Raw genomic sequence first — 57,671 nt, 5'->3', positions numbered from 1 at the left:
GATCGTCCTTGGCCGGAGGGATCAGCTTGCCGGCCACCGGGCTGGTCGTCATCGATTCCACGCCGACCACGATGCCGACATCGTAAAAGCCCGCCGCGATATCCTTCCACAAGGCGCGCACCGCGCTTGCACCGCCCGCGCAGGCGTTCTCGATGCTCATCATTTCGATGCGGGTGATGCCCACTTCCTTGAGCACGGTCTGCGCCGTAATCATGTCGGCATAGAGCCGCGAGCCATAAGCCACCTCGATCTCGCGCGCCGGAATTCCGGCATCGGTGATCGCCGCCAGCGCCGCTTCCCGGCCGAGCGAGCCAATGCTGCGATCAGGCATCTTGCCGAACTGGCTCTGGCCGACGCCGAGCACGAACACATCACGCATCGGCTTCTCCCGTTTTGACAAAGCGATAGGCAATCACCGGCACGCCATCCTCTTCCCAAGTAGGGCCAGCGTGCAGTTCCATGCGGTCACCGATCTTCAGGTTCTCGCCCTCCAGCGGGGCAAATACGCGCGGGCCATCATCATCGAGATCGACATAACCGACCTGGTAGGGGGGGGTGTAATGCAGCGTGCGCATATGGACCGTGGTGTGGGCGAACAGCGTGCCCTTGCGAGGCAGGTCCACCGTCTCGACGGTTTCCTCCAGCGTCTCCGGGCAATCGGCGCGCGGCGGAAAGCTGACATGGCCCGACTGCACCCCGCGCGACCCCACGAGAGTCCAGGCGCCCCCGACCTGACGGAGCGCGCCCTCGCGGACGAGACGCGGTTCGGGATTGGCTTCAGGCGGGCTCATTGCGGCATCAGGATGTTGCCGGCATCGAAGCGATAGTCGCGGCCGTTGTGCATGGGATTGCGGATGATCTCTTCGGCAAACGAGGCAAATTCGTCCGGCTGGCCCAGGCGCTTGGGGAACAGGAACTTGTCGATGATCCCCTGCTTGGTCTCGGGCGGCATCTGTTCGTAGATCGGCGTTTCGAACGCCCCGGGCGCGACGGTGACGACCCGGATGCCGGACGCAGCAAGTTCGCGCATCAGCGGCATGGTCATGCCCACGATCGCGGCCTTGGATGCCGCATAGGCCAGCTGCCCGATCTGCCCTTCATAGGCCGCGCCAGACGCGATGTTGATGATCACGCCGCGCTCGCCATCTGCATTGCCTTCCGTACTCTGCATTGAAGGCACGCAGGCGCGCATCATGTGGACCGTGCCATAGAGGTTGACCTTGATCACCCGGTCGAACTTGCTCATCTCGATCGGCCCCTTGAAGCCGACGAGCTTGGCGGGCCCGGCAATGCCGGCGGCACAGATCAGCGCGCCAACCGGACCAAAACGCGCGACGGCCGCTTCAACCGCGGCATTGACCGCCGCCTCGTCGCTGATGTCGACCTGCAGGAACATCGCACGCTCGCCCAGCTCTGCGGCGACGCGGTTGCCGCGTTCTGCATCCATGTCGATGATCGCCACACCTTTGGCGCCCGATGCCACGAGCCTGCGGGCGCAGGCCTCGCCAATGCCCGATGCGCCGCCGGTGATTACGGCGACCGTGTCTTCGATCTTCACTTCCCGTCTCCTTATGGTCTTACCGCCCGACAAACTGCGGCGCGCGCTTTTCCGCGAATGCCCGCAAGCCTTCGGCAAAGTCTTCCGATAGCGAATAGGTCATGTTGGCATCGATCTCGGCCTGAAGGGCCTCCTCGACGCTCTGGGTCCCCATGTCGTCGACCAGCTTCTTCGTGACGGCGAGGCCGAGCGGGCTCATCCGCGCAATGCGAGCCGCCAGCGCTTCAACCTCGGCGACCAGCGCATCGTCATCGCAGACAAGATCGATAAGGCCTGCCTGGTGCGCGCGCTCGGCGTCCCACAGGTCGCCGGTATAGAGCATCAGCTTGGCCGCACCGCTGCCGACAAGGCGAGGCAGTACAGCTGCAGAGCCTGCACCGGGGATCACGCCTGCCTTCAGATGCCCGTCCCCGATCTTCGCACTGCGCGCAGCGACGCGGATGTCGCATGCCATCGCCAGTTCAAGTCCGCCCGCCAGAGCAAAGCCCTTAATGGCCGCAATCACCGGTTTGCGCGACGTGCGGATCCGCAATAGCGTCCGCTGCACCCGGCGCGGCACGGCCGCAGGATCGCTGGCAATATCGAGCGCGGCCAGCCCCTTGAGATCAGCACCTGCGCAGAAGGCGGCATCATTGGCACTGCCAATAAGGATCACTCTGACCGCATCATCGGCCAGCAGCGCATCCATTGCGGCATCGAGAGCCTCGAGCGCGGAAAGGCTCAGCGCATTGCGCGCGCGGGGGCGATCGAGCAGCAGCCAGGCGAACCCCTGTTCGCTGCGCTTCACCTTCACCGCTGCATTGGTGGGGCCTGTCATACCAAACGCTCCTTTTCGTGCCAGAAGCGCTCGCGCAGTTCGCGCTTGAGTACCTTGCCCACTGGCGAGCGCGGCAGCGTATCGATCATGATCACGGACTTGGGCGCCTTCAGCGATCCGATGCGCTCCTTGCACAAGGCGATGAGGTCGTCGGAAGCGACGGTCTGGCCCGGCTTCGTCTCGACCACAGCGGTGACCGCCTCGCCCCAACGGTCGTCGGGAACGCCGATCACGGCGCAATCCGCCACGGCGGGATGGGCATTGACCACCCGCTCGACTTCCGCCGGATAGATGTTGAAACCGCCCGAGATGATCAGGTCCTTGGCCCGGTCGACGATGTGGACGAAGCCTTCATCATCGATCCGCGCCAGGTCGCCGGTCAGGTGCCAGCCATTGCAGCGGGTCGCCGCCGTCGCCTCGGCATCGCCGACATAGCCCAGCATCACGCCATCACCGCGCACGGCAATCTCGCCTATTTCGCCCGGGGCGACCGGTTGCCCATCTTCGCCCAGCAGCGCGATCTCGCACATCGGATTGATGCGACCGGCACTGGAAAGTCGCTCCGGCCCGGCAGGCTGGCCATCGCTTCCCAGATGATCGGCCGGGCCGAGGAAGCAATTGGGCAGGCCGCTTTCGGTCTGGCCATAGACCTGCGCCATCACCGGCCCCAACGCGCGCACCGCATCGGCCAGCCGTGCCGGCGACATCGGTGCGGCACCATAGAAAAGATATTCCAGCGCGCTCAGATCGTGGTTGGGGATCAGGCCGCTGTCGAGCAGGCCGTAGATCACTGTCGGTGGGAGAAAGGTTTGCGTCACACCCCAGCGCTCAATGGCGGCCAGGATCGCGCCAGGCTCAGCTGCGCCGAGCACCACGCAGGACCCACCCTGGGCAAAGATTGCATTGGCAATCTTTCCAGCGGCATGAGTCAACGGAACAGCAGCGAGAAAAACCGGCCTTCGCCGCGCGGGCGCCAGTGACAGGAAGCTGGCTACGGAGAAGTCCGCCTCGCGGACCGGCAGGAGAACCCCCTTGGGAAGTCCCGTTGTGCCTCCGGTCGGCTGAATGGAGTAGGGTGTTTCCGGATCACCAACAACCACCCCCTCCGAACGCGCATCGCCGCACCACGTCTCAAGATCGGACGTGTCCGGTCCGACGTCCTGCCCCAGCACCACTATTTCGACTGAGCGACCCATTTCGGTGATGAGTTGCGGCGCCAGCACCGCAAGATCAGGATGCAGAAAAATGACATCGGCTTTGAATCGCGCAAAAATCGCTGCATTGTCTGCCGTGGCATATCGGTGATTGCCGGCGATCGGGACAACTCCGGCCCGGAAGCAGCCAAGCTGAACGATAAAGGCCGTGACGTCATTGGGCGAAAGAATGCCCGCCCTGGCAATGTGAGCACGGTGTTTCAGCGCACCGGCCACGCGCATCGTTCGGTCTCGCACTTCGCTGTAGGACAACCGATCACCGGATCGGCCATCGATCAAGCAATCAGCCGCCGGGTCGCGGGCGCAAGCAATGTCTATGTGCCTTACGGGGTTCATGTTTCCTCTCGCCGTACAACATTTCTACTCACCGGTAAGCTGTGTCAAGTGCGGCATCGCAGCCCGTCGCGCTCAAGGAGGAGGCGTCACATAAAAGGGGCACAGATATACGGTATCGACGATCATGGCGGCAGTCGGGTGGTCCGACGCAGGGGCCGCAGCTTACCGTCTGATACGCTGGGGCTGGCCCAAAGATAGTCGCCGGTCAGGCTGATGTGCTGCTATCCGAGCGGGCAGAAATGCTGGAGTAGGTCGGGCGGTATTGGGGATGCGTGGCGCGAAGCGGAAGCCGAGCAGGTGGCATAGCGCGAAGACATGATCGCAGACGCCGCCCCCATTAGTGTGGTGGCGCTCGATCGCGAGGTCTGCTCCGTGGTGGAGCAGGCCGTCGAGAACATGCGCCGCTTCGCTGGCTCCGGCTGAGATGATCCTGGAATGGAACGGCGCGTAACGGTCGGAGACGTGCGTGCAGAACGAGACGGCGAGATCGCTGCCCTTGTGCGGGTTGATCGCGCCGGTTGCCTGCGCCCGCCGGTCGAGCGGGAAGTTCTGTCCGTCCGAGCTGGACGCGGTCCCGCTGCCGAACATCGCAGCGAGCAGCATCCGGTGCTGCGCCTCGGTCAGCCTCGCCAACGCCGCGCCGTTGGTCGTCGTCAGCGCGGGCGGCAGGAGCCAAGCCTGAAGCTCCACCCGATCCACGCCAGCGTGTCGATCAGCGTCGAGCGGGCGACGCCGAAGTTGCGGCAGACTGCCGCCTTGCTGGCACCTCCATCAAGCGCGGCGGTGATCGCCTCGATCTTCTCCGCGTCGATCATCGGCGGCCGGCCGCCTTGCCGCCCCCGGCGTTTCGCCTTCCTTCAGCTAGGCGAGGCAGGCTTTGAGGCCTGGACGATCGTCGCGCGCTCGGGACGCCTTATCGACATGAATGTGCCGCTCATCGACCCCGGCCGCGATGAGAGCGCCGCGCTGGAGGTCGACCGATTGACGGTCGTCGGCCGATGACACCCGCATGTATCCAACCAGCCTGTGCGACAAACCCTCCCAACTAAGTTTCCGCATGGTAAAACAAGGCAACAGGGTGTGTCGTATAATTTTGCCACGCTTCGGATTCCGGTTTTGATCGGCACCGCCGGCCCGCCGGACATCACCTGTTTGCTGTCACGCCAAACCACACGCACATTGGAGAGCTGCCGGTAGGAAAAGAGAGGCATGTGCGCAGGCTTTTGGTCGATCGCGCGGCGGCTTTACGAGGAAGGTCCACGCCCGCTGAGACAATCAAGGACTGCCTATCGGGTTCATCCTGACGGGAGGTGAGGCTTCGGATTATGGGGCCGTCGATGAACTGATGGCCCTGCCATTGCCCAAGCCCAAGGCGCTGCTTGCCGACAAGGGCTATGACGGCGATCGGCTCCGCGAGAACCTGCTCATGCGCGGGATTTTGCCCATTATCCCGCCCCGGTCGAACAGGAAGACGCCAATCCATCCCGCCTATCGACGCTAGCGGGGTCGCAACTGCATCAAGCGGATATTCGGAAAACTGAAGCAGCAGCGCCGCATCGCCACCCGACACGACAAGACCGTCCTGTCATCTGAAAGCTTCCTCAACCTCGCCGCCGCACGGCGATGGTCGAAGTCTTATGTCGACGCAGCCTAGCGTCCGTTTATCCATGGGTCGATGATGGGAACACCCGCTGCCTTGAACGCGCTGGCGTCCCGCGTGGCGACGGCGAAACCATGAGCGGTGGCTACCGCCGCGATATAGCCATCCGGCGTCGGAAACCCCTTGCCTGCTTTACGCGCGGCCACGGCAAGATCGGCATAGCGGCGGGCGGCGCTTGTATCGAAGGGCAGGATTCTGCCGTCGAACAGGGCGAGCACCCCGTCGAGTGTGACAGCGAGCTTATGCTTGCGCCGCCCGTCCGGCAGAGCTTCGATGCCGAACAGCAGCTCCGCGACCGAGACGCCGGAGAGGTACAGGGTTTCGGCGACCTGTTGGTCCAGCCAGTCGCGAACGGCGGCGGCCGGTTCCGGTTTCATCGCCTCGGAAACCACATCGGTGTCGAGGATGATCATTCAAAGCCCATGGGCTTGGCGGGCGTCTGGTCGCGGGTTTGTTCCAGCGCCTCGAAATCGGCGTTGGTCAGCCCGGCATCGCGGCTCAAGGCCGACAGGGCCGAGCCGATGCGGATACGGTTGGCGGGACGAACCGCTGCTTCCAGAATGTCGCGCATCTCGGCCTCGGCGCTGCGCCCATGATGAGCCGCGCGTACCTTGAGGGCGCGGTGGGTCTCTTCGGAAAGGTTGCGAATGGTAACAGCAGGCATCTGATCGCACCTCTCAAAATTCGATGGCTTTGCTATCAATTTAGTAAAAGTGATATCGCTCCGCAAGGTGAGCCCCAAAGGCCGCGACAGATGGCCGCCAATTCGGGTTTGCAGAAGATCACCCGGAAGAGTTGTTCCAACCGCTCGGTCCCCCCGTCGGTCAAAACCACAGAGTTCGCCGTGCCATTGGATTACTGATAAATCCCTTCCGATGAAACCGGTGCATCGCATCTCAATCGAAGCTTTCCCATGACGGGTCATCCCACAGGGAGGCGTGACGGGATTGCTGCTCTCTTTGATAGCAACAATCCCGATCAGCAGTTGTCCTGTCAGAACATGGTGTTGGTGTTGAGGGCCTCGGCGGGCACGGGCTGGATCACATCCCAGTGTTCGACGATCCTGCCGTTTTCGAAGCGGAAGATATCCACCCCTGCCTCGCCGCGTCCGGTCGTGTCCTGAATGCGGAACAGATGCAGATGCACGACCACAAAATCGCCGTCGATGATGAGGTTGTGGAATTCGAAGCGCGTGCCTTCCTTCGCGCGATCGGGCGCCCAGTTTCGCAGGCCCTCGACCCCGTCCGGAATCATCGGATTGTGCTGGATGTAGGTGTCGCCCATGAGAGCGGTCGCCTTGTCGATGTCAGCGTTCTGCCCATCGAACAGGTAGGTGTAGAAGTCCATGACGATACGCGCCTTGTCCTTCTGTTCGGGGGTGTGGTGCGGCTGGTCGACGAGTTGTTCGGGGGTCTTGATCATCTTGTATGTCCTTTTGCTACTGAATTTGGGGCATGCGTCACTGCGCCAGTGAACCGCCGTCCACCGGATAGAAGGCGCCGGTGACGAAGCTGGCCTTGGGGCTGGCCAGCCAGACGACGAGCTCGGCGACTTCCTCGACCTCGCCCATGCGGCCGATCGGATGCGAGGCTTCAAGCTGCGCAAGCTGGTCGGGCGGGAAGAATTTTTCGAGGCCGGTGCGGATCAGGCCGGGGCCGACGGCATTGGCCCTTATCCCCTGCGTGGCATATTCGAGCGCGACATTCTGAGTGAGCCCGACAACACCGTGCTTGGCCGCGGCATAGGGGCTCAGTCCCCGAGCGCCGACGACGCCACCCAAACTCGCCATGTTGACGATGGCGCCGCTGCCGTTTTCCAGAAGAGCGGGGATCTGCGCCTGAAGCGCGTGGAACATGCCCGACAGATTGACGGCGATCACCTTGTCCCAGGTCTCGCGCGGAATCTCCGCCAGCGGTGCGACCGGGTGGCTGATGCCGGCATTGTTGACGGCGATATCCAGCCGCCCGAACTCCGATCCAGCGCGCGCGACCAGTTCGCCATGATAGGCCGGGTCGGCGACGTCGCCCTCGACAAAGACGGCCTCGGCGCCCGCGGCCTTAAGCTCAGCGGCCGTCCGTTCGCCGCCCTCCACCGACATATCGGCGAGGACCAGCCTTGCGCCCTCGCGGCCGAACGCCAGGGCGATGCCGCGGCCGAGGCCGGACCCCGCGCCACTGACGATGGCGACCTTGTCCTGAAGCATAGCGTTCATATCGAACCCTCCATTTTGCTGCTCCGGTGTTTCTAGGTTGAATAACCAATCTAGAATGATCATACTAGTGGGTATGGCCGATCAGGGAGTCAAGAGCGGAATGCAAATCACATCGCCAAATGGGCAAGACAACGAAGGGGCCGGAGCCAAGGGCGCGAAGCGGCGGCATCAGGTGATCGCAGCGGCGGCGGCCTGCTTTCGCAAGGAAGGGTTCCACGGCACCAGCATCGCACGCATCTCGAAGGCGGCGGGGATGAGCCCCGGCCATATTTATCACTATTTCCCGACCAAGGAGGCGATCGTCTCGGCGATCGTCGAAGACGAGGAAAGCGAACTCGCCGCGCTGATCCGGGCCCTGGAAGAGGCCGATCCCGACGGGGACTTCCTTGAACTGGTTCGCGCACGGATAGATTCGATGATCGAACGCAGTCTGGATCCCGATCATCGCAGCCTGATGCTGGAAATCGCGGCCGAGGGCGCGCGCAATCCGGTCATCGCCAGCATCCTTCAGGACAGCGACCGGCGCGTCGCCGACCGTTTCGCACAACTGGCGCGGCGTATGTCGGGCGCGAGCGCCCTTGGCCGTGCTGACGAGGCCGATCTGCGCGCCCGGCTCGAACTTCTGCCCGTCCTGATCAGCGGGCTGGCAGCGCGTTTCGGGCACAAGGCCAATGCCGAAACGCCGCGCATGGCGGCGCTGATCAAGGATGCCATAACCTATATCTGGAGTGCAAAGGCGTGACCGATCAACCCACACCCGTTCCCCATATCCGCATCGTCGGTGGCGGTATCGCCGGCCTCATCTTGGCGACCCGGCTGGGGCACTCGCTTGGCAAACGCGGCCGGGCGCGGATCAGCCTCGTCGACAAGAGCGCCACCCATGTCTGGAAGCCCATGCTGCACACGTTCGCTGCCGGCACCTGGAATATCTACCAACAACAGGTCCAGTTCCTCGCACATGCGCACCAACACCATTTCGAGTATATTCCGGGAGAGCTCGAAGGTCTCGATCCCGCCGCGCGGCGCATCCACCTCGCACCGGTCGAGGTGGAGGGAGAACGCGTCGCCGAGCGGCGCTCGCTCGACTACGACGTCCTGATCCTGGCTTTCGGGAGCCGCGCCAACGATTTTGGCACGCCCGGCGTGCTCGAGCATTGCCATTTCATCGATAACCAGGCCGAGGCGAATCTCTTCAATCAACGTGTCCGGGCACTGGTCGCGAGAAGCTTCGTTCACGGCGGCGATATCGACATCGCAATCGTCGGCGGCGGTGCGACGGGCGTCGAACTCACGGCCGAACTGACGCGCATGGTCGAGCTGGCCTCCAGCTATGGCGATGGAGCCATGCGGCAGCGGCTTCGGCTTACCCTGCTCGAAGGTTCTCAACGCATTCTCGGCGCCTTTCCAGAGGCGATTTCCGAGACTGCAACGGCGCAGCTTCGCGCGCTTGGGGCCGATGTGCGCACCGGCGTGAAGGTCGTGGGAGCGGATGAAGCAGGTTTCGTCATCGATGGTGGCGAGAGAATCGACGCTGCACTTAAGGTCTGGGCGGCGGGAATCCGTGCCGCGGCCGTGTTCGAAGGTTCTGGTCTTGCAACCAACAGGGCCGGCCAGATCCTGATTACACCCGATCTCATGGCTGAAGGAAGCCGACGCATCTTCGCGCTCGGTGATTGCGCAAGTTTAACACCTGATGGCGCCGAACGGCCGCTACCCTCCACCGCGCAGGTCGCCAACCAGCAGGCACTGCACCTGATCCGGCATCTGCCGGGCTGGCTTGAGCAAGGGGTTGAGATTCCGCCATTTGTCTTCAGAGACCTTGGATCTCTGGTCTCGCTCAGTGACTACGATGCCTATGGCACCCTGGGTCGCTTTGGCTTTTTCAGGGGCGGCTTGATCAAGGGGCGGTTCGCGCAAGCCAGCCACGCGGTCCTTTACAGACGGCATCAACTGACATTGCACGGCTTGATGCGTGCACTGCTCCTGTGGCTGGCCGACCGGATCAACGCGACGGCGCAGCCGCCGATACGCTTGAGCTGATGTTTAGCCCCGTCGGCATGAACGGCCCGAGGAGCGCCGCGAGGCCACGCGCGAGGTGAACAAGGGCGAGGCGCAGAACGCGCCCAAGCACCCGATCTTTTTTCCATCGCACCGGCCGCATCCGCGATCACGGTCTGCAAGCCCAGGGACATCGCGCCAGCGCGCTCAACCTGGTCGACCGCGCGATCGTGCTGTGGAACACCACCTACCTCGAAGCCGCCATGCGTTACTTCCATGCAGGGACGCCCGGTGCCGCCCGACCTGCTCCAGCATCTCTCCCCACTTGGATGGCGGCACATCAACCTGATCGGCGACTATATCTTTGGTCCGGCCCTGGCGCATCGGACGACAAGCTTTGTCCGCTGCGTCAGACCACCTGGTTGCCGGCATGATCGCCGCTACCGTATATCTGCGCCCCTTTTATGTGACGACCCCAAGGAGGCGCGACCGCGTCTCAGGCATGATCTGGTGAAGCGGGTTTGATAACCGGCCTGCTCACGCGTCCCGGAGATGTTCTGATGGGGGAAATGCCAGACGGGACTTGCTGCGTTGCGAACCAACGCGCATAACGACCGCTAACCAATGGGAAGAATTTTCAACGGAGTAATCGGGTGGGGAAGCCGCAAAAGAAAATGCGATGGTCCGGTACCGGAAGCGAGCGCGAACTTCAGGTCAAGATCCGCCGCGATGCGGTGGTGGCAACTGCTGCGCGATTGTTCAACGAATTCGGGTACTATGCAACAACTCTGGATGATGTGGCGAAGGAGCTTCACGTCACCAAGGCTGCTCTGTACTATTATGTCAAAGATAAAGACGAAATCCTGTTTGAATGCCAGAAGCAGGCGCTGCTGGCTATGCGTGACGCCCTTGACGAAATCGGCCAGCACGAGATTTCTGTTGGAGAAAGACTGAAGCACTTCCTCAATGCCTATGCAGAAACGCTTGGTCAGGACTATGGCAAATGCTTAATTCGTACCGGCATTCGTCAATTGAAGCCGGAGAGCCGGGAGCGGGTCATGCCATTTGTGCGTCAACTTGATTCCGGCCTGCTGTCGCTGATTGAGGAAGGAATCGCAAAAGGTGAATTGCGGCAAAACTCTGCACGCCTGGTTCGCAACTTTATTTTTGGTGCCTTTCAGGGATTGACGGTTTGGTTCAACCCGGATGGTGAATTCTCCATCGAAGACGTCTTCACCTGCTATTGGGAACTGTTGGCCCATGGTCTGTTTATAGCCGAGCAGCCAACTGCTCTGCCTGTTTCAGCCGTCGCAAACGCCCCGTTCGGCAGTTAGCCTGTCACGACTTCGTAAACCTGGATTACGGCAAGCGCCGCGCGGGTCGGGTAGGGGATTTCAGCCACGAACAGTGCGCGGTTCATCCAAGCATAGGGACTGTCGATCGCGACCTCGAACTTGGGTCGCGTCTTCATGTTCCAGATCCCCGAGCCGATCGGCAGCGCGTCAACCACCTTCATCGGCACGTCAGGCGTCACATGGCCGACACCTTCGTTGATGACTGAGATATGGTGGCCATCATCCGTCATCAGATCATAGCGCGCCCAGATTTCGAGACCTTCGTCCTCAGGCCGATAATAGTTCCAGTCCGATCCGGTATGCAGCACCTTGCCCGAACCGCCAGGGCCGAAAAAGCGCCCGCCGGTGACCGGTACGACCATCCGCATGCCCACCGGGGTCCGCCCGACAATCAGCGACGGCGCAAGCTCTGCCTCAATGGTCATCACGGGGCGCAAGGAAAGGGTCATGCTCGATCTCCAGATATTCAGAAATTGACAGTCGCAGCAGCCGATGCGCACGCCGACGATGGGATGATCAGATCGGGAAGTGGCCGGGCTGGGTTTCGATCGTGATCCAGCGAAGCTCGGTGAAACTGTCGATCCCGGCCTTGCCACCAAAGCGCCCGTAACCCGATGCGCCGACACCGCCGAATGGCATCTGCGCCTCATCATGCACAGTCGGCCCGTTCACATGGCAGATGCCGGACTTGATCTGGCGGGCGACGCGAAGGCCACGCGCTGTGTCGCGGGTAAACACCGCAGACGACAGGCCGTATTCACTGTCATTAGCCAGTTGGATTGCGTGCGCTTCGTCGCGCGCGGTTACGAGGGCGACAACGGGGCCGAAGCTTTCGTCTCGGAACAGCTTCATGTCCGGTGTCACGCCGGCCACGACATGGGCAGGCATAAGCACATTATGCGTTGTCTCTCCGCCGGTCAGCAATTGCGCACCCTTGGCCAGCGCATCCTCCACGAGCGCGGAGCAGTGGGCCACGGTTTTCACATCCACCACGGCGCCCAGCGGCGTTGTCCCGTCGCGCGGATCACCAACCGCCATTGCCGCGACCTTGGCCTTGAATTTCTCGGCAAAGGCCGCTGCCACGGCTTCGACCACGATGATCCGTTCGGTCGACATACAAATCTGGCCTTGGTTCATGAACGCGCCAAAGGCTGCCGCTTTGACGGCCTCTTCAAGATCGGCGTCTTCCAGCACAATCAGGGGCGCCTTGCCGCCGAGCTCAAGCAGACACGGCTTGAGATGCTGCGCAGCGCGAGTGGCGATAATGCGGCCGACAGCGGTGGATCCGGTGAAGTTGATCCGCTTCACCTCAGGTGCATCGATCAGCGCGCCGACCACTTCTGGCGCATCGGCGGGCGCATTGGTGACGACATTCACCACGCCATCGGGGAAGCCTGCCTCTGCGAAAGCCTCGATAATCAGGGCATGGGTGCGGGGGCATTGCTCGGATGCCTTGAGGATCACGGCATTGCCGCAAGCCAGCGGTACGGCAATGGCGCGCACGCCAAGGATGATTGGCGCGTTCCAAGGTGCGATGCCCAGGATCACGCCGACCGGCTCCCGCACGGCCATTGCAATGCAGCCGGGCTTGTCCGAGGGGATCACTTCGCCTGCAATCTGCGTGGTCAGCGCAGCTGCTTCGCGCACTACATTTGCGGCAAGGCCGAGATTGAACATGGCCCAACCCCGGGTCGCCCCGATCTCGCCCATCATCGCCTCGACAAAGCTTTCCGCCTTTGCCTCGAGCGCTGCGGCGGCCTTCATCAGTATGGCGCGGCGCGCATTGGGCCCCATCGCCGCCCATGCTGGAAAGGCTGTGGCAGCCTTGGCCGCAATGGCCGGCATGTCGGAAGGTTGCATCGCCGGGGCGGACGATGCGACGTCACCCGTCAACGGATTAATGCGTTCGAATTGCATAGTCCTGTCCTGTTCGGAACCTGTCCCCGCGCCGCCGCTTTGACGGTGTACGCGCCCTGACAATCAGCGCGTCAACCGCGCGTGGCCGCAAGCGTCTCCTGCCCGCCCTTGAGCCAGCCGCGCGCATCGGCAACCGCCGCATATTGGCGGTCAGCAGCAAGGATTTCGTCGTTACTCGGCGGCACCCAGGTATCGAGGAACGATACCTTGCTGTCAGGCGCCATCATCTGTGTGACGTACATCGTGCGCATGACATTCGCGGTCATCTCACGCTCTTCAGGCGTCAGCGGGGTCACACCGTAACGCACCAGCAGATGCTCCTTCACCGCAAACTTCACATAGTTCTGGCCGAGCCAATGGAGATAGGGTGGGAAAAAGCGGGTCGCGAAATCGTCGATCATCGATTCCGCGATGGTCGTATGCGCTTGAGTGGCTGCTCCCCAATCACGCGCGTCGAACGCTTCAATGAAGGCCTCCATGCCTTCATAGCTGTCAGGAAAGCCTGTTACGAGGGCATCCACCGTGACGAACTGTTCGGCCAGCGCCCGCATTTCATGATGCATCGCGATCTTCAGGAACGGCGGCAGGGTGGGCAGGCCCAGATCGGCCATGATCCGGCTTTGCAGCGTACCGATGACGCACAGCGTGTAGATAAAATCCTCGGTCCGCTTGAAACCGCCGGGCAGATGCTTTGCCACGCCCATATGGATGTCGTTTAGGCGGGCAATCGATTCCTTTGCCCTCGGGTGCGATGGACCATTGGCGAACCACGTCCAGAAAAAGCCCAGCCCGTCGGCGTTACGGCGGTTCGGACGGCGGACGATCTTGTTGGTATAGGCCAGCGTCTCCGCACCCTCAGGCGTCTGGATGTTGTGCAGCGTGCCTGCGGTCACCACGAATTGCAGCGCAAACATGTTGAGGCTGTACTGCGAGAAGATCGAGATCATCCGTTCGTAATCGGTTTCGGGATCGAGGCTCGCCAGATAGGGCATGAGCCACTTGTCATCGGCCTTCACCGTGTCGGGAACGTCGTACGCTTTTTCCATTTAACCCTCTCCATGCGTGGGTCATTCATCCGGGTGATCATCACATCCTGTAACGGTCTGCTATGCTTGGCACCGGACATCACCTTGTCACGCCACACCGCTTAAAAATAAATTCCACCGAACATCCAAATAGTCAACCCGTGGGTAGAATTCGAGTCAGCTGACCTCCGATCACCTAACCGGCCGGTCGTACGCAACGATCACGGCGCAATGACACCGGCGCATGACCCGAACCCGACGCGCACGCGGCCTTCCGCCTCGGCCCATGCCGTCATCACGACCTCGTCGCCATCTTCAAGGAAGGTGCGGGTTTCTCCCGTTGGCAGCGCTATCGGCTGAGTGCCGCTCGCCGTAATCTCCATCAGGCTGCCGAAGCTGCTCGGATCCGCGCCTGACAGCGTGCCGGTACCTAGCAGATCGCCGGGGGCGAGATTGCAGCCGTTGCTGGCGTGATGCGCGACCAGCTGCGCTGGCGTCCAGTACATCGCGAGCGTGCTGCCAATACTCAGCCGGTGCGGCGACAAGCCGGCCTCGCGCATGGCGCGCGTGGTCAGCAATACCTCCATGGTGATATCGAAGGCGCCAGACGCCTGATCGGCTTCGTCATAGAGATAGGGCAGCGGGGCCGGATCACCTGCCGGACGCGGCGGCTGTGCGCGCCGAAACGGCGCCAGGGCATCGAGCGTCACCACCCAGGGCGAAACACCGGTATGGAAATTCTTGGCGAGAAACGGCCCGAGCGGCTGATACTCCCAAGCCTGTACATCGCGCGCCGACCAGTCATTCAGCAGCGAAAGGCCGGCGATATGCGCTCCGGCTTCGCCAATCGGCACGGGCTGGCCAAGTTCGTTTCCCTGTCCGACCCAGATCGCCATCTCCAGCTCGTAATCGAGCCTGCGCGACGGCCCGAAACCCGGCGCCTCATGTCCCGCAGGCCGCGTCTGGCCCATAGGGCGTCGCACTTCTCCGCCGCTCACCCGGACGGAAGACGCCCGGCCATGATAACCGATCGGCACATATTTGTAGTTGGGCAGCAGCGGGTTGTCCGGCCGGAAGATGCGCCCGATATTTTCGGCGTGATGGATGCCGGTGTAAAAATCGGTGTAGTCACCAATCGCGAAGGGCAGATGCAAGGTGCAGCCGGCAGCATCGTGGAGATGGTTTGCCACTTTCGGCCGCTGGGCCGGATCGGTCAGCAGGGCGAACAGCCCATGGCGCAAGCGGCGCAGCACGTCCGGCCCCGCCGCAGCCAGCGCATTGAGCGTGCCGCCCGCTGTGGTCTTCACCGCGGCGGCGACATCGGCTTCGAGCAAGGGGGCAATCGCCACCAGATCGAGCACCGCATCGCCAATTGCCGTGCCACCGCGCGGCGCGCTGCCGCCGGCTAGCGAGAAGATGCCGAGCGGCAGGTTCTGCACCGGAAAATCCGCGTGGCCAGCGGCACTTTCCACCCAGCACACAGCAGCCGGATCATGGGTATGGTCGATCATGCGGTGGGTGCCTTGTGCAGCCATTCGGCATGGCGCGGTGCTGTCTTGGTCCGGCTCCATTCCTCCAGCATGGCAGGCGCCACTTCGCGCAGTTCGGCATATTGCTCAGGCGTGCCGATATCGCAGGCCAGTTCCAGCCGATGCCCGTTGGGATCGAAGAAGTAGATCGACTTGAAGATGCCGTGCCAGGTGGGGCCGAGCACATCGATGCCAAGGCTTTCGATATGCACCTTGGCCTCCAGCAGCGTCGCCTCATCGGCAACCTTGAACGCCAGATGCTGCACCCATGCGGGTGTGTTCTCGTCACGGCCCATATCGGGCTGGTTGGGCAATTCGAAGAACGCCAGCACATTGCCCCCGCCGCAATCGAGGAACACGTGCATATAGGGATCATAGGCCCCGGTGGAGGGCACATGGTCTTCGGAGAAGGCCGTGACATAGGTCATCCCCAGCACTGCCTGATACCATTCGACCGTCTGCTTCGCATCGCGGCACCGATAGGCGACATGGTGAATGCGCTGTAGCGCCGGCGGCGAGGTCATGCGGGTGTCTCCAGCAGGCGGGTGGTACGCTTGGCTTCGGCGATGGCTTCCAGAACGATGGCGTCATCGCCGACCTGGTTGGCCAGCAGCAGGATGAGCCGGGCGTTGAGCCGGTTGCTTTCTTCCTGACTGCGTCCTTCGTGCAGCGCGATCAGCTGCTGGTAGACCATGTCAGCGTGGTGAAGCCGTGGATCTAGGGCAAGGGTCATGGGGCAGCTCCTGTGGCGCGAGCGAAGGCTGCGGCCAGTCCTTCTGGCGATGGCTGCTTCCAGCGCGCGGCGACATAGTGGTCGGGGCGTACCAGCACCGCCGCCCCAGGATCGAGCGCCAGCCGTTCGCAGGCCAGCGCCGTGTTCGCAAAGGTGGCAAGATCGAGCGTCTCGACCTCGTCGGGTACCCTGGTTACTGGCCCGTTGCTCACGAGTACGAAGCGCCCGCCCAGCCGCTCAAGCAACCAGCCATCGTCTACTGGGGCGTCGAGCACGGGCGAGCCCGGTGGCACACCGCCGGCCCAGCGTTCGGCATCAGGCGTGTTGAGCGGGCTTTCCGGATAGCTGACGGCGGTCGACAGACGCCCCGAATTGACAAAGGGCCTGGCAAAGGCGTGCTGGCCCGCCAGATCAAGCACGGCGTCGCGGAAGGCACGGCTGACCTCGCTCTTGGGTGTCAGGAAATCGGTCGATCGGGTCGAGTTGAGAATATTCTCGTCGGCGGTAACGATCGCCTCGTAGTTATAGGCTTCAAGGAACGCGGCCGATGCCTTGCCGGACAACACCCGGTCCAGCTTCCAGCCAAGATTGTCGATATCAGCAAAGCCGCCATTGCAGCCGCGTGCGCCGAAGGGCGAGACGAGATGGGCGCTGTCACCGGCAAAGATCACCCGCCCGTGAACAAAACGCGCCATGCGGCGGCACTGGAAGGTATAGACGCTGTACCATTCCTCTTCATATTCGACATCCTCGCCCAGCATCGCGCGGATCAGCGGATCGACATTTTCGGGGCGGATGCAGGCTTCGCGATCGATGTTCCAGCCGAGCTGGAAATCGATGCGCCAGACATCATCCGGCTGCCGATGCATCAGCACCGACTGACCGGGATTGAACGGCGGATCGAACCAGAACCACCGCTCGGGCGCGCGTTCCTCCTTCATGCGGATATCGGCGATCAGAAAGTTGTCCTCGAAGATGCGCCCATCGAAATCGAGGCCGAGCATATCGCGCACGGCAGACTTGCTGCCATCGCACGCCAGCAGCCATTCTGAGGCGATGCGGTAGTCCCCATCCGGACAGGATACCCCGATCAAAACACCATCATCCTGCTGCTCGACCGAAGTGACTTCATGCGCCCAGCGGATCGTCACATTCGGAAGCTCAGCCAAGCGCTCCAGCAAGATATCTTCCATGTGATATTGCTGGAGATTGATGAAGCCGGGCATCTTCTGATGCTTCACCGGCAGCATGTCGAACTGGTAGATCGGCTCACGGTCGGCCTGCCAGTAGACCTTGCCCACGTTCCACACGACGCCCTTCTCGACCGCTTGCTGTGCGACACCGAGCCGGTCGAGAATATCGAGCGATCGTTTGGAAAAGCAGATCGCTTTCGAACCGGCGGGCACGAAATCGAAGCGCGCAAGCACCACAACTTCGTGACCGCGCAGGCCGAGGTCGAGCGCTTCAGCAAGACCCACAGGCCCGGATCCGACGATCACCACACGCTGGTCTTCGGGTCGCCGCGGGTCGGCCCCCGCCACTGCATGCGGCATTGGCGAGGGCATCTTTTCACGCCACACACGGATAAGGTCGCGCCATTTGTGCGCGTTGATCCTTGCACTCATGACAGCTCCTTTCCCGGATGTTGCCAACTGTCGCGCATGTCACCCGGCGTTTGCGGTCGGTCAGCCCTGCAGCTGCGCCCAGACCGCGCGATCCATCTCCATCGTCCAGATTTCCGGCCAGTCGCGGCCGTCCATCTCGTCCCACAGCCGCTTCACGTCGAAGGGCAGACAATGTTCGAAAATCGGCCAGCGCCCGAACTTCGGCTCGAGCGCCGCATGGCACGCCTCGAACGCCTCCTTCAGTGATCCGCCGCGGCGGTGAACCGCGCCGGTATGCTCGATCATCGACTTCAGAAAATCGCGGGTCTGCTCGATCGCCTTATCGGTCGCCTCGACCCCGCGGGCCACGGCACCGCGGCCGCCAACGAGGTTTTCGGCCCGGTAGGTTTTGACCTTGTCGAGCGTGCCGCCCGACCAGTCGAAATGAAAGGCATCCCCAGTGTAGAGCGCTGCTTCGGCCTCGACCAGATCGCCCGCGAACAGCGTCTTGCTCTTCTCGTGCCACACCACGATGTCACCTGCCGTGTGCCCGCGCCCGCAGAATTGCAGATCAAGATGGCCGCGATCCCCGCCAAGCTCGATTCGCATCGAATCCGCAAAAGTGATTGTCGGCCTTGTCAGACCCGGGATTTCCTCAGGGTCCTTGAACAGGCGCGGCATACGGCCGAATTCGCTGTCCCAGTCCTGCATGCCGCGTTCTTCGATCAGCTTGCGCGTGGCGTCGCTGGCAATGATATTTTCCGCCTCGAAGGCTGAAGCGCCAAGCACACGAACCGCATGATAGTGGGTCAGGATGAGGTGCTTGACGGGCTTTTGTGTGTGCTGCCGCAGCTGGGCGAGCCAGTCGCGGGCGGCCGCCGGGGTTGCCCTTGCCTCGATGCAGACGACGAAGTCCTCGCCCTCGATGGCGCCGACATTGGGGTCGCCCTCGGCGGTCAGCGCATAGACGCCGTCGGCCAGAATCTCGAGCGTTTCCTTTTTGGGGGCGGTGTCAGCGGATGAGGCAAATGGCTTAGCCATCGATATCTCCTATGGGCGTTTCTCTTTGTCGACCTGATAAACCCGCCAAGCCCTGCCTTGTGTCAGTAGACCTATAGACACGTCTTATTTTTCGACTAATCAGTAGAATGATCGCCCGGGACAGGAGGGGCGACCTGTAAAGGGAGCCGGACGTGCCGTTCGATGCTGAGGCCGCTGCCCTGCTGATCGATTTGGCGGGTACGCCGGGCTTTGGAGTCCATCTGCTTGAAATGGCAGCGAGCCAGAGCGGGATCGAAGAGATTTTTGGCTATGTGACGGATGATCAAGGGCCGCAGGTGCTGATTTCCGCCAGTGCGATCGACCACCAAAGTCAACGCGTTGAGGCATATTCCCGCCGATACTTCAGGCATGATCCGGCGGTTCGTGACGTTACCGCCTTGCATCCAGGGGCAAATTTCACGCAGACGGTGACCGCCAACCAGATTGCCTCGCCCGACTATCGCAAGGTCTGTTTTGATGTACCCAAGTTCGCGGGCAAACTTTGCTTTGGCTGGCGGGGCGCCCACCACACGCTCGTGCTGAATTTTTATCGGCGTCACGGGATGCCGGACGTTGGCCTCGAAGGCCTGGGTGCGATCGCTGAACTCGCTCTGGCAGCGTTGCATCGCCGTATGCATGCAAGAGGCAGTAATGAGGCGTTTCTCGAAACGCTTGAGACCCGGATCCGGACCGAATATCCCCTGCTTTCAGCGCGGGAGCGTCAGGTGCTTGCCCGCACGCTGACCGGCGAGCATGCCGACGATACCGCTGCGATGCTCAATATGGCCCGCGGCACCGTGCTCACATACCGGCAGCGGGCGTACCAGAAATACGGTTTGGGAAACGCGTCGGCATTTCTTTCGCGACTGCTCTGACCTTCAACCGCGCCACATGGCGAAGCCTGAGGCATTGAACGCCGGATCCGATATTTTTTGCGGTTTCCCGGCGCAAAACATGCGGCTCACCTGCCAGCAATACGACGCTATTGACTAATGCGGCCATTAATCTACTCATAAGTAAATAAATTGATGGGAGAGTATGTGCTGTGAACGCGGATGTCGCACTCGTCGAGCGCGTCCTTGCCGGTGCCGTGGTGTTGCCGGCCGCATTCGACGCATCGCCCATAGCGCGCGCACTCGGCATGAAGATCATCTCGCTTTGCGATGCCGGTGCTGTGGTGGAGTTCAGTCCGGACGGCACATTTTTGCAGGGTGCTGGCGTCATGCAGGGCGGTGCGATCGCTGCCATGCTCGATTACGCAATGATCGTTTCCGTCATGGCGGCCATGCCATCGGGTGCCTCGCCAGCAACGACAAATCTTGATCTTGTCTGTCTTCGCCCCGCGCCACTTGGCGCCTTTCGCGCTGAAGCCACGATCCGCCGCCGTACCCGATCAGTCATCTTTGCTCAGGCTGATCTCACACTTGCCGACGGAACGGCAGTCGCTACCGCAACGGCAACCAACTTATTGAAAATAAAGGCAAATGACTAGCTCAAAGGGTGGTGCGCCCAACGAGGCTCATGTCCAGTGAACGTGTAAATAAAACAACGAAATGGGGAGGATAATCATGGGATTTTCAGCACAGCGTGTTGCTCTCTGTGTCGGCGTAAGCGCCATGACCTTATGGCTGCCAGGCCTGGCAAGTGCGCAAGAGGCGTCATCCGCGCCTGATCAGGGTGAAGCTCAAACAGCCTTGGAAGACATCATTGTTACCGCCCAAAAACGTTCTGAGTCCGTCAATGATATTCCGATTTCGATTACAGCCATCGGTGGATCGGAATTGGAGCGATTGGGTGTCCGGAGCACGGATGACCTTATCAAGATTGTCCCCGCATTATCGGTCGCAAAATCGCAGTCCAATACACCCATATATACGCTTCGCGGCGTCGGATTTCAGAATCAAAACCTGACTTCGACATCACCGGTTGGGATTTACGTCGATGAGGTCGCTTATGCTTATCCCTATATGGGCTCGGATATCGCTTTCGATCTTGAGCGTGTAGAAGTTCTGAAGGGTCCGCAAGGACTGCTCTATGGCCGAAGCACGACGGGCGGGGTGGTAAATTATATCACCGGCAAGCCCAAGGGTACAACCGAAGGCGCAGTCACCTTCGAAATCGGCAATTATGAAACCTATGGCATCCAGGGCTATGTCACGGGGCCGATTACCTCTACGCTAAGCTATCGGGTGGCAGGCAAGGTTGAGCTGGCCCTTGATGGCTGGCAGCGCAGTGTAACCCGGCCGGATGACCGGCTTGGCGAACGTAACCGCAAGGCGCTTCGCGCCAGCTTGCTCTGGGAGCCGACAACAGACTTCAGCGCTTTGCTCGCAATCGCCTACTGGCGTGATCAATCCGACACTCAGGCGCCGCAGGCGATCCGCTATGTCCCCGGCAACCCGGCTTTTCCAGACCCGCGTGTCAATGCCAGCCTCATCCCGAACCCGACCAACAGCCGGGACGCTGACTGGACCCCTGCCGACTATCAGCCAACCGCTACGCGCACACGCCCGCCGTTCAAGGCCGATGGCGAATTCTACGGCATCAATCTGCGTCTGAACTACAGCCTTTCCGACGCGATCGAAGTGACCTCGCTGACATCCTATGGCGATGTGCGGCGCAATGACGTGACCAGTGTCGATGGGGTGGCCACAGAAATTCTCACCAACGGTAATCCGGGGCGGATCAAGAGCTTTTCTCAGGAACTGCGCCTAAGCGGCGATACCGACACCTTCAAATGGCAACTCGGCGGCTATTTTTCGGAAGACAGGCTGCGCGAGAACGTGATCGCCTATACTTATGACGCAAGTGCTGCGATCGGTATCCGCAGCCTAGCGACTTTGCTCAAGGTAAATCCCGAACTGGCGGCAACCATCGTGGGCATACCCGCCCCGGCTCGGCCAGGATTTATCGCGCTCGCGGGCATCAACACGGCTGCCTACAGCGTACCCGACCTCGCGGTAAATGGTTTCCAGACCAATAATTTCGGACTGCAGGGTGTTGCCCGCACGTACGGTGCATTCGCCAATGGCGATATTCAGCTATCCGATAAAATCGCAATCAATATTGGTGCGCGCTATACCCGTGATACCGCGAGCAATACCGGCTGCGTATTTGATATCGACGGCAATAATGATGCCTTTGCCGCCTTTGTGGGCACGCTTATCCTGCGACAGCCAACGACGATTACACCCGGGCAATGCCTCACACTGGAAAATGACCTGTCTGCATTTTCCGACCCGATCGAAGGGCGCCTTTCGCAGGATAATCTCTCGTTCCGTACCGCCATCAATTGGACGCCGCGCCCTGGCCTGCTTGGATATGCAAGTTTCAGCCGCGGATACAAGGCGGGCGGCTTTCCTGCCCTTCCGGCCAATATTGCCGCCCAGCTCGACCCGGTAACGCAAGAACGTCTCGACGCTTTCGAACTAGGCGTGAAGGCGTCGCTTTTTGATCGGCGCGTCCAATTTAACGCAGCCACCTTCTATTACGACTATACAGACAAGCAGGTCTACGCAAAGATTCCAGATATCATCTTTGGAACGCTTAACCGGCTGCTCAACGTACCGAAGTCGGAAGTCTACGGCGCTGAGGCAGAGCTGACAGTCGCCGTAACCGAAGGCTTGCGACTGCGCGGCGCTGCAACCTACGTCCATTCCGAGGTCCGGGAATTCAATGCCTTCGACGATAGCGGCACCCCGCGCAACTTTGCCGGAGCTGCACTGACCTATACGCCGGAATGGTCAGTAGTCGGTGCCCTTGATTACAACTACCCGATCAGCACCGACTTGGAGTTGCAGTTCAACGTCAACGCCAACTACCAGTCCTCCTCAAATGGTCGTTTCGAAGGCGGCACAACAACGCCGGCACAAGCTGCCAACGATGCATTCTTTCGCATCAAGGGGCGGACCGTCGTCGATGCGACGATTGGCCTGAACGCGGATGGCTGGCGGCTTGAAGCCTATGCCCGCAACCTTTTCGATACCTACTACTGGAACACGGCCGACAGCCAGCTCGACACGGTGTTTCGATTTGCGGGCATGCCGCGGACCTATGGCGCTCGCTTGACGTTCAATTTCTAAATCCCGCGCCTCCCGGCGGTGAGCAGTGCACCGCCGGGAGCAGCATTTTCTGTACTGGAGTACTCTGCAAATGGAACAAGGTCCCGTGCTTATCATCCTGACATCGATCATGCGTGAGGGAGCCGAGCCCAAGCTGCGTGCCCTTTTGAATACCATCCTGCCGGTAACGCTCAAATATGACGGATGCCTGGGCATTTCTCCGCACTACAAGCAGGACGGCTCGAACAAGTTCATGATGATTGAGTGGTGGCAATCGTTGGAGCACTACAAGCGTTATGTCGCATGGCGCGATTCTACTGGTGACCTCAACTCGCTGATGGATCTTCTCGAGGGGCCCCCGTCAGTCGACCTCTGGCCGCTTGAGCTGGTAGATTGATGTCCGGCCGCGTCCTGCGAGCCTAACCCATTGCCCAGCGGACAAAGGCATCCGGGTCTTCGTCGGCGCCGTGGCCTGCATCCCAGTACATCGCGGCATCGACGCTATCGCCGAGCTTGCGGATTTGAGCCGCAAGGTTGCCCACCACAGTCAGCGCGGTGTCGGTGTCCTTGGCGCCGACCCGCAGCCACCAGCGCCGCGCGCGTCGGGGATTGGCCTCGGCGAGGAAGCCCATCGGGTTCATTGCGCTTGTCTTTCCCGCGATATCGGGCGCAAGTGCGCCGCCGCCCGATCGCGCCGCAATGAACGGCGTGAAATGCCGCGCCTTGACGGTGTCCTTGCCGAACAGGTTGTTTTCACCGGTTGAAAGGTCAAAGGCATCAAAGGCCGGTGCCGATTTCTTGCGCGGACCGACATGGCGGAGATAGTCCGACCAAGTGAAGCGCGCCTGACGTTCCGACCAGCCGATCTGCGGATGCTTCGAGAGGTATGACCGGCGCTCGTCATCGGGCAATCCGGCGAGATAGCGGGTCGCAGCGGGAATCAGATATTCGCGCATCAGATGACGAGCATAGGAATCAGCAGTGAGCGGTGTGCCATCGCCCATGCTGAGGTTGAGGTTGCGCTGATACTCGGCAAACATGGTTTTCAGCTCATCGGACAGGGCACGGTCCAGATCAGCGCCGGAGGCGGGTGCCAGTTCGCCCCAGTTCCACTCATAGGCCATATCGGCATGTTCGAGATCGGTGATCGGGCACCATGCTCCAACGGCGTGGATCGCGTCACTGGTAGCGGCAGCGCCGATGGCTTGCAGATAGGGTTCATAGAGGCTGTTGTCGCAAGAAGCGCCGAGCAGCGCGGACAGCGCACCGCCTGCACTGGTGCCGGTCGATATGATCCGCTCGACGTCGCCGGGAATAATGCCCCTATTGTGCCGCAGATAGCGTATGGCCGCTTTCAGATCGACGATCGCCGCCGGGGCTGTGCCGTAATATTGCCCTGCGTCATTCACCAGCGTGCGTCCGCGCGCGCCCGGCTCGACCACGACCATGCCGGCGGCAAGGGCATATTCCGGCTTGCTGACGCGACGGCCCATCGGCGCAGCACCAGGAGGTGGGCCGCCTGCTCCCGCAGGCCTGCCGGGTCCACCGGGGCCACCCGGACCGCCCGCACCGCCGACGTCCGTGGCATCGACCACCGATGACGGCATGTATCCCCCAACCGCGTTCGCAAATACGATCGGCGCATTTCGGGCATCGACCGCGCGGCCATCGATGCTGATGGGGACGCTGATATTGAGGCTTTGATAGCGGGCATCGATCGGGTTCGCGACATAGGGGATTGCACGGTAGAACCGGTAGACCACGTTGTGCCGGCCCGTGCCGGTGGTGATCTGTCGGGTCCTTTCGGTGAACGCCACAGGATCAAACCGCAGTCGATCCCGCGAGGTACGGATAGCAGGGGACACGCACCCTCCGGCAAGGCCCGTGATAACGCCTGTCGTGCCGTATCCGAGTACCGTTCGACGACTAATCATCATCTTGCTCCGTGTTCTGTCGGTCAGCGATGCTGGTGCATCAGCCATTCGCGGATGGCATCGATCGAATAGGCAATCCGCCAGGTATTGGTGTGATTGCTCCCCCCATTGTCGGGCTGACCGGCACGAACGACGGTACCCTTGGTCAGGGCAACATAGTTGATCGGCGCACCTTTCGCGATCAGCTCGGATGCACGCGCATCGAACTGAGCCGGGGTGGATCGCCCATCCCATTGTGCACGTGCGACGGTTGCACCCTTGGCTTCGAGGGTTTTGGTAATGGCATTCTGGCCAGGAAAGGCCTTCAGATCGCCCTCGGCGACCGTGATCCACAGCCGGTCTTCCGCAAGCGGCGCGACGAACGCGGGATCCCATTGCCCCGCGACGATGTAGGATGCAGCGAACAGATCAGGATATTTGATGTTCATCGCGATCGTCATCATCGCACCGCCTGATTGGCCGGTCGAATAGAGCCGGTCGCGGTCGATGCTGTATTGCTGCGTCAGGAAATCGACCAGATGCACGGTGGTATCGAGCAGGCTGGTGGCTTCGGACCTGTCATTCACTGTTTGCGCGGCATATTGCGGGGCAATGACGATTGCCGGGTGCTTCGCCTGGTTTTGTGGCTCTGCCCATACGGTTGCACCATTGCCCTGGCGTAGCGTGATGAGCGGATCGCTGCCGGTGTTTCCGGCGTCGTGCATAAACAGCACCAGCGGATAAGCACGGTCAGGGTCGTAATCGGCCGGTATGAACAGGTTGTAGACCAGGCGATCACCCGTGACAGGATCGCTGAAAACGTGCTGGGTAAAGCTATCCACCACCAGATTGCGCACGGCGCTGCTCACCAGAGGCGAGCCGATCGGAGATTTTATGGAACCATCCGCGGCATGAAACTCCGGCACGCGCTCGACGGTGGCCACCGCCGGCCGGAAAGTTGGTGCCGCCATCCCCGGCGGGGGGCCGGCCATGCCGCCTAAGCCAGGCTCTGCCGCCGGCGGGCTGCCGCGCCGCGGTGGCTCGACCTTGAGTGTGGCGGCCGGATCATCGGCGGCAAGTTCGATGACGACAAATTGTCCTGTCGCAGCCGCGCCGGGTTCTGCACGGTCGCTGACATAGGCGCGCGTGACCCTGCGATCCTTGACGGCAAAATCGCCGACAGCCAGCGGCACATTGGCGAGTGGCTCGTCATAGGTGAGCACCACGGCGGTCAGCCGCTGCCCATCTCCTGATACCTGCGTTATCGCAGTGACGTCGGGTTTGGCGGGATCGGTCCTCCCGGCGTGGGCAGTGCTGGCAACGCACAGCAGCGCGGCGGCAAAGCCTGTGGGCAATTTGAGCTTGAAGGGCATCGCATTCATTCCATCATCGTGCCAATGATCAATTGGCAAGGGAAGCCGGAGCGGCAGGCTGCGGCGCCTCGCTGGACAGGCCCGGCTGTGCTGGGCCGCCTGCGCGTTCCAGGTCACTGTGGCCCCGTCCTTCAAACCGGCGGCCGCGATCGCCATGCCGACCGCCCATGCGTCCTGTGGCATAGGCACGGCCCTGCGTGTCGGCGATGAACATCGGCCGCAGCATGGTGCCGTCCATCTGGCCCTGCACGGTGACGGTCTGGCCAACTGTCGGGGCAAATCCCTGCGCCTTGCGTTGCGCGATCAGCAGCCGACCAGACCCGTCTTCAAGGATGAAGCTTTCGCCATAGACCTCGGCGATCCGGCCCTTGACCGCGACGATTGCGGGATTGAAGGTCGCGGAAGCGAGACTGGGCAGGCTGGAAATAGCGATGGGCTTAGCCGGAGCCATTACGGCGATGGGTTGCAACGCGTGGGTTGCAGCAGCCCCAGCCGCACCGCCAACCAGCATCAGGCCGATCGCTGCCATCCACCGACGAAAGGGGCTATCGATCTTGATCACGTCTTATCTCCTTGTTGATCGAGATCCTTGTATGATCCTCACCCCCACCGTCACTGAACCGCGCCGTTCAGGTTCGGTTTGGGTGGCGGCCATAAACGTGGCGCGGGAAAGCGAGCGATGCGGGTACTGCTGGTAGAAGACGATCCGGCTCTGGCCGAAGAAATCGCCCATGCCCTGCGCGCGGAACATTTTGCCGTCGACATCGCGGGCAACGGGATCGACGCGCTGCATCTTGGCGATACCGAACCCTATGACGCAGCGGTGCTCGATCTGGGGCTGCCAGGCCTTCCCGGCCTGTCGGTGCTAAGCGGCTGGCGCGAAAACGGCCGCGCGCTTCCGGTGCTGATCTTGACCGCGCGCGATGGCTGGTCGGACAAGGTTGCCGGGTTCAAGGCCGGGGCCGATGATTTCCTGGTCAAGCCCTTCCGCACCGAGGAGGTGATCCTGCGCCTGCGCGCGCTGGTGCGGCGGTCGGCGGGCCACGCCGCCCCGCGCATCACCTGCGGGCCGCTGACCTTCGACACCCAGCTCGGCCATTTCGAACTGGATGGCCTGCCGCTGAAGCTGACGGCCTTTGAATGGCGCGTGCTGTCGGCGCTGATCCTGCGCAAGAACAAGGTGGTGGACCGCGGTGAACTGTTGGAGCGGGTGTATGAATATGACGGCGCGGGCGATTCCAATTCGCTTGAGGTGATCGTCGGCCGGGTGCGGCGCAAGATCGGCGCAGCCATGATCGAGACGGTGCGCGGACGGGGCTACAGCCTCATCGAGCCGGCATGATCCGCCGCCTGTCGCTCCATGCGCGGTTGATCCTGCTTGCGGCAGCTACCGGTCTGGCAATCCTCGTATTCGCCTCGATCGCGATCGGTGGCGTGCTCGAACGCTTTGTCATGGTCGGCGTCGACAAGACGCTCGACACCCAGATCGGCGTGCTGGAGCGCGCGTTGGAACCCGATGGATCGGTCGCGCCCGCCCGCATCGTCAGCCTGCCCAAATTCGACACACGAGACAGCGGCTGGGGCTGGGCGGTGCGCGGCACGGCACGGCAATGGTCGAGCGGATCGGCGTTGCAAAGCTTCCGCACGCGGCGGACGATGCGCCACTCTGGCACTGGTATCGTCGGCGGACGCGGGCGAACCAACGATGGCCGTGCGGTCCATGTCCGGTTCGTCGAGGTCGCGACCTCAGGCGGCCCGGTGACGATCATCGCCTTTGCCCCGCGAGAATTGATCGACGCGCCGCTCGATGCCGCGCGCGGCACGCTGTTGGCCTCGCTCGGCTTGATTGCATTTGCACTTGTCATGAGCACCGCAGCGCAACTGCGCTATGGATTGCAGCCGTTGCGCCGGTTGAGCAACGCTGTTGCCCGCATCCGTTCGGGCGAAGCCGATCGGCTGCCCGCCAACCAGCCACGCGAGCTGCTACCGCTGGTGGAGGAGGTCAATGGCTTGATCGACCAGAACCGCACCAGCCTGGAACAGGCACGGCGACACGTCGCCAATCTGGCGCATGGGCTCAAGACGCCCCTGGCGACGCTCTCTCTTCGCCTGGCCCGCGAGAACGCATCGGTCGAGACGCGCAAGCTGGTCGAGGCGCTTGATCAGCGCATCGCCCACCATCTGCAGCGCGCCCGCATCGGTGCCCATGCAGCCAGCGGACGCGCACGTACCGAGATTGATGGGGTGATTGACGACCTTCTGGGAACGATCCAGCAGATCCACCGTGCCAGCGGGATCAGGTTCAGCCGGGTGGGCGTCCCGATCGGCGCGCCCAGCTACGCGGTTGCAGTCGAACAGCGCGACTTCGACGAACTGCTGGGCAACCTCATTGACAATGCTGGACGCCATGCCCGCAGCGAGGTGCGAGTGGCGGTGGAGCAAGTCGGCCCGCGCATCCTAATCGCAATTGAAGATGATGGCCCGGGCATGGCCGAAGCCGACATCGCGCGGGTGGTGGAGGCGGGGGTTCGCCTTGATGAAAGCCTTCCCGGTTTCGGTTTCGGGCTGGCAATCACAACCGAGCTTGTGCAGCTTTATGGCGGGACTTTGGTCATTGCGCGATCTGCTACATTGGGCGGCGCCTGCGTTACGATCAGCTTGCCCCGGGCGGGCTGACCCGACCACCTCCGGCGACGCCGTGTAATGTCTCGCCAAACCCCCGGTTCGGCGCAATGATCGATCAGGGTGCCGCCTGGCTACCCTGCCGCCGGCAGGGTGTATATTGCCAAAGTAGGGCGGCCGGCTGCGGTTTTGGGTGCGCTCCGACCCGGTCGGCTGATGTGGTGGATGGCTGTTTGACGGTGAAATTCGCCGATCAGGCCATAGCGACTGCCGTAATGCTGTCTGACGCGCGCCTACTGATGAACGATGGCGCACCTTCAGCCGTGGCCTATGGCAGCCGCTCGCTCCCGATCGGCCAAGATACGCGCATCCCAGGTGGAGGCAGCGGCGTGGCAACCAGCGATCTCGTATCGAAGCTCCCGGCCAGCTGTCTGCAGCGCCTGTTCCTAATTGGAGGCTGAAATGAAGAAATTGCATTTATCCCGGACCGACCTCCTGGAACCGGACTTTCCCAACTGTCCAACAACATAGTCGTTCGTCCTTGCCCCGCGCATATGAGCAAGTCTGCAACAAACGCATGAGAGGGGAGTGGGCTTTGCCCTGATTGAGCCAGTTGGGCGTCGATGGTCGACCGGCACGCAGCGTCCAGTTCATCGACCTTGGCCGGGCATCGATATCGATCGTCGATCCGGGCAACAGATTCACTGTCGTCGGTCCGTTCGCAATCGACATTGGTGCGCCGGGTCGGGGAACCGTAATCCGGGCAAGGCCCGAAGTGACAGTGACATGGCGCCTGCCGGATCGGTTCGATGACGAGAGCTTCGCATCGGGCGCCAGAATGAGGATTGTTCCGTCATCAATCGGTCGTTTCGCGATCGGTTCAAGCAGTTCGAGGAACCATTCGGCCTTCTTCAACGTGGCGGGCGATTTTCCCTCGGCCCGCATTTTGTCGATATATTCTGTGGCAACCAGCGCAAATGTTGTCTGAGCCGATTGTTCGGCAGCGAGCTGGCGCTGACGCTTTTGCTCAACCGGATCGATCCCGTCCTCAAGCTGTGCCCTCACGGCATCGCGTTTTTTCCGAGCTTCAGCCAGCGTGATCTTGGGGAAGGCTCCCAGCGAAAGCTTTCGTTCCTGGCAGAGGATTTTGTACCGGTACCGCCACAGCAGCGCTCCAGATGGCTGCACCAGGAGAAACAGACCGTCCGAATCGGCAACTTTGTAGGGCCGGTCTTTCGGACGGAGCGATTTGATGCCTACGACTGAAAGCATGGTGGACCACGACCTCTCGAAAACACGTGGTCCGCCGTTTCGTGGTCCACTTTCGATGGGTCTTGTCGGAACATAACGAGAAAATATGAGACCCAACGGCCTCAATACACCGCACAATTCTGCGGTTTTCTACACTGCTCTCTTTATGTACTGGTGCCGCCTACAGGACTCGAACCTGTGACCCCCGCATTACGAATGCGATGCTCTACCAACTGAGCTAAGGCGGCGAGGCGCAGATGCGCTGCCAAGGCGGCGGCGCTTAACAGGATGATGCAGGGCTGGCAAGCATTGACGACGGGGTGAGCGACGATCCTTTGCCGGCTTCCTTTACCCGCTGTTTACCACATCCGGCGCACACATGGTCCATCAGGGTGCACAGGCCCGTGCTTGAGGATGATTCCATGGACACCGTTCGCGGTACCGAAGACCGGATCGAGGAACATGACGGCGTCGAGGACGCTGCCCATGCCGCCAACGCCCAGATCGGGACGGATGAGCGCCGGATGCACGTGCGCGCCTATAATTACTGGGTGTCGCTGCTGAACGGCCGGGCCTATCCGTCGATTGAGGATCTGGATCCGCAAAGCCTTGCCGATTTTGGCCCGCACAGCGTGCTTCTCGACTTTTCCAGCGGCATCGACGATCCGTCCATCCGTTTCCTGGGCGACCGCTTGAGCGCCGAATGTGGCGTTTCCAGGGATATCGCCAGCATTGCCGAAGTTCCCGGCCGGTCGCTGCTCTCGCGGCTGACCGACCATTATTTGCAGATCATCGCCAATCGCGCGCCGATCGGGTTCGAGGCGGAGTTCGTCAGCCATCGGGGGCTGAACACCCTGTATCGCGGCATCCTGATGCCCTTTTCCTCGGGCGGCGATTCGATCGATTACATTTACGGCGTCATCAACTGGAAAGAGATGGTCGACAGCGACACTCAGGCGCGCCTGAATGCCGAGATCGAGGCCGCGCGCCGTGCAGCGCCGCCGCCGCCGCCGACCGAGCCGGTTTGGGCCGATGGCCCCAGCGGCGATGCGGGGTCGCCGTCGATCGCGGTAGAGGCGGCCGATGTGGACGAGGCTGCGCCGCCGCCGCCCGCCTTGCCCGGCACGCTGAGCGAGCGACTGATGCTGGCCCGCGAAAGCGCCGCTGCGGTCCGCGCCGCCGATACGCGCAGCCGTGCTGCCTTGTATCGTGCGCTGGGCCGCGCCTATGACGTGGCACTGGCGGCCGAGGCGGATCAGGAACGCTATGCCAGGCTGCTGGCCGAAAGCGGCATCAAGGAACAGGCCCGTGCCCCGATGACGCCGGTCGTGAAGCTGGTGTTCGGCAGCGATTATGACAAGGCGCGCGTGACTGAGTTTGCGGCGGTGCTGTCGCAGGCACGGCGGCTGGACGTTGCGGCGGGCGGCCTGGCCGATCTGCTGGAGCGGACCGAGGGCGGCATCAAGGCGCTGGTCAAGGCGGAGCGAAGTGCGCGTGCCCCCGCGCCGCGCCCGGATCGCTACACCAGCGCGCTCAAATCGCTGCGCAGCGCACCGGCGCTGGGATCGCTCACCATCGATACGGCGGGCGAGGAGTTCGTCCTGCTGGTCGCGCGGGCGACGGGCAAGGATCAGGTCGAGGTCGTGGGACAGGTGGGCAATGCGCCGGCACTGGTCCGCCAGGCGGTTGTGCGCGCTATCATGTGACGATTGCGGCCAAACCGGTCATGAAATCCGGTTTTTGCATTGCCACAAGCCTTGAGCCTGTCATCCGGGCGGCGCATAGCCGGTTGTCATGACGACACAGATCGAACCCTCGCTGGTCGAGGTGCTTGCCAGCCGCCTTACCGAAGGCGCGCTACCCGGAGAGACTGAAGGATTTGACGACGCCGCGCGGGCCGATGCCGCGCGATTCGTGGCGGAGGCGGCGCTGAGCCGGCCCGGCACGGGCGCCGCCATCCGGATCGAGCCGATGGCGGGGGAGGGGCAGTCCGGGATGCGGATCGCCATCATCAACCCCGACATGCCGTTCATCATCGATTCGGTGGCCGGTGCCATTGCCGCGCACGACATCGCGATCGATCGCATCATCCACCCCGTGTTGCCGGTCGTCCGCGACGATAGCGGCAGGATGACCGCAATCCGCGCCGGTGGTGCGCCGGAATCGATGGTCTATGTCGAAACCGAGCGGGCCGAGGCAAAGGTGCGCCGCGCGATTGAGGCGGAGCTGGCCCGCGTCCTTGACCATGTTCGCCATGCCGTTGCCGAATGGGGGCCGTTGCAGGCCGCGATGCTGGACGATGCCAAGCGGATCGCCGATCCGGAGGGCGCGGCGCTGCTGCGCTGGTTCGTCGATCGCAACCTGACCCTGCTGGCCCATGAAAGCTGGGACCGGGATGGCGGCACGCAATCCGCGCTGGGCATTGCGCGCGGCAAGCTGGACTGTTCGCTGCTGGCCGAGGCGTCGCGCCGCCGCGCGGTGGAATGGTTCGAGGCAGGCAACAAGCCGCCGCTGCTGCTGAAATCGAACTGCATGTCGCCCGTGCATCGCCGCGTTCCGCTGGATCTGGTGCTGGTGCCGATCATGTCGGGCGACCGGATCACGGGTCTGTCCATCCATGCCGGATTGTGGACCAGCGCCGCACTGTCGGCGGCACCGGGCGACGTGCCGGTGCTGCGCCGGTCGATGGTGCAGCTTCAGGAAAAGTTCGGCTTTGATCCAAAGGGGCATACCGGCAAGGCACTGGCCCATGCGCTGACGCAGATGCCCTATGACCTGACCATCGCATTTGCGCCCGACGATCTGGAAACGGTCGCGCTGACCGCAATGTCGATTGCGGATCGGCCGCGATCGCACCTGGTGCTGGTGAAAAGCCCGCTGGGCCGTCACCTGTTCGCCTTTGTCTGGCTGCCGCGCGACGAGGTGTCGACGCTGCGCCGGACGGCGATCGGGCGGATGCTGGAAGAGGCGGCCAATGCCAATGTCCTCAGTTGGTCGATCGAACTGGAGGACGGGGTGGCGGCGCTGATCCGCTTTACGCTGGACCTGCGCGCCGATGGGCGGATGCCGGATTCCGATGACCTCAACGAACGCATCCGGCGGATGGTGCGCGGCTGGCGCCCGGCCGTTGCGGCCGCGCTGGAGGAGCGGGTGGGCAACCGCGCGACCCGGCTGGCCCTTCGCTGGGGCAATGCCTTTCCCGCCGCCTATCGCAGCCTGCATGAACCGGAAGAGGCGGCCGACGATATCGTCGCGCTGGCCGATCTGGAGGACGAACGCGGCCGGGCCGTGCGCATTATTCCGGGCGATCCGGATGGCGACGGGCTGCTGCAGCTCAAGGTCTATCACGTCGGCGGCCCGCTGCCCCTGTCCGAAGTCGTGCCGGTGCTGGAGAATTTCGGCCTGACCGTGATCGAGGAGCGGCCGACCGAGCTGGACGATGAAAGCCGCCTCTATATCCACGACTTTCAGGTCGCGCTGGCATCCGGTTCGCCCGCCAACGCACCGTTCGAACCCGCCGTGGCAGAGGCCGCGATCCAGGCGGTGCTGGAGGGGCGTGCCGAAAATGACCGGTTCAACCGCCTGATCATGGAGGTCGGGCTGGCCCCCGCGTCGGTCGTCCTGCTGCGCGCCTGGTTCGCCTATCTGCACCAGACGGGCATGAATTATTCCAAGGCGACGGTGGTCGATGCCCTGACCCGCGCGCCGCAGATCGGTCAGGCGCTGATCGAGCGGTTCTATGCGCTGCACGACCCGCAGCGCCGCAGGGTGCCGGAAACCGGCGATCAGGCGGCAGCGGCGGCGCTGGAGGCGATCGAAGCGGGGCTGGCCAAGGTGGCGGCGATCGACGATGACCGCATCCTGCGCGCCTATCGCGGCGTGATCGACGCGACTCTGCGCACCAACGCCTTTGCCCCCGCAGCCGAAGAGGCGCTGGCGTTCAAGCTGGACAGCGCCCGTGTGCCCGGCCTGCCCAAGCCGCTGCCGTGGCGCGAAATCTTTGTTTATTCCCCGCGGGTGGAGGGTATTCACCTGCGCGCCGGGCCGGTGGCGCGCGGCGGCCTTCGCTGGTCCGACCGGCGCGACGATTTCCGCACCGAAATTCTTGGCCTGATGAAGGCGCAGCGGGTGAAGAACGCGGTCATCGTGCCGACGGGCGCCAAGGGCGGTTTCTATCCCAAGCAGCTGCCCGCTCCGTCCAACCGAGAGGCGTGGCTGACCGAGGGCACGGAAAGCTATCGCATCTTCATCCGCACGCTGTTGTCGGTGACCGACAATATCGTCGACGGCACGGTGGTGCATCCCGACGGCGTGGTGATCCATGACGGAGAGGACCCGTATTTCGTGGTCGCCGCCGACAAGGGCACGGCGACGTTCAGCGATGTCGCCAATGCAATCGCGCTGGAACGCGGCTTCTGGCTGGGCGATGCGTTCGCCAGCGGCGGGTCCAACGGATATGACCACAAGGCGATGGGCATCACCGCGCGCGGCGGATGGGTGTCGGTTCAGCGGCACTTCCTGGAAATGGGCGTCGATGTGCAGACCGACCCGGTCCGCGTCGTCGGGTGCGGCGACATGTCCGGCGACGTGTTCGGCAACGGGATGCTCTTGTCCAAGTCGCTGAAACTGGTTGCCGCGTTCGATCACCGGCACATCTTCCTGGATCCCGACCCCGATCCCGCGGCCAGCTGGGCGGAGCGTCAGCGATTGTTCAACCTTTCCCGGTCAAGCTGGGACGATTATGACAAGGCGCTGATTTCGGCCGGTGGGGGCGTGTTCTCCCGCACCGAAAAGTCGGTCCCGCTGTCGCCGGAGGTTCGCGCCGCGCTGGACGTGACGGCAGAGGCGATGGAACCGTCGGAACTGATCACCGCCATCCTGAAGGCGCCGGTCGACCTCATCTGGTTCGGCGGCATCGGCACCTATCTGAAGGCGGCGGCGGAGAGCAATCTGGACGTCGGCGATCCGGCGAATGATCGCAACCGCGTCAATGCCGAACAGCTGCGCGCCAAGGTGGTGGGCGAGGGGGCCAATCTGGGCGTCACCCAGGCGGCGCGCATCGCCTTTGCCGCGCGGGGCGGGCGGATCAACACCGACTTTATCGACAATTCGGCGGGCGTCGATTGTTCGGATAACGAGGTGAACATCAAGATCGCCCTGAATGGCGAGATGACGTCCGGGCGGCTGGCGCTGGCCGATCGCAACGTCCTGCTGGCCGACATGACCGACGATGTCGGGCATCTGGTGCTGGAGGATAACCGGCTGCAGACGCTGGCGCTGTCGCTGATGGAAGCGGATGGACCGCTTGCGTTGCCCAGCTATGTGCGGACCATCGAGATCCTGGAGGCATCGGGTCGTCTGGACCGGGCGGTCGAGGGGCTGGCCCCGAACGACGAACTGCTGCGCCGGGCACAGGACGGGCGGGGGCTGACCCGGCCGGAACTGGCCGTGTTGCTGGCCACGGCAAAGCTGGCCATGCAGGATGCGATCGAGACGCGCGGACTGGGGCATGATGCGGCCCTGACTCCTGATCTGTTCGCGGCATTCCCGGCCGCGATGCGCGAGCGGTTTGCCGATGCGATCGAGGGGCACCGCCTGCGCGGTGAGATCGTGGCGACCAAGATCGCCAACCGCATCGTCAACCGGCTGGGCGTGCTGCACCCGTTCGAACTGGCGGAGGAGGAAGGCGCCTCGCTTGGCGACATTGCCGCGATGTTCGTGGCGACGGAACAGCTGTTCGGCGTCCCGGCTCTTTGGCACGCGATCGAGACCGAGGCGATGCCGGAGGCGGCGCGCCTTGCCCTGCTGGACGAGGTGGCGGTTGCCGTCCGGTCGCAGATCGCCGACCTGCTGCGCGTCAGCCGGTCGGGCGATTCCCCGGCGACCATCGTCGATCGGCTGCGCCCCGGCATCGTGGCGCTGGACGAACAGACCAAGGCGCTGCTGCTGGCCGAGGCGCAGGCACAAAGCGACCGGATCAGCACGCGGCTGGCCGAATCCGGTGCGCCGACCGGCCTGATCGAGCGGGTCGTTCGCCTGTTCCAGATGGACGGCGCGGTCGGCCTGGCCGAACTGGGCCAGAAGCGCGGCATTGACGAGGTGGTGCTGACCCGCGCCTTTACCCGATTGGGTCAGCAGCTTGGGCTGGATTGGGCACAGGCCAATGCAGCGCGCATCACCGCGGGCGATCCGTGGGAACGGCTGCTGATCGCCGGGCTGGCCCGCGATTTCCAGCAGCTGCGGCTCGATTTCCTGACGCGGACCAGCGGGGACGATCCGCAGGCGGCGGTCGATGGCTGGCTGGCGGAAAACCGGGCGCGGGTGGATCAGTTCAATGCGCTGGTCGCCCGCGCGCGTCAGGCGCCACAGCCCAGCGCCGCCATGCTTGCCCAGATTGCGGGCCAGGCGCGCGTCCTGCTGGGACGGTAATCGGCGCGCAGCCGTAAAAAATGGGGGGCGCCGGAACGGACCGGCGCCCCCTTTTTTTCGTTATTCAGCCGGGGCGAGCCGGGCGCGCTGACGCTGGGCCAGCTGCTTGCGCCACTTGCGCGCCCGCGCCCACATGATGATCCCCGTCACCGCAAGGATGGCGGGCAGCACGCCGCCCAGGAACAGGATGACCTGCCACCAGAAGGGCATGCCCGACCCGTCATGGATCTGGCGCATCAGCCGCGCGGTGGTCGGCTGGGGCTGACCCGCGCCGGGGCCGCTTGCTGCATCGATTGCCGCCTGGCCGGTTGCATCTGCCACCTTGACCGTGGCGGGTCGGCCACTCGGCGGTGACATCTGCATCGTCCATTCCGGCTGGATGTCCGTCGGCCACTGAACCGATGTAATAGTGCCGGGGGCCACTGAGCCGGCCGCGTCAATCGCTGCGGTCAGCGGGGTTGCCGGGGCAGGCAACGGCTTTGCCCGCATCAGCGCGGCGCGATCCGGACCCTTGGGTCGGGACTGGGCCTGAGCCGGCTTGGCATCAAAGCTGCTGAACACCGACGGAAAGCTGATCCACACGCCGGTCAGGGACAACACCGCCAGCGGTACTGCGATCCAGAACCCCAGCAGATTGTGCAGGTTGTAATCGGTATTCTTCGGATGCCGTTTCCAGCGCAGCGCGCGCACGAACCCGCCCACCGTCGGCCACCACAGCCAGATCCCGGTCAGCGCGGACACCAGCATGGCAACGCCGACCCAGCCGACGACCTGTCGCCCAACCTCCGGGATGAACAGCGAACCGTGCAGCACGTGCATGAACCGGATCGCGCCCCGATCGCTGGCCGACACCTCGATCACCCGCGCATCGGCCGGGTCCAGATAGACGAGCGTGCGTACCGGCCGGCCCTTGCCGCCGCCGGGCCGGGCCGCCGAAACCTCGACCGGCTCGCCGCTTTCGGTGGGCAGTGCGATGCGCGCAATGCGTTCCCCGGGGGCCAGCCGGGCAGCGGCGGCATCGGCATAGGCGGTGACGGGCAGCTTGGCCGTCCCGGTCACCGCATATCGGTCGGGATGCAGCCAGCGTTCCAGCCCGTCATGCCACACCAGCGCCGCGCCAGTGACCGAAATGGGAATGATTGCCACGGCCAGCAGCAGTCCGATCCATTTGTGGAATTGCAGCCACAGGTTGCGCCATTGTCCCCGCGTCATTCGTCTTGCCCCTAAACGTCCGCCCAGCGGCGGATCAGATTGTGATAAAGCCCGGTCAGTTCGATGACCGAGCGGTCGTCCTGGCCCAGCTGGCCGCCCAGCCGCTGAACCGATTGATCGAGATCGAACAGCATCCGGCGCGCGGCATCGTCGCGCACCATGGATTGCAGCCAGAAAAAGCTGGCGATGCGGACGCCGCGCGTCACCGGTTCCACCCGGTGGATGCTGCTGGCCGGATACAGGACCATGTGCCCGGCGGGCAGCTTGATCCGCTGTTCCCCGAACCGTTCCTCGATCACCAGCTCGCCGCCGTCATAGGCATCGGGGTCTTCGAGGAAGAGGGTGCAGGACAGGTCGCTGCGAATGCGGAAATCGGTCCCGCGCCGCATCCGGATGGCGTTGTCGATATGCGCGCCAAATGCCTGGCCCCCGCCATAGCGGTTGAACAGCGGGGGAAAGATGCGGGCGGGCAGGGCGGCGGCGATGAACAGCGGTGAACGGCCCAGCGCCTCCAGCACCATTGCACCGGCCGTCCGTGCCGCCTCGCTCGCCTCGTCCAGCTGCTCGTTCCGCTTGGCGAGTGCGGATTGCGCGCCAGAGGTTGCATTGCCGTCCACCCACGATCCGGCATCGACCATGGCGCGCACTCGCGCCACGGCCGCTTTGTCCAGAACATCGGGAATGATGATCAGCATTGCCGGCGTTTACATCCGCACACGCAGGGTGGCCATGACCGTGCGGCCTTCGCCCGGCACCGCGATGACATAATTGTCGTTGGCGCGGATGCGGTTGATGTACGCCGCGTCCAGGATGTTGTTGGCATTCACCTGAAGCGAAATGCGCGGGCTGAAGTCATAGGCGACCATCGCATTGGCCAGGACATAATCGTCCAGCGCCCAGGCATCCTGTGCCGCGGTCGAATTGCGGGTCACGCGCTCGCCCATGTAATTGATGCCGCCGCCGATCTGGAACGGCCCCGTCTTGTAACTGGTCCACAGCGTGCCGGAATGATTGGGGGTCAGCGCCAGTACCTCGCCCAGCGTCAGTTCGCTGCCCGTCGCCGCACGCAGGATTTCGCTGTCGAGATAGGCATAGGCCGCAAACAGCTGCCATCCCGTCGCCAGCTGGCCGGTCGCGCTCAGTTCGACGCCCTGCACCCGCTGACGCCCGGCCAGCAGCACATCGGGGCCGACCGTGATCGGCTGATTGACCCGCTCCGTCCGGAACAGCGCGGCGGTCAGGCTGAGCTTTTCGGCCAGCACATCCCACTTCGCGCCGATCTCGTAATTCTCGTTCTTCAGCGCGGGCAGCGCCAGATTGGCGGTGGTGACGGCGCCGGTCGATGTTGCGGACAGCGCCTGGGGCTGTTTCGCATTGGAGTAGGTGAAGTAGATCGACGCAGTCTCGCTCGGCTTGGCGACCAGTCCGGCCTGCCAGCTGAACAGGTTTTCGGCATAGCTGCGATCGGCAAGCGCGGCATAGGCGGTGCCGCCCAGCTCGACCTCGAACCGTTCGTAGCGGCCGCCGACATTCAGCTGAACCGCATCGCCCAGCAGCTTCAGCGTGTCGAACGCCGACAGCGCGTACCGCGTTGCCGAGGTGTCATATTGACCGCTCGTCACCGTCTGGCTGAACGGGCCGGTAAAATCCGGGGTCGGCGCAAACAGGTTGCGGCGCGTGCCTGCGATGCCGGTGGTGGTGATCGTGTTGCGCTGAAAATCCTCGCGGCTTACTTCGCCGCCGATGACCAGCGTGTTGCCGATGCCGCCATCCGTGGCGGGCAGATCGACGGTAAGGGCGGTGCGATTGGTCAGCACCGTGTTGCTTGCCACGCGGCCCAGCCCCTGCGGACCACCGACGATATAGTTGCCATCCTGCGGCCGTCCCGCCGCAATCGCTGCCGCCGCAGCGTTCAGCGACGGGGCGTCGATCGGGCGGGGGGTGGACCACACCGCGGTGCGATCGACCTTACCCCAGCGGGTCGCATTGAGCAACTGAACCCGGTCGCTGAACTCATGCTCGATCTGAAGCGTGGCAAGCATGACCGTCTGATCCTCCCGGTCGATGTTGCGCCAGCCATAGTAATTGCGGATCGGCGCCGGACGAACCCCGGTGGTCAACAGCGGGATGCCGTAATCGGGCAGGTTTTCGTCCTGCTGCCAGAACAGGCTGACCGTCGCACGCGTCGGGCCGTTCATGCCGATGGAAAAGGACGGGGCCACGCCGAACCGGGTCTGCGTGATCTGATCCCGCCGGGCCACATCCTGATCATGCGCCATCAGGTTCAGGCGGAATGCAGAGCCGCCCAGCGATGCCTGCTGCACATTGGCGTCGAGCGCCAGCCGCTTCCATTCGCGATTGCCAAGGCTGGCATCGACATTGAGGAACGACGCCATCTGGGGTGCCTTGCTGACCAGGTTGATCTGGCCCGCCGCACCGCCCGCGCCGGACAGCGCGGTATTCGGCCCCTTGTAAACCTCGATCTGTTCGACGTTGAACACGTCGGAACGGCTGTACTGCAACCGGTCGGCAAAACCGTCGATGGCGATGTCGTTGCTGGCGTCGAACCCGCGCAGGTTGATGAAATCGCCCGATCCGGCGCCGCCCTCGCCCTGGCCCAGGGTGATGCCGGGCACGTTGCGCAGCGCGTCCGCAAACGTGACCGCGCCGGTATCGGCCAGGAACTGCTTGTCCAGCACGGTGACCGTACGCGGGGTATCTCGGGGTTTTTCGGTCAGCGCCGGATTGGTCGGCTTCTTGTTCTGCGAGCCTTCGACCACGATGGTCTGTGCATCTTCGCCAATCGGCTCTTCGCCGGCATGGGCCGGTGCCGTCATCAAAAACCCGACTGCCGACAGCGCCAGATACGCCGGTGCGCCAATTCCATCACTCACTGAAATCGCCCCTTGTATTGCGAACCATTTGCATCCGCTTATTGCGAGCGATTTGCAGAGTCAACGCTTTTGAGAATGATTTTCAACATTGTCGCAAGGGGCAAAACGGCGTTGGCGACGCCAACGGCTCGACGCTGAAAAAGGACGGATTGCCGGGGAATGGAACGGCCGCAATAATCGCCACGGAACCAATGGTCTGCGCTTTCATTTCCAGTTCATCTCCGTTACAAGCGTGGCTGGAGGGGACCGTTTCTCTGAGGCCATTGCGGCGATTTTGGATTGGAGTGGACATGAAGGCAGCTGGAACTTTTGCGAGTGTGATCGTGCTTTCTACCCTGCTTGCTGCGTGTGGCGGCGGTGGATCGGAACCCAAGAAGACGGAAACTGCGGCGGCCCCGGCTGCTGAAGCGCCCGCCGCCCCGGCACCTGCTGCGGCCCCGGCTGCTGCGCCTGCGGCTGCTCCGGCCGGTGCGCCCCCTGCGGCCGATACCGCGACCGTCGACGGCACGCAGTTCGCCAGCTTCACCGGCACGGCCGCGGCCGGCAAGACCGTGTTCGCTCAGTGCCAGACCTGCCATGCCGTGCAGGATGGCGTGAACAAGGTCGGCCCGTCGCTGCACAAGATCGTCGGCCGCGCCGCCGGCACGGTCGCGGGCTACAACTATTCGAACGCCAACAAGAACAGCGGCATCACCTGGACCAAGGAAAAGCTGTTCCAGTATCTGGAAAAGCCGCAGCGCGTGGTGCCCGGCACCAAGATGGCGTTTGGCGGCATCGCCGACGCGCAGAAGCGCGCCGACCTGATCGCGTATCTCGAAAATCCGAGCTGATCGGATCGGACAGATCGAAAGGACAAAAGGCCGGGGGAAATCCCGGCCTTTTTCTTGTGCGCTGCTGCTGGGAAGGCATGTTGCCTAGTGACGTGTGGACCGGTGCATCCGGACCTGCATTAGCGGGGCGATCGTTAACGCGCGACCACGCCCAGCCGAACACGCTTGCGCAGCAAGCCTAGTGGATCGCCGATATTCCTGTGCACAGCGGGCAGGGCGTCAGCCCGATCGGTCATCCAGGTGCCTGGCAGCGATGCCCGATTTAACGCGCATCGCTGCCTCGCTCCGGCCTTTTGCGGGAAGCGGATGTGGTTGGCGTACCGCCGCGCCGGATCAGGCGGCCATTTCGCGCCGTGCCAGTTCGCAATGCGACCAGATTTCGCTGAGCGCGGTCAGCAGCCGGTCGATATCCGCATCGCTGTGCACGGGCGACGGGGTGATGCGCAGCCGTTCCGTCCCACGCGGAACGGTGGGGTAATTGATCGGCTGAACATAGATGCCGTGATGTTCCATCAGCCAGTCGCTGATCAGTTTGCACTTGCGTGCATCGCCGACCATTACCGGGATGATGTGGCTGGGGTTGGGCAGGTGGGGGATGCCCATCCGGTCCAAGGCGCCGCGTACGCGGGCCACGCGATCCTGCTGGCGCTCGCGTTCGGCATCGCTGTCCTTCAGGTGCCGGATGCTGGCGCACGCGCCCGCCGCAACCGCGGGGGGCAGGGCGGTGGTGAAAATGAATCCGCTGGCAAAGGTGCGCACGAAATCGCACAGGTCGCGCGATGCGGCGATATATCCGCCCATCACGCCATAGGCCTTGCCCAGCGTTCCTTCGATGACCGTGATCCGGTCCATCAATCCTTCGCGTTCGGCCACACCGCCGCCGCGCGGGCCGTACAGGCCGACGGCATGAACCTCGTCGATATAGGACAGGGCGTTGTGCTTCTCGCACACCTCCACGATCTCAGCGATCGGGGCGATGTCGCCGTCCATCGAATAGACGCTTTCGAACGCAACCAGCTTGGCCCGGTCGGGGTCCAGGTCGGACAGCTTGCGGTCCAGATCCTCGGGCGAGTTGTGTTCAAAGATCATCCGGTCGGCACGGCTGTGCCGAATCCCCTCGATCATCGATGCGTGATTGAGCGCGTCGGACAGCACCATGCAGTTGGGCAGCATCCCCGCCAGCGTGCCCAGCGCTGCCCAGTTGGAAACATAGCCGGAGGTAAAGAGCAGCGCGTCTTCCTTGGCATGCAGGTCGGCGAGTTCCGCCTCCAGCAGCACATGGTGGTGATTGGTACCCGAAATGTTGCGCGTGCCGCCCGCACCTGCGCCGCATTCGTCCAGAACGCGGTGCATGGCGTCTAGTACCTTGGGATGCTGGCCCATGCCCAGATAGTCGTTGGAACACCAAACGGTGATGTCGCTGATCTGGCCGTCGACATGGCGGGTCGCCTTGGGGAATGCGCCAGCCTGGCGCTCGATCTCGGCAAAGACGCGATATCGCCCTTCCTGCCGGACGGCGGCCAGCTGATCGCCGAAATATGTTGCGTAATCCATCACGCCTTCCCCTCTTCAATCGTCGTCTTCTTGTGTGCGGTGCGCCGCTCAAGCGCCCATGCCCAAAGCGCGCTGTCGCGAAAGGGCATGGCGAGAAACAGATGCTCCAGCGCCGCCAGCAGGCTGAGGCAGCAGAGCAGGGCGGATCGGACCGCGGTGCCGGGATCGCTGGTGGCAATCGCCGTCCAGGCAAGCCACGCGGCCAGGCCGAGCATGGCCAGGATCGACAGCGGCAGCATCGGCAGCAACCGGCGCGGTCCGAAATAGCTTTTCAGGTAATCCAGATGGCGCGGCAACAACTCGTCGCTCAGGTTCGGCACGCCCCAATAGATGTTCAGTTTCGATGACAGGCGGAACACGAACAACAGCGTGAACGCATAGGCACCGGTCGGATTGGCGGTCGCCGCGGCCAGCGACAGCATCAGGCCCGCCGTCATCGCCAGCGCCACTTCGTGATGGATCAGCGCCAGCGTCGCCTGTGAAAACCGTTGCCAGCCGCGCGCGCCATCGGGGCATGGCTCGCTATGCGTGCCCGCGACCGCGCCGGTCAGGAACGCGATCTCGTGCCAGCTCCAGATCAGCAGGCCGCCCAGGAACGACAGATAGGATGCCCAGATCGCCGTCGAATGGGCACTGGCGATCACGAGGCCGAGGCCGGCAAAGGCACAGACACAGGCGATGATCAGCGCGCGCGGCATCGTGGCGCGCAGCCGGTGGTTCATCATCGCCACCAGGCCGGTGCTGACGAACCACAACAGGATGACCGCCGCAAAGGGCAGGGCCAGGCTGCCCGCAATCACCATGCAGGCTGAAGCCGGATGGAACGGGGCAGTTCGTTGGTCCGCGGTTTCATCAGGTACAGCCGGGCAAAGGCAAAGCCCGCCCGCGCCATGTTGGCCGCGCGTCCCGCCAATCCCGACACGCCGCCACGCGCCTTGGCCGTCTCGATCGCGACAGAGGCAAGGCGAAGCTGCTCCAGCGTCCGGCGAAAGGCGGGATCATCGGTGTCCAGCTCCACCGGAAACACCTGCCGGCTGATCTCGGTACAGATCGAAAACACCTGATACCCGTAATCGGCGGGGTGTACGCCCAGCGCCTTGTGGAACACTGGCCGGTTGTGGTCGCGCACATACATGGTGGCATAGACCGACAGCAGGAAAAACCGGATCCACAGCTTGTTCATTCCGGTCAGCAGCTTGGGATCGGCCCGCAGCATCATCGCGAACGCCTCGCCATGACGGAACTCGTCATTGCACCAGTCGTGGAACCAGTCGAAAATCGGGTGAAACTTGTTCTGCGGATTGCGCGCCAGATGGCGGTAGATGGTGATGTACCGCGCATATCCGATCTTTTCCGACAGATAGACGGCATAGAAAATGAACTTCGGTTTGAAGAAGGTGTATTTCTTGGTCTTGGTCAGAAAGCTGAGGTCGATGCCGATCCCGGCGCCCTTCAGCGTTTCGTTGATGAAGCCCGCATGACGGCTTTCATCGCGCGCCAGCAGCTTGAAGATCCGCTTCATGTCGGGATTCTTCGTCCGCTTGGCGATTTCGGCATACAGGATGCAGCCTGAAAATTCGGACGTCAGCGAACTGGCCAGGAAATCGATGAACTCGGCCTGCAGCGCCGGTTCCAGCCCCTCGATCACCCCGTCAAAGGCGTCCGTCTTGCGGAAATGCCGCTTATTGTGATCGTCCTCCATCTCCGTCATCAGCGCCTCCCATTCGGCGCGGACGGGGGACACGTCGATGCGGTCCATCGCTTCGTAATCGGTGGTGTAGAACCGCGGCGACAGCACCGTTTCCTGGCGTGCGATTTCCATCGTGTCATGCTGGGCAGCCAGCGATGCATCGATCCGTGCAGGCGCGTTCATCCTAGCCTCCCAGGCGTAAAGCTGACTTCATACAGCTCGGTGATCTCGAAATTGCTGGCAAAGCGGGTCCAGGCGCGGCGGATCAGGCCAGCGGGCTGAACCGTGGCGCGGCGTTCGAACACGCGGCGTTCGCCAAACCCGACCATGATCGGCGCGCCATGCACGCGCACCCGGTCGCCGGGCCGGATGTCGATATCGCCGTCCAGTTCGACATGGGCATGGAAATGCTCGGGGCTCTGCTCCACCTCGATCCGGCACTGGGTGTCGAACGGGGGCGGCGAAAACAGCGCGATCATGCGCCCGTTCCCGGCAGCATGTTGGCAAAGGTGCGGCTGTGGTCGGGGCCAAAGCCGTGCAGTTCGGCATCCTTACCGGTCTGAGGATCGACCAGCGACAGCGCGCCGTTCGCCCATCGCGTCAGGCGAAAGGGCGGCTCCGAACCGATGCCGGCGGCCATCCGCGCCTTGGCCAGCCGACGCATCTGGGCGCGCACGAAACCGCCCTGACCGCTGGGGATGACCGTGATCTGTTCGCCGGTCACTGCATCGCTGACGATCACCGCGCCATCGGCCCGGTCGGCGAAACGCAGGTCCCGCTGCTGCGCCGGGGCGACCTGATCGCGGGTCCGTTCGGCCACCGGATCGGCGGCGCGCGGGATCAGGCCAAAGCTGGTTGCCCCGGTCAGCGCCAGTGCCGTGGCAATCAGCACCCCCGCCCCGATCAGCGCCCGGGGCGGGACGGTTGGATCATGATGGGGGTGCGAATGGCTCATGCGCCGGCTCCGGCATAGGGGCCGGTGGCGACCGGCGTGTTGGATGCGTCCTTCACTGTCACAGGCTGAATCTGCTGAACGGCGCGGAACAGAGTGCGGGCCACGCCGGCAGCGTCCGGGATCGCACGCAGCATCGGCTGGGGCCGGACGATGCGCAGCGAGCGGGCGTGCGGCCACAGCATCGGATAGCCAAGCCGCGGCGCGCCCTTCAGCGACAGGACGATGCTGCCATGCCCGCCGCCCATCGCCTTCAGATCAGCGGATTCGATCTGGCTCAGCGGCAGGTTGACGCATTTGTTCAGGGCAACCCCGATGCGCAGCACCAGCCGCTGGTTGGTCAGCGTATAGATGCTGGTGCGCGCCGCTGCCCAGGCAAAGGCAATGAACAGGGCGATTGCAACGACGCCCATCGCCGCCACGACCAGTGCCGCGCCGCCATCGCCGCGCACCACCAGCCAGGCGATGATCGCGGCGAAATAGAGCAGGGTCAGCCGGATGTGCCACGCATTGGCGACCATGTGCCGGAAATCCGGCGAACCCTGCCACAGGATGCGCTCGCCCTCCGGCGGAACCCCGGGCAGGCCGGGGATCGGCTCATGCTCATATTCGCTCATATCAGCGGATCCTGACGAGCGGCGTTGGCATAGAGATAGCCGCCGCCATAATAGGCCATGACCCGCTCTTCCTCGTAAAAGGTGATGCGGTCCGGTGCGGCCAGGCCGGGCACGCCGGCAAAGTCGGCGGCGTTGATCGCGTCGATCACCACCAGGCTTCTGCGCGCCTGAACGGCGGCGGTGCCCATCGGCGCCAGTACCTTGGCAGAGCCGGTGTCGACCTCAAGATACCGGATGACGTGTTCGGCCCGGTCGACCCAGATGTCGCTGATCTTGCCGGCCACCTGACCGTCCGCCGCGATCACGCTGTAGCCCCGCGGATCGGGATCGCGCGGGTTGATCGTGATGTGCGGGGCCAGTGCGATCGGCACGATGCGGTTATGCCCTTCGGCATCCAGATCGGGGTGATTGGCGCGGTCGGCCCAGGCCGCCGGGCCAAGGCCGTCGACCAGCGGATTGCCGGTGGGGACATAGGGCGCACCGGCCGCGCGGAACGTCCGCGTGGCGGGCAATTCGACGCGCTCGCGGCCCTTGGTGGGGGTGCTGACGATGCCGCGACCGTGCGGCATCAGGAACGTCTTCGGCCCCGCATCCAGCAGCACGCCGCCCGGCGTGTCCAGACGGCCGGTGGTTTCGTCCTCCAGCGGATAGCCCTCGCGCCGGTCCTCGCGGCGCAGATACACCACCAGTCCGAAGAAGAACAAAACAAAGGTCAGAAACACCAGTTCGGTCACATCGAGTGTGCCCACAAGCTTAATATCGTCCATCATCCACCTCCTGCCGGCCCTCAGGTCGGAAACTCGCTCAAACCAAAGCGTTCACGCGTCACTCCAAGATCGCGGCCCACGCCGACCACTGGCCCCAGCACGACCAGCGCGAGCAGCAACAAGGCGATCTCGATCAGATAAACCGTGCCGAACCCCGTCGCGCGGTCGGCCAGGGTCGTGCCCAGCACATCGTGCAGCGCCAGCATGGCCACGCCATCGCGAATGGCCCCGCCCAGCGCGACGCCCAGACCGGCTCCGCTTGCCTGCACCGCGCCCCATGCGCCCAGCGCAAGGCCAGCGGCGTGATTGCGGGCCAGCGCCATCGCGGCGATCATCGTGCCGACGGAAAACAGGCCGTTGCCAAATCCGATGGCGGCGGCGCCAGCGAACAGCAGCGGCACGGAATGAAACGGTGCGGCAAAGATCGCCATCAGAAAGGCGCAGATGCCGATGACCGCGCCAAGCCCTGAAAGGCGGAGCGGATCGGCGCCGTGCGCCAGCCGCCGCCCGCTATGGGCAAAGGCGATCAGCGCGCCCAACGCCCATGCCCCGGTCAGCGCGGTCGTCGCGCCCACCGACATGGACAGGATTTCGCCGCCATAAGGCTCCAGCAGCGCATCCTGCATGGAAAAGGCCATCGCCCCGACGCCGATCGCGGCCAGCAGCCGTGCGGCGCTGGGCTGAGCAACGAAACTGGCCCAAAGCGCGGAAAATGCCGGCTGCGCCTCGACCGGTGCCGCAGCGACGCGCCGCCGTGCTTCCTGCTTCCACAACGCGATGATGTTCATCACAATCGTCAGCAACGCCGCGCCCTGCACCACCTGGATCAGCTTGGTCGCGGTAAAGTCGAGCAGGATGTTGCCGATGGCGAACGACGCCAGCATCATGCCGACCAGCAGCATGACATAGAGCAGGGCGACGACGCGCGGCCGGGTATCCTCTGGCGCGATATCGGTGGCGAGTGCCAGGCCCGCCGTCTGGGTGACGTGCATGCCCCCGCCGGTCAGCAGGAACGACAGGCACGAGGCCGCAACGCCCATTGCAAAGGTGTCGGGGCGGGTCAGCAGGATCAGCGCAAACGGCATGATGGCCAGCCCGCCGAACTGCGCCAGCGACCCGAACCAGATATAGGGCACCCGGCGCCAGCCCAGCACCGAGCGGTGGGTGTCCGACCGGTGGCCGATCAGCGCGCGGAACGGGGCGATGGCCAGCGGAATGGCGATCATCAGCGCCACCATCCATGCAGGCGCGTTCAGTTCGACGATCAGCACGCGGTTCAGCGTGCCGTTCAACAGGACGGCGGCAATCCCCACGCTCACCTGAAACAGCGCCAGCCGCAACAGGCGGCCCAGCGGCAGATCCGTGCTGGCGGCATCGGCGAACGGCAGGAACCGCATCGCGACGGCCTGCCACGCAGAAGAAGAGGAGGAGGGGCGGTCCGCCGGCTGCATCAGCTGCTGATCCCCATCGCCTGGGACTTGTAGAACCCGCTGGAGACGCGCTCGCAGAAATCGATGCGCCATCCGGGCAGATTGCCGGCAATGTCCGCCGTCAGCCGCCCTGCGCTGACCGGCCGGATTGCGGGCGAGCGGTCGCTGCGCGGAAATGCCTTTCCGGCGATGTGCATGGCACGCAGCAACGGCGTTGCGGGGGCAAAGGTATAGGCGATGTGCCCGGTGCGCTGCGCCCATGCCTTCAGCACACCGATCAGGTCGGCCCGGTCGTAATGGATCAGCGAATCCATCGCCACGACATGATCGAACAGGCCCAGCGTGTTGCTGCGCATGTCACCGACGCGCCAGTCGATCGACAGGTCGCGCCCCGCGCGTTCGCGCGCCACGGCGATCAGGCCCTGCGACACATCGATCGCCACCACCTGTGCCCCGCGGCGTGCAGCCTCGATCGCCAGCGCGCCCGTGCCGCATCCGGCATCCAGCAGCCGCTGGCCATGCATGTCGGCGGGCAGGGCCGACAGCAACAGGTCGCGCATCGCATCCCGCCCGGCGCGCACGGTGGCGCGGATGCCGCTGACCGGCACGTCGGACGTCAGATCCTCCCACGCTTTGCGCGCGGTCCGGTCGAAATAGGTTTCCAGCCGTTGCCGGCTTTCCTGATATCGGGTGGATGCGATGCCGGCGTCCATCATTCGAACCCCAGAAAGTCGAAGATTTCCCGGTCCTTCATCGGCCGCGCGTCCACAGGATCCACCCCGGCCCACAAGGTGCGGGCAAGGTTCAGATATTCCTCGCGCGCGGCAACGACTTCCGGGCTGTCCGGCATTTCGAACAGCGTGCACTTCTTCAGCCGCGACCGGCGGATCGCATCGACATCGCCGAAATGGGCAAGCCGCCGCATCCCGGTTTCCGCGCCGAACCGGTCGATTTCGTCCGTCGCGGCCGACCGGTTGGCGACCATGCCGGCCAGCCGGACCTTGTAGTTCTTGGCCTTTGCATTGATGGCCGCCATGATGCGGTTCATGGCAAAGATGCTGTCGAAATCATTGGCGGCGACGACGATCGCCTGATCGGCATGTTGCAGCGGGGCGGCAAAACCGCCGCACACCACATCGCCCAGCACGTCGAAAATAACGACATCGGTATCGTCGAGCAGGTGATGCTGTTTCAGCAGCTTGACCGTCTGGCCCACCACATATCCGCCGCAGCCGGTGCCCGCGGGCGGCCCGCCGGCCTCGACGCACATCACGCCGTTATAGCCGGGGAACATGAAATCCTCGACCCGAAGCTCCTCGGCATGGAAGTCGACGGTTTCCAGGATGTCGATGACGGTCGGCACCATCCGCCCGGTCAGGGTAAAGGTGCTGTCATGCTTTGGATCGCAGCCGATCTGCAGCACCCGGTGGCCCAGCTTTGAAAAGGCGGCCGACAGGTTGGACGAGGTGGTCGATTTGCCGATCCCGCCCTTGCCATAAACGGCAAAGACCTTTGCCCCCCGGATTTCGTCGCGCGGGTCCAGCGCAACCTGCACGCTGCCCTCGCCATCGGGCGGTGCGCCTTGGGTATCGAGAAGGTTGAGTGTCATTGCATGGTTCCCATCATTCTGCCGCGATCAGCCCTTCCAGCCGATCCTCAAGATCGTCGCTCGCCGCCTTCAGCGCCGCGAGGGTGGACGCATCCGGCGTCCACAACTGCCGCTCGCACGCCTCCAGCAGCCGGTCGGCCACACGCGCCGACGCCTTGGCATTCAGCGCGGACAGGCGGGCGCGCATTTCGGCGTCCAGGACAAAGGTTTCGCTGATCTTCTGATAGACCCAGGGGCTGACCTGTCCGGTCGTGGCGGACCAGCCCATGGCGGTCGTTACATGCGCCTCGATCTGGCGCACCCCCTCGAACCCGTGCTGCAGCATCCCTTCATACCATTTGGGATTGAGGATGCGGGTGCGTGCCTCCAGGTCGATCTGTTCGCCCAGCGTGCGCACCTTTGCCGGGCCCTGCGTCGCATCGACGATATAGACCGGCGCGGCGCTGCCACGGGCGCGATCCACCGCGCGGCTCATGCCGCCCAGGCCGTCGACATACTGGTCGATGTCAGTGACGCCCAGCTCGACCGATTCCAGATTCTGATACGTCAGATCGACGCCGGCCAGCTCGCTTTCGAACAGCTTGCGATGCTGCACCGGCGCACCCTTGCGGCCATAGGCATAGCCCTTGTGCTGTTCGAACATGTCGGCCAGCTCTTCGGGATCGGTCCATGCACCGCCGTCGATCATCTGATTGACGTTCGCGCCATAGGCCCCCTGACGGTTGGAAAAGACGCGCAGCGCCGCCGTTTCCATGTCGCAGCCAAGCGATGCCTGATGCGCCAGGCTGTGCTTGCGCACAAAGTTCATCTCGACCGGCTCGTCCGCCATCGCCGCCAGCCAGCTTGCCTCTGCGATCATGCGGGTCTGAAGTGGCAACAGGTCGCGGAAAATGCCGGACAGGGTGATGACCACATCGATGCGCGGACGGCCCAGCGCCTCCAGCGGGATCAGCTCCGCGCCCGCCAGCCGGCCATAATCGTCGAACCGCGGCCGCGCCCCGATCAGCGCCATCGCCTGGGCGATCTGCGTCCCTTCGCTTTTCAGATTGTCGGTGCCCCATAGCACCATGGCGATGCTTTCGGGCAGCCGTCCGCCATCCGCCAGATGCCGCGCGATCAGCTGATCCGCCTGATCCCGCCCCTGTGCACAGGCGTAGCTGCCGGGGATGCGGAAGGGGTCAAAGCCGTGAATATTGCGCCCCGTGGGCAGCACTTCGGCATTGCGGACCAGGTCGCCGCCGGGCGCGGGGCGGACATAGCCGCCATCCAGCGCGTGGATCAGCGCGCCCAGTTCGTCATTGGCGTCGATCCGCGCGCCCAGATCGGCCGGGTCCATGTCCGGGGACGCACCGGCGATGGCATCGATCATCGACTGACGCTGGGGGGCGTCCATCGCGGCGCCGAACACGTGCAGCCCGTGCGGGATCAGCGCGCGTTCCATCTCGTACAGCCGCCCGGGCAGGTCGGCGAGGTCGCCAGCCTCAAGGTCCAGGACCGCGCACTGATCGCGGATCATCTGTTCAAGGTCGCGGCGCTCATCGCCATCGTCCTGCACCGAGCGATAGCGGTCGAGCAGCGCCTTCAGGTCGCCAAGCCCCTGATACAGCCCTGCTTCGGCCAGCGGCGGGGTCAGATAACTGATCAGCGTCGCACCGGACCGGCGCTTGGCAATCATCCCTTCCGACGGGTTGTTCGAGGCATAGAGATAATAGTTCGGCATCGCGCCGATCAGCCGGTCGGGCCAGCAATCGCCGCTCAGGCCCGACTGCTTGCCCGGCATGAATTCCAGCGCGCCGTGCGTGCCGAAATGCAGCACGGCATGGGCACCGAAATCGTCGCGCAGATACCGGTAAAAAGCGGAAAAGGCATGGGTCGGGGCGAAATCGCCCTCGAACATCAGGCGCATCGGATCGCCTTCATAGCCAAAGGCGGGCTGCACCCCGACCAGTACATTGCCGAACTGTGCGCCCAGGACATGGATGGACTGACCATCGCTTTGCTGGCGGCCGGGGGCGGGGCCCCATTGCGCCTCGATCGCGGCAAGATGCGGCTCGCGCCGGACATGATCGTCGGCGGAAATCCGGGCGGCGACATTGGCGTCCGCGCCATGCTGCGCAGCATTGCCAACGGTGATTGCGGCGCGCAGGGCATCCACGCTGTCCGGCACGTCCACCGAATATCCCTCGGCCGACAGGCGGCGAAGCGTCGCGTGCAGGGATTCGAACACGGCCAGATGCGCGGCCGATCCGGTTGCCCCGGCATTGGGTGGAAAGTTGAACAGCACGATCGCCAGCTTGCGGCTGGCCCGTTCGCTGCGGCGCAGGCGGATGAGCGCAGCGACCCGCGCAGACAGCGCCGCCGCCCGCTCCGGACAAGCCTGCATCGGTCGGACATGCTCGCTCAGCGTGAAATGGCAGTTGCGGGCGCAGCCGGTGCAGCCTTCCGCAGACCCATCGGCGCGGCCGCCGAACACGGTGGGCAGGATGGATCCGTCCAGTTCGGGGATCGCCAGCATCATCGTGGTTTCAAGGGGGAGCAGGCCGGCGCTGCTGGCACCCCATTGTTCCAGCGACTGAAACTCGATGGGATGCGCCGCGATATAGGGCACATCCAGCGCGCCCAGCGTCGTCACGGCTGCGTCGACATCGTTATAGGCCGGGCCGCCGACCAGCGAAAAACCGGTCAGATTGACGATGGCATCGACGCGCGCGCCGTCCGGTCCGGTGAAATAGCGTTCGATTGCTGGCCGGGCATCCAGCCCGCTGGCAAAGGCGGGCACGACGGTCAGCCCCTGCGCCTCCAGCGCGGCGATCATCCCGTCATAATGGCCGGTATCCTTGCCCAGCAGATAGGATCGCAGCATCAGCACGCCGACCGTACCGGCATCGCCCGCAACCCCGGCCGACCGGGCCAGTCGTACCGCATCCTGGCCGATCCGGCCGGGCAGGGCGGGGTGATACAGCCCAACGTCCGGGTATTCGCGTGGCGGCTTGGCCGGCATCCGCCCCTTAAGCGCGGCGCGCGGGCCGCTGGCATACCGGTCGATCAAGCCGCGGACCATGTCGATCAGATTGTCGTCCGATCCGGCCAGCCAATATTGCATCGTCAGGAAATAATGGCGGACATCCTGGGCCGGGCCGGGGATGTAGCGCAGGATCTTGGGCAACCGGCGCAGCATCTTCATCTGCCCAGCGCCCGAACTGCCGCCCGGTTTGCCCGAACCGCGCAGCTTTTTCAGCAGCGCCATCGGGCCCTTGGCCGGCTTGTCCATCCGGTAATTGCCAAGCCGGGTCAGCTTGACCACATCGGCCGCCGACATCAGGCCGACGATGGCGTCGCACAAATCCCGCCGGGCCAGCATGGCGGGGTGGATGGCGCGGACGTGATCGTCCAGGAACAGCATCGTCGCAATGATGATGTCCGATTGCGCCACATCCGCCTTTGCGCGATCCAGCAGCGCCGGATCGTGATCCCAGTCCGATGCCGCGTGCAGATCGATATGGATACCGTCTGCCGCCATCTGACGATTGGCGCGCTCGACCGCAGCCGCCAGATGATTGTCCAGCGTCACGATGGTCACCCGGACGGGGGGAGGGGCATTACCGGGCATAATGCGCCTTTGCCTCGTACAGCGTTGCCAGTTCGATCGTGTCGATGCCCTGTTCCTGGGCGAACAGTTCGGTATTCCGCCGGGCCTTGCCGCGGACGAAGAACGGAATTTTCTTGAGTTCCCGCTCGGCATCCGCGCTCCATGCGGCGGCGGTGTCTGCAGCGGCGATGACGGGCGCTTCGGCCGGTGCTGCATGACCGGGGCCAAGATGCGATGCGCCCGCGCCATCGTGGAACTCGAAATCGTCGCGGAACATCGTCAGCAGATGTTCCTCAAGCCCCATGACCAGCGGATGGACCCAGGTGTCGAAGATCACATTCGCGCCCTCGAACCCCATCTGGGGCGAATGGCGGGCCGGGAAATCCTGAACATGGACGGGCGCGGAGATGACGGCGCACGGGATGGCGAACCGTTTGGCGATGTGGCGTTCCATCTGAGTGCCCAGCACCAGTTCCGGCTGTGCGTCCTTGATCGCCTGTTCCACGACCAGATGGTCGTCGGTGATCAGCGGCTCCAGCCCCAGCTGACGGGCGGCGGCGCGCACGTCGCGGGCGGTTTCGCGGTTGTAGCAGCCCAGGCCGACGACCTTGAACCCCAGCTCCTCGCTGGCGATGCGCGCGGCGGCGACGGCATGGGTGCCATCGCCAAAGATGAAAACCCGCTTGCCCGTCAGATAGGTGGAATCGATCGACCGGCTCCACCACGACATGCGCGACCGCGCCCGGTCGAGCATCAGGGCGGAATCGACCCCCGCCAGCCCGGCGACCTCCGCGATGAATTCCATCGTCGCATTGACGCCGATCGGCACGGTGCGCGTGTACGGCTGACGGAATTCGCGTTCCAGCCACTGGGCGGCGGCCTCGCCGGTTTCGGGATAGAGGACGATATTGAAATCCGCCTCGCCCAGGCTGGCGATCTGATCCACCGATGCGCCCAGCGGAGCGACGACGTGCACGTCGATCCCCAGTTCGGACAACAGGGCCGTCACCTCGACAATGTCGTCCCGGTGACGAAAGCCGAGCGCGGTCGGGCCAAGCAGATTGGCCCGCGCCCGCCGCCCGGCACGATCCGGCGCGCGCCGCCGCTTGTCGGTCAGTGTCCGGACGATCTGATAGAATGTTTCCGACGCGCCCCAATGTTCCTTGCGCTGATAGCTTGGCAGGTCGAGCGGGATGACCGGCAGGCCAAGGCCCATTTTCTCGACCAGCCCGGCCGGATCGTCCTGAATCAGCTCCGCGGTACAGGATGCGCCGACCAGCAGCGCATCGGGCGCGTGCCGGGCGATCACGTCATGCGCCGCGGTCTGGAACAGCTCCGACGTATCCTTGCCCAGGTCGCGCGCCTGAAAGGTGGTGTAGGTGACGGGTGGGCGGTGATCCCGCCGCTCGATCATCGTGAACAACAGGTCGGCATAGGTATCGCCCTGCGGCGAATGCAGCAGGTAATGGACGCCGCGCATGCCCGTGGCCACGCGCATCGCCCCGATGTGCGGCGGTCCTTCATAGGTCCAGACGGAAAGCTGCATCGCCCTATACCTTCAACACGTCGCGGCGGCGCAGCGGCCGGGCGAACAGTTCGGCCAGGTCGCCCGCCTGATCGAAGCCATGGATGGGCGAGAAGACGAGTTCGATTGCCCATTTGGTGGACAGGCCCTGCGCCTCCAGCGGATTGGCAAGGCCAAGGCCGCAGACGGTCAGATCGGGCCGGATCGCCCGCACCCGGTCCAGCTGGCGATCGACATCCTGACCTTCGCTGATCTGCACCCCGGGGGGCAGGGCGGCCAGTTCCGCCGCCAGATGATGGCGGTGCAGGTACGGCGTGCCGATTTCGGTCAGCACCATGCCCAGTTCATTGGCCAGGAACCGGGCCAGCGGGATTTCCAGCTGCGAATCCGGCATGAAGAAGATCGACCGCCCGGCCAGCCGGTCGCGGTGATGCGCAATCGCCTGTGCCGCCCGTGCCTGATAGGGGGCGAGCACCGCCGCCACGCGGTCCGCCGGAATGTTGAATGCTGCGGCGGCGGCGTGGAACCAGGCCGTCGTCCCTTCAACCCCGAACGGGAACAGCGCATCGATCCGGGTTGCGCCGCGACCATCGAGCCGCTGTCCGGTTTCGCCCAGAAAGGGCTGGGCCAGCAGATAGCGGGTGTTGGGGCCGATGCCCGGCGTGTCGGCCAGCGTCCGCGCGGGCAGGCAGGCGACGGGGCCGATGCCCAGTTCGTCAAAGATCCGCCGGAACTGATCCTCGACAATGTCGGGCAGCGATCCGGCGATGACCAGATTGGCGGGCGCATCGGCATCCAGCGCGGGCATTTCGGGGACCAGCGCGGCAAGGCACGCGTCCTCGCCCTCGGTAAACGTGGTTTCGATGCCGCTGCCCGAATAGTTGAGGATGCGGACATGGGGGGCATAGGCCGCACCCAGCCGCTCGGCCGCGCGGGCAAGGTCGAGCTTGATGACTTCCGACGGGCAACTGCCGACCAGGAACAGCGTGCGGATTTCCGGCCGGCGTTCGATCAGCTGGCGGACGATCCGGTCCAGCTCCTCATTGGCGTCGGCCAGGCCGGCCAGGTCGCGTTCCTCCATGATCGCGGTGGCGAAGCGCGGTTCGGCGAAAATCATTACCCCGGCTGCGGATTGCAGCAGATGGGCGCAGGTGCGCGATCCGACGACCAGGAAAAACGCATCCTGCATCTTGCGATGCAGCCAGACGATGCCGGTCAGGCCGCAGAACACTTCGCGCTGGCCCCGTTCGCGCAGGACGGGCAACGCGCCGTCATCGGCCGGGGCCTGGGGCGGGGCGAGCACGGGGGCGTTCATGCCGCCACCGCCATGCCCCGTGCGCCCTGCAACCGGGCGACACGCAGTTTCCACAGGAACTGGCCCGCGTTGACGACATAGGCGGCATAGCCTGCCAGCGCGACGGCCATCTGTTGTTGCGGGGTGCCATGGCCGCCGAACAGCATCACCAGATAGGCGGTGTGCAGCGCGAGCACCGCCATGCTGAACACATCTTCCCAGAAGAACGGGCGGGCAAACAGCCACGCGTCGAACACGACCTTTTCCCAGATCGATCCGGTGACCATGATGGCGTAGAGCGCGCCCGTTTTGGCGAGGATGGACAGTTCCGCCGCCTCGCGCCCGTCGCCGGTCAGCAGAAACCGGCAGACGAGAAACGCGCTGATCAGAAAGATGACGAACTGAACGGGGGCAAGGATTCCCTGGATCAATGTCCAGACCGATTCGTCGCGGCGTTGACGCTGTTCGGCCGTGTAGAGCGGCCGGCCCGCATCCGGCGCGGCAGCGGCGGTGCGTGGGTTCCGCCAACCTTGAGCCTCGATGTTCCGGTGCCCATTCACGGCACACTCTCCTTATTCAGCCCATGGAATAGACGGCTAAACGGATTGAGTGTCAAGTAAATTGGACATCAATAAAAATTGACAGATGGGCATTTGCTCGCGATGCTTTTGTCCTGTAGGATGCGCTCAGACGGGAACTGTACTGCGTTCCCAGGGCCGACGTTCTTCACGCCGACCAGACTTTGCAGGAGAGTCTGAAAATGGCTTTGGTGTTCGGCCTGAGCGAACTCAAATCTCGATTGACCGCCTGGCGATGGGATCGTCGCAGCAGCGACCGGCGATCGGGGCGTTCGGCCAAGGCGTTGCCGCCCGGCTATGGCCCGGAGGGTGAGGATCCGGGCATTTCGTTCATGATCGAGCACCAGGTCATCCCGCTGCTGGTGCACGCCTGTTACGACCCCGGTGCCACGATCACGGCGGAACCGGAGGATTCAGGCGGCGGGGATGGCGATGGCAACGGCGCGCAACCGCCGCTGGATGCGGACGTCGAACCTTTTGCC

The 57,671-nt window shown here is 63.6% G+C and carries 51 protein-coding genes, 1 tRNA gene and 3 pseudogenes (2 of these 55 cut by a window edge); 14 read left to right on the top strand and 41 right to left on the bottom strand.

Annotated features, from left to right (window positions below; translation table 11 throughout):
- The 11 genes and pseudogenes from NYR55_RS03970 to NYR55_RS03920 all read right to left on the bottom strand — a co-directional run.
- Positions 1-379, bottom strand: the start of a protein-coding gene (locus tag NYR55_RS03970) for a thiolase family protein (RefSeq protein ID WP_260019930.1). It extends 767 nt beyond the left edge of the window; the window shows 379 of its 1,146 coding nt (coding positions 1-379); its start codon is at positions 377-379; the stop codon falls past the left edge of the window.
- On the bottom strand, positions 372-791 hold the full coding sequence (locus tag NYR55_RS03965) for an OB-fold domain-containing protein (RefSeq protein ID WP_260019929.1): 420 nt from the start codon (positions 789-791) through the stop codon (positions 372-374). The genes NYR55_RS03970 and NYR55_RS03965 overlap by 8 nt, the downstream gene beginning before the upstream one ends.
- Positions 788-1,558 carry an SDR family NAD(P)-dependent oxidoreductase gene (locus tag NYR55_RS03960; protein WP_260019928.1) on the bottom strand — a complete coding sequence of 257 codons (771 nt, stop codon included), beginning with the start codon at positions 1,556-1,558 and terminating at the stop codon, positions 788-790. The genes NYR55_RS03965 and NYR55_RS03960 overlap by 4 nt, the downstream gene beginning before the upstream one ends.
- 19 nt (positions 1,559-1,577) lie before the next feature.
- Positions 1,578-2,345 carry an enoyl-CoA hydratase/isomerase family protein gene (locus tag NYR55_RS03955; RefSeq protein WP_260019927.1) on the bottom strand — a complete coding sequence of 256 codons (768 nt, stop codon included), beginning with the start codon at positions 2,343-2,345 and terminating at the stop codon, positions 1,578-1,580.
- A 26-nt stretch (positions 2,346-2,371) separates the two neighbouring features.
- Positions 2,372-3,925, bottom strand: coding sequence for an AMP-binding protein (locus NYR55_RS03950; RefSeq protein ID WP_260019926.1), 1,554 nt, complete (start codon positions 3,923-3,925; stop codon positions 2,372-2,374).
- 261 nt (positions 3,926-4,186) lie between these two features.
- Positions 4,187-4,561, bottom strand: a pseudogene (locus tag NYR55_RS03945) (Tn3 family transposase); the annotation flags it as partial.
- A gap of 17 nt (positions 4,562-4,578) precedes the next feature.
- Positions 4,579-4,984: pseudogene (locus NYR55_RS03940) on the bottom strand (recombinase family protein).
- A 591-nt stretch (positions 4,985-5,575) separates the two neighbouring features.
- Positions 5,576-5,998, bottom strand: a complete 423-nt coding sequence (locus NYR55_RS03935) for a type II toxin-antitoxin system VapC family toxin (protein WP_260019925.1) — start codon at positions 5,996-5,998, stop codon at positions 5,576-5,578.
- Positions 5,995-6,510 carry a hypothetical protein gene (locus NYR55_RS03930; protein ID WP_260019924.1) on the bottom strand — a complete coding sequence of 172 codons (516 nt, stop codon included), beginning with the start codon at positions 6,508-6,510 and terminating at the stop codon, positions 5,995-5,997. Before NYR55_RS03930 ends, NYR55_RS03935 begins: the two co-directional genes overlap by 4 nt.
- 68 nt (positions 6,511-6,578) lie before the next feature.
- On the bottom strand, positions 6,579-7,007 hold the full coding sequence (locus NYR55_RS03925; RefSeq protein ID WP_260019923.1) for a nuclear transport factor 2 family protein: 429 nt from the start codon (positions 7,005-7,007) through the stop codon (positions 6,579-6,581).
- 37 nt (positions 7,008-7,044) lie between these two features.
- A complete protein-coding gene (locus tag NYR55_RS03920) occupies positions 7,045-7,860 on the bottom strand; it encodes an SDR family NAD(P)-dependent oxidoreductase (protein WP_260019922.1) in 816 nt (271 codons plus the stop codon).
- 37 nt (positions 7,861-7,897) lie between these two features.
- Between NYR55_RS03920 and NYR55_RS03915 the strand changes: the two genes are divergently transcribed.
- From NYR55_RS03915 to NYR55_RS03900, 4 genes and pseudogenes are all read left to right on the top strand, one after another.
- Positions 7,898-8,539, top strand: a complete 642-nt coding sequence (locus tag NYR55_RS03915) for a TetR/AcrR family transcriptional regulator (protein ID WP_260019921.1) — start codon at positions 7,898-7,900, stop codon at positions 8,537-8,539.
- Positions 8,536-9,837, top strand: coding sequence for an FAD-dependent oxidoreductase (locus tag NYR55_RS03910; RefSeq protein ID WP_260019920.1), 1,302 nt, complete (start codon positions 8,536-8,538; stop codon positions 9,835-9,837). Before NYR55_RS03915 ends, NYR55_RS03910 begins: the two co-directional genes overlap by 4 nt.
- Positions 9,838-9,856: 19 nt before the next feature.
- Positions 9,857-10,229: pseudogene (locus NYR55_RS03905) on the top strand (Tn3 family transposase); the annotation flags it as partial.
- Positions 10,230-10,448: 219 nt separating this feature from the next.
- Positions 10,449-11,129 (top strand): TetR/AcrR family transcriptional regulator, encoded by a 681-nt coding sequence (locus NYR55_RS03900; RefSeq protein ID WP_260019919.1) that lies wholly within the window; start codon positions 10,449-10,451, stop codon positions 11,127-11,129.
- Here the strand turns inward: NYR55_RS03900 and NYR55_RS03895 are convergent.
- The 8 genes from NYR55_RS03895 to NYR55_RS03860 all read right to left on the bottom strand — a co-directional run bounded on the left by NYR55_RS03895 (position 11,126) and on the right by NYR55_RS03860 (position 18,999).
- Positions 11,126-11,599, bottom strand: coding sequence for a DUF3237 domain-containing protein (locus tag NYR55_RS03895; RefSeq protein ID WP_260021547.1), 474 nt, complete (start codon positions 11,597-11,599; stop codon positions 11,126-11,128). The genes NYR55_RS03900 and NYR55_RS03895 overlap by 4 nt on opposite strands.
- A gap of 67 nt (positions 11,600-11,666) precedes the next feature.
- On the bottom strand, positions 11,667-13,067 hold the full coding sequence (locus tag NYR55_RS03890; protein WP_260019918.1) for an aldehyde dehydrogenase: 1,401 nt from the start codon (positions 13,065-13,067) through the stop codon (positions 11,667-11,669).
- 71 nt (positions 13,068-13,138) lie between these two features.
- Entirely contained in the window at positions 13,139-14,113 is a 975-nt protein-coding gene (locus tag NYR55_RS03885) for a hypothetical protein (RefSeq protein WP_260019917.1), read from the bottom strand.
- A gap of 200 nt (positions 14,114-14,313) precedes the next feature.
- Positions 14,314-15,603, bottom strand: a complete 1,290-nt coding sequence (fahA, locus tag NYR55_RS03880) for a fumarylacetoacetase (protein WP_260019916.1) — start codon at positions 15,601-15,603, stop codon at positions 14,314-14,316.
- Entirely contained in the window at positions 15,600-16,145 is a 546-nt protein-coding gene (locus tag NYR55_RS03875) for a VOC family protein (protein WP_260019915.1), read from the bottom strand. Before NYR55_RS03875 ends, fahA begins: the two co-directional genes overlap by 4 nt.
- Positions 16,142-16,354, bottom strand: a complete 213-nt coding sequence (locus NYR55_RS03870; RefSeq protein ID WP_260019914.1) for a DUF2783 domain-containing protein — start codon at positions 16,352-16,354, stop codon at positions 16,142-16,144. The genes NYR55_RS03875 and NYR55_RS03870 overlap by 4 nt, the downstream gene beginning before the upstream one ends.
- Positions 16,351-17,979, bottom strand: coding sequence for an FAD-dependent oxidoreductase (locus NYR55_RS03865; RefSeq protein ID WP_260019913.1), 1,629 nt, complete (start codon positions 17,977-17,979; stop codon positions 16,351-16,353). Before NYR55_RS03865 ends, NYR55_RS03870 begins: the two co-directional genes overlap by 4 nt.
- Before the next feature lie 60 nt (positions 17,980-18,039).
- Positions 18,040-18,999: an MBL fold metallo-hydrolase gene (locus tag NYR55_RS03860; RefSeq protein WP_260019912.1), complete on the bottom strand. Its 960-nt coding sequence runs from the start codon at positions 18,997-18,999 to the stop codon at positions 18,040-18,042.
- 152 nt (positions 19,000-19,151) lie between these two features.
- Here NYR55_RS03860 and NYR55_RS14980 point away from each other — a divergent pair, with 152 nt between their 5' ends.
- The 4 genes from NYR55_RS14980 to NYR55_RS03840 all read left to right on the top strand — a co-directional run bounded on the left by NYR55_RS14980 (position 19,152) and on the right by NYR55_RS03840 (position 23,457).
- The gene (locus NYR55_RS14980) at positions 19,152-19,874 is read left to right on the top strand and encodes a helix-turn-helix transcriptional regulator (protein WP_260019911.1); all 723 of its coding nucleotides are present in this window, start codon (positions 19,152-19,154) and stop codon (positions 19,872-19,874) included.
- A gap of 170 nt (positions 19,875-20,044) precedes the next feature.
- Entirely contained in the window at positions 20,045-20,491 is a 447-nt protein-coding gene (locus tag NYR55_RS03850) for a PaaI family thioesterase (protein ID WP_260019910.1), read from the top strand.
- A 76-nt stretch (positions 20,492-20,567) separates the two neighbouring features.
- On the top strand, positions 20,568-23,081 hold the full coding sequence (locus NYR55_RS03845) for a TonB-dependent receptor (protein WP_260019909.1): 2,514 nt from the start codon (positions 20,568-20,570) through the stop codon (positions 23,079-23,081).
- An 85-nt stretch (positions 23,082-23,166) separates the two neighbouring features.
- The gene (locus tag NYR55_RS03840) at positions 23,167-23,457 is read left to right on the top strand and encodes an antibiotic biosynthesis monooxygenase family protein (protein ID WP_260019908.1); all 291 of its coding nucleotides are present in this window, start codon (positions 23,167-23,169) and stop codon (positions 23,455-23,457) included.
- A gap of 22 nt (positions 23,458-23,479) precedes the next feature.
- Here NYR55_RS03840 and NYR55_RS03835 read toward each other — a convergent pair whose 3' ends face one another.
- The 3 genes from NYR55_RS03835 to NYR55_RS03825 are packed head-to-tail and all read right to left on the bottom strand — an operon-like array spanning position 23,480 to position 26,908.
- Positions 23,480-25,042, bottom strand: coding sequence for a subtype B tannase (locus tag NYR55_RS03835; RefSeq protein ID WP_260019907.1), 1,563 nt, complete (start codon positions 25,040-25,042; stop codon positions 23,480-23,482).
- On the bottom strand, positions 25,018-26,346 hold the full coding sequence (locus NYR55_RS03830; protein WP_260019906.1) for a prolyl oligopeptidase family serine peptidase: 1,329 nt from the start codon (positions 26,344-26,346) through the stop codon (positions 25,018-25,020). Before NYR55_RS03830 ends, NYR55_RS03835 begins: the two co-directional genes overlap by 25 nt.
- A 28-nt stretch (positions 26,347-26,374) precedes the next feature.
- Positions 26,375-26,908, bottom strand: coding sequence for a hypothetical protein (locus NYR55_RS03825; RefSeq protein ID WP_260019905.1), 534 nt, complete (start codon positions 26,906-26,908; stop codon positions 26,375-26,377).
- Positions 26,909-27,025: 117 nt separating this feature from the next.
- On the opposite strand from NYR55_RS03825, the gene NYR55_RS03820 reads away from it, so the two are divergent.
- Positions 27,026-27,688 carry a response regulator transcription factor gene (locus NYR55_RS03820; protein ID WP_260019904.1) on the top strand — a complete coding sequence of 221 codons (663 nt, stop codon included), beginning with the start codon at positions 27,026-27,028 and terminating at the stop codon, positions 27,686-27,688.
- Positions 27,685-29,022, top strand: coding sequence for a HAMP domain-containing sensor histidine kinase (locus NYR55_RS03815; RefSeq protein ID WP_260019903.1), 1,338 nt, complete (start codon positions 27,685-27,687; stop codon positions 29,020-29,022). The genes NYR55_RS03820 and NYR55_RS03815 overlap by 4 nt, the downstream gene beginning before the upstream one ends.
- Before the next feature lie 423 nt (positions 29,023-29,445).
- On the opposite strand, the gene NYR55_RS03810 is transcribed toward NYR55_RS03815, so the two are convergent.
- Complete coding sequence (locus tag NYR55_RS03810) at positions 29,446-30,240, bottom strand: Arm DNA-binding domain-containing protein (RefSeq protein WP_260019902.1); 795 nt, start codon at positions 30,238-30,240, stop codon at positions 29,446-29,448.
- A 151-nt stretch (positions 30,241-30,391) separates the two neighbouring features.
- A tRNA-Thr gene (locus NYR55_RS03805) sits at positions 30,392-30,467 on the bottom strand.
- A gap of 174 nt (positions 30,468-30,641) precedes the next feature.
- Here NYR55_RS03805 and NYR55_RS03800 point away from each other — a divergent pair.
- Together NYR55_RS03800 and NYR55_RS03795 are read left to right on the top strand one after the other, a co-directional pair.
- Positions 30,642-31,925, top strand: a complete 1,284-nt coding sequence (locus NYR55_RS03800; protein ID WP_260019901.1) for a hypothetical protein — start codon at positions 30,642-30,644, stop codon at positions 31,923-31,925.
- An 88-nt stretch (positions 31,926-32,013) separates the two neighbouring features.
- Positions 32,014-36,648, top strand: coding sequence for an NAD-glutamate dehydrogenase (locus NYR55_RS03795; RefSeq protein WP_260019900.1), 4,635 nt, complete (start codon positions 32,014-32,016; stop codon positions 36,646-36,648).
- A 60-nt stretch (positions 36,649-36,708) separates the two neighbouring features.
- Here the strand turns inward: NYR55_RS03795 and NYR55_RS03790 are convergent, their stop codons facing one another.
- The 3 genes from NYR55_RS03790 to NYR55_RS03780 are packed head-to-tail and all read right to left on the bottom strand — an operon-like array spanning position 36,709 to position 40,754.
- Complete coding sequence (locus NYR55_RS03790) at positions 36,709-37,860, bottom strand: PepSY-associated TM helix domain-containing protein (RefSeq protein ID WP_260019899.1); 1,152 nt, start codon at positions 37,858-37,860, stop codon at positions 36,709-36,711.
- An 11-nt stretch (positions 37,861-37,871) separates the two neighbouring features.
- Complete coding sequence (locus tag NYR55_RS03785) at positions 37,872-38,555, bottom strand: Fe2+-dependent dioxygenase (RefSeq protein ID WP_260019898.1); 684 nt, start codon at positions 38,553-38,555, stop codon at positions 37,872-37,874.
- Between the two features lie 9 nt (positions 38,556-38,564).
- A complete protein-coding gene (locus NYR55_RS03780) occupies positions 38,565-40,754 on the bottom strand; it encodes a TonB-dependent siderophore receptor (protein ID WP_260019897.1) in 2,190 nt (729 codons plus the stop codon).
- 17 nt (positions 40,755-40,771) lie between these two features.
- On the opposite strand from NYR55_RS03780, the gene NYR55_RS03775 reads away from it, so the two are divergent.
- Positions 40,772-41,584 (top strand): cytochrome c family protein, encoded by an 813-nt coding sequence (locus tag NYR55_RS03775; protein WP_347709655.1) that lies wholly within the window; start codon positions 40,772-40,774, stop codon positions 41,582-41,584.
- Between the two features lie 333 nt (positions 41,585-41,917).
- Here the strand turns inward: NYR55_RS03775 and hemA are convergent, their stop codons facing one another.
- The 14 genes from hemA to bchF are packed head-to-tail and all read right to left on the bottom strand — an operon-like array spanning position 41,918 to position 57,153.
- The gene (hemA, locus tag NYR55_RS03770; RefSeq protein ID WP_260019896.1) at positions 41,918-43,138 is read right to left on the bottom strand and encodes a 5-aminolevulinate synthase; all 1,221 of its coding nucleotides are present in this window, start codon (positions 43,136-43,138) and stop codon (positions 41,918-41,920) included.
- Positions 43,138-43,941 (bottom strand): putative photosynthetic complex assembly protein PuhE, encoded by an 804-nt coding sequence (gene puhE / locus NYR55_RS03765; RefSeq protein ID WP_260019895.1) that lies wholly within the window; start codon positions 43,939-43,941, stop codon positions 43,138-43,140. Before puhE ends, hemA begins: the two co-directional genes overlap by 1 nt.
- Positions 43,935-45,011: a magnesium-protoporphyrin IX monomethyl ester (oxidative) cyclase gene (gene acsF / locus NYR55_RS03760; RefSeq protein ID WP_260019894.1), complete on the bottom strand. Its 1,077-nt coding sequence runs from the start codon at positions 45,009-45,011 to the stop codon at positions 43,935-43,937. Before acsF ends, puhE begins: the two co-directional genes overlap by 7 nt.
- Positions 45,008-45,307: a hypothetical protein gene (locus NYR55_RS03755; protein ID WP_260019893.1), complete on the bottom strand. Its 300-nt coding sequence runs from the start codon at positions 45,305-45,307 to the stop codon at positions 45,008-45,010. The genes acsF and NYR55_RS03755 overlap by 4 nt, the downstream gene beginning before the upstream one ends.
- On the bottom strand, positions 45,304-45,783 hold the full coding sequence (gene puhC / locus NYR55_RS03750) for a photosynthetic complex assembly protein PuhC (RefSeq protein WP_260019892.1): 480 nt from the start codon (positions 45,781-45,783) through the stop codon (positions 45,304-45,306). Before puhC ends, NYR55_RS03755 begins: the two co-directional genes overlap by 4 nt.
- Positions 45,780-46,397, bottom strand: coding sequence for a photosynthetic complex putative assembly protein PuhB (gene puhB, locus NYR55_RS03745; protein ID WP_260019891.1), 618 nt, complete (start codon positions 46,395-46,397; stop codon positions 45,780-45,782). The genes puhC and puhB overlap by 4 nt, the downstream gene beginning before the upstream one ends.
- Positions 46,394-47,164 carry a photosynthetic reaction center subunit H gene (gene puhA / locus NYR55_RS03740; protein WP_260019890.1) on the bottom strand — a complete coding sequence of 257 codons (771 nt, stop codon included), beginning with the start codon at positions 47,162-47,164 and terminating at the stop codon, positions 46,394-46,396. The genes puhB and puhA overlap by 4 nt, the downstream gene beginning before the upstream one ends.
- A 20-nt stretch (positions 47,165-47,184) precedes the next feature.
- Complete coding sequence (locus NYR55_RS03735) at positions 47,185-48,615, bottom strand: BCD family MFS transporter (RefSeq protein ID WP_260019889.1); 1,431 nt, start codon at positions 48,613-48,615, stop codon at positions 47,185-47,187.
- On the bottom strand, positions 48,615-49,310 hold the full coding sequence (gene bchM, locus NYR55_RS03730; protein ID WP_260019888.1) for a magnesium protoporphyrin IX methyltransferase: 696 nt from the start codon (positions 49,308-49,310) through the stop codon (positions 48,615-48,617). Before bchM ends, NYR55_RS03735 begins: the two co-directional genes overlap by 1 nt.
- Entirely contained in the window at positions 49,307-50,203 is an 897-nt protein-coding gene (gene bchL / locus NYR55_RS03725) for a ferredoxin:protochlorophyllide reductase (ATP-dependent) iron-sulfur ATP-binding protein (RefSeq protein WP_260019887.1), read from the bottom strand. The genes bchM and bchL overlap by 4 nt, the downstream gene beginning before the upstream one ends.
- Before the next feature lie 13 nt (positions 50,204-50,216).
- Complete coding sequence (locus NYR55_RS03720) at positions 50,217-53,813, bottom strand: magnesium chelatase subunit H (RefSeq protein ID WP_260019886.1); 3,597 nt, start codon at positions 53,811-53,813, stop codon at positions 50,217-50,219.
- On the bottom strand, positions 53,803-55,338 hold the full coding sequence (gene bchB / locus NYR55_RS03715) for a ferredoxin:protochlorophyllide reductase (ATP-dependent) subunit B (RefSeq protein ID WP_260019885.1): 1,536 nt from the start codon (positions 55,336-55,338) through the stop codon (positions 53,803-53,805). Before bchB ends, NYR55_RS03720 begins: the two co-directional genes overlap by 11 nt.
- A gap of 4 nt (positions 55,339-55,342) precedes the next feature.
- Positions 55,343-56,632, bottom strand: coding sequence for a ferredoxin:protochlorophyllide reductase (ATP-dependent) subunit N (locus NYR55_RS03710; RefSeq protein ID WP_260019884.1), 1,290 nt, complete (start codon positions 56,630-56,632; stop codon positions 55,343-55,345).
- Positions 56,629-57,153, bottom strand: a complete 525-nt coding sequence (gene bchF, locus NYR55_RS03705) for a 2-vinyl bacteriochlorophyllide hydratase (RefSeq protein WP_260021545.1) — start codon at positions 57,151-57,153, stop codon at positions 56,629-56,631. Before bchF ends, NYR55_RS03710 begins: the two co-directional genes overlap by 4 nt.
- A 218-nt stretch (positions 57,154-57,371) precedes the next feature.
- On the opposite strand from bchF, the gene NYR55_RS03700 reads away from it, so the two are divergent.
- Positions 57,372-57,671, top strand: partial view of a cobalamin B12-binding domain-containing protein gene (locus NYR55_RS03700; RefSeq protein ID WP_260019883.1) — the beginning only. Its footprint extends 648 nt past the window's final position; 300 of the gene's 948 nt are visible here — the first part of the coding sequence; the start codon lies at positions 57,372-57,374; its stop codon lies beyond the right edge, outside the window.

This window comes from Sphingomonas sp. BGYR3, from assembly GCF_025153455.1.
Lineage (GTDB): Bacteria > Pseudomonadota > Alphaproteobacteria > Sphingomonadales > Sphingomonadaceae > Sphingomonas.
Note: the sequence above shows the minus strand (reverse complement) of the source record. Positions and strands in the feature narration are given on the sequence as shown.

What these genes read in the sequence shown, in the direction of transcription:
- NYR55_RS03755 (WP_260019893.1), bottom strand. Translation starts at nt 45,307, where the DNA reads ATGATCGCGCTGTTTTCGCCGCCCCCGTTCGACACCCAGTGCCGGATC.
- NYR55_RS03950 (WP_260019926.1), bottom strand. Translation starts at nt 3,925, where the DNA reads ATGAACCCCGTAAGGCACATAGACATTGCTTGCGCCCGCGACCCGGCG.
- NYR55_RS03925 (WP_260019923.1), bottom strand. Translation starts at nt 7,007, where the DNA reads ATGATCAAGACCCCCGAACAACTCGTCGACCAGCCGCACCACACCCCC.
- NYR55_RS03920 (WP_260019922.1), bottom strand. Translation starts at nt 7,860, where the DNA reads ATGATCATTCTAGATTGGTTATTCAACCTAGAAACACCGGAGCAGCAA.
- NYR55_RS03815 (WP_260019903.1), top strand. Translation starts at nt 27,685, where the DNA reads ATGATCCGCCGCCTGTCGCTCCATGCGCGGTTGATCCTGCTTGCGGCA.
- acsF (WP_260019894.1), bottom strand. Translation starts at nt 45,011, where the DNA reads ATGAACGCGCCTGCACGGATCGATGCATCGCTGGCTGCCCAGCATGAC.
- hemA (WP_260019896.1), bottom strand. Translation starts at nt 43,138, where the DNA reads ATGGATTACGCAACATATTTCGGCGATCAGCTGGCCGCCGTCCGGCAG.
- NYR55_RS03785 (WP_260019898.1), bottom strand. Translation starts at nt 38,555, where the DNA reads ATGCTGATCATCATTCCCGATGTTCTGGACAAAGCGGCCGTGGCGCGA.
- NYR55_RS03890 (WP_260019918.1), bottom strand. Translation starts at nt 13,067, where the DNA reads ATGCAATTCGAACGCATTAATCCGTTGACGGGTGACGTCGCATCGTCC.
- NYR55_RS03795 (WP_260019900.1), top strand. Translation starts at nt 32,014, where the DNA reads ATGACGACACAGATCGAACCCTCGCTGGTCGAGGTGCTTGCCAGCCGC.
- NYR55_RS03930 (WP_260019924.1), bottom strand. Translation starts at nt 6,510, where the DNA reads ATGACCCGTCATGGGAAAGCTTCGATTGAGATGCGATGCACCGGTTTC.
- NYR55_RS03875 (WP_260019915.1), bottom strand. Translation starts at nt 16,145, where the DNA reads ATGACCTCGCCGCCGGCGCTACAGCGCATTCACCATGTCGCCTATCGG.
- fahA (WP_260019916.1), bottom strand. Translation starts at nt 15,603, where the DNA reads ATGATCGACCATACCCATGATCCGGCTGCTGTGTGCTGGGTGGAAAGT.
- NYR55_RS03915 (WP_260019921.1), top strand. Translation starts at nt 7,898, where the DNA reads ATGCAAATCACATCGCCAAATGGGCAAGACAACGAAGGGGCCGGAGCC.
- puhB (WP_260019891.1), bottom strand. Translation starts at nt 46,397, where the DNA reads ATGAGCGAATATGAGCATGAGCCGATCCCCGGCCTGCCCGGGGTTCCG.
- NYR55_RS03800 (WP_260019901.1), top strand. Translation starts at nt 30,642, where the DNA reads ATGGACACCGTTCGCGGTACCGAAGACCGGATCGAGGAACATGACGGC.
- NYR55_RS03830 (WP_260019906.1), bottom strand. Translation starts at nt 26,346, where the DNA reads ATGCCCTTCAAGCTCAAATTGCCCACAGGCTTTGCCGCCGCGCTGCTG.
- bchM (WP_260019888.1), bottom strand. Translation starts at nt 49,310, where the DNA reads ATGATGGACGCCGGCATCGCATCCACCCGATATCAGGAAAGCCGGCAA.
- NYR55_RS03860 (WP_260019912.1), bottom strand. Translation starts at nt 18,999, where the DNA reads ATGGCTAAGCCATTTGCCTCATCCGCTGACACCGCCCCCAAAAAGGAA.
- NYR55_RS03895 (WP_260021547.1), bottom strand. Translation starts at nt 11,599, where the DNA reads ATGACCCTTTCCTTGCGCCCCGTGATGACCATTGAGGCAGAGCTTGCG.
- NYR55_RS03710 (WP_260019884.1), bottom strand. Translation starts at nt 56,632, where the DNA reads ATGAACGCCCCCGTGCTCGCCCCGCCCCAGGCCCCGGCCGATGACGGC.
- bchB (WP_260019885.1), bottom strand. Translation starts at nt 55,338, where the DNA reads ATGCAGCTTTCCGTCTGGACCTATGAAGGACCGCCGCACATCGGGGCG.
- NYR55_RS03810 (WP_260019902.1), bottom strand. Translation starts at nt 30,240, where the DNA reads ATGCTTTCAGTCGTAGGCATCAAATCGCTCCGTCCGAAAGACCGGCCC.
- puhA (WP_260019890.1), bottom strand. Translation starts at nt 47,164, where the DNA reads ATGGACGATATTAAGCTTGTGGGCACACTCGATGTGACCGAACTGGTG.
- NYR55_RS03885 (WP_260019917.1), bottom strand. Translation starts at nt 14,113, where the DNA reads ATGGAAAAAGCGTACGACGTTCCCGACACGGTGAAGGCCGATGACAAG.
- bchL (WP_260019887.1), bottom strand. Translation starts at nt 50,203, where the DNA reads ATGACACTCAACCTTCTCGATACCCAAGGCGCACCGCCCGATGGCGAG.
- NYR55_RS03790 (WP_260019899.1), bottom strand. Translation starts at nt 37,860, where the DNA reads ATGACGCGGGGACAATGGCGCAACCTGTGGCTGCAATTCCACAAATGG.
- NYR55_RS03820 (WP_260019904.1), top strand. Translation starts at nt 27,026, where the DNA reads ATGCGGGTACTGCTGGTAGAAGACGATCCGGCTCTGGCCGAAGAAATC.
- NYR55_RS03965 (WP_260019929.1), bottom strand. Translation starts at nt 791, where the DNA reads ATGAGCCCGCCTGAAGCCAATCCCGAACCGCGTCTCGTCCGCGAGGGC.
- NYR55_RS03845 (WP_260019909.1), top strand. Translation starts at nt 20,568, where the DNA reads ATGGGATTTTCAGCACAGCGTGTTGCTCTCTGTGTCGGCGTAAGCGCC.
- puhE (WP_260019895.1), bottom strand. Translation starts at nt 43,941, where the DNA reads ATGGTGATTGCGGGCAGCCTGGCCCTGCCCTTTGCGGCGGTCATCCTG.
- puhC (WP_260019892.1), bottom strand. Translation starts at nt 45,783, where the DNA reads ATGAGCCATTCGCACCCCCATCATGATCCAACCGTCCCGCCCCGGGCG.
- NYR55_RS03865 (WP_260019913.1), bottom strand. Translation starts at nt 17,979, where the DNA reads ATGAGTGCAAGGATCAACGCGCACAAATGGCGCGACCTTATCCGTGTG.
- NYR55_RS03935 (WP_260019925.1), bottom strand. Translation starts at nt 5,998, where the DNA reads ATGATCATCCTCGACACCGATGTGGTTTCCGAGGCGATGAAACCGGAA.
- NYR55_RS03835 (WP_260019907.1), bottom strand. Translation starts at nt 25,042, where the DNA reads ATGGCTGATGCACCAGCATCGCTGACCGACAGAACACGGAGCAAGATG.
- NYR55_RS03870 (WP_260019914.1), bottom strand. Translation starts at nt 16,354, where the DNA reads ATGACCCTTGCCCTAGATCCACGGCTTCACCACGCTGACATGGTCTAC.
- NYR55_RS03720 (WP_260019886.1), bottom strand. Translation starts at nt 53,813, where the DNA reads ATGCCCGGTAATGCCCCTCCCCCCGTCCGGGTGACCATCGTGACGCTG.
- NYR55_RS03735 (WP_260019889.1), bottom strand. Translation starts at nt 48,615, where the DNA reads ATGCAGCCGGCGGACCGCCCCTCCTCCTCTTCTTCTGCGTGGCAGGCC.